The organism is Streptomyces sp. NPDC029526 (assembly GCF_040637405.1).
In the GTDB taxonomy this organism is placed as follows: Bacteria; Actinomycetota; Actinomycetes; order Streptomycetales; family Streptomycetaceae; genus Streptomyces.
In genome coordinates, this window is record NZ_JBEZWE010000003.1 from 1 (window position 1) to 57671 (window position 57671).

Sequence of the window (57671 nt, forward strand, 5' to 3'; positions counted from 1 at the left end):
ACGCCCGGTTACATTCCGAACCCGGAAGCTAAGCCTTACAGCGCCGATGGTACTGCAGGGGGGACCCTGTGGGAGAGTAGGACGCCGCCGAACAATTTTTGTGGAAGGACCCCTGGTCACCAGCGTTCAGCTGGGACCAGGGGTCCTTTTTCATTTTCTGAAGCGCGCCGGGTACCCGGCGCGCGAGATACTTGCGGTACCGAAGACAGGAGTCACCATGTCCACCAACTCTCCCGGCGACCGACCGGAACGCGATCAGCGGCGACGGGACAGTGGTGACCGATCCGACCGTGGCGGCCCGCGTCGGGGCGACGACCGCGACCGCGGATTCCGCAGGGACGAGCGTCCTCCCTTCCGGCGCGACGACCGCGACCGGGGTGGTGACCGGGACCGGGGTGGTGACCGGGACCGGGGTGGTGACCGGGACCGCGGATTCCGTCGTGACGACCGGAACGACCGTGGCGGCCGGCCCGAGCAGCGGGGCGGTTACCGGGGGCGGGACGAGCACCGCGGTGGTGATCGCGGCGGTTACGGCGGCCGCGACGACCGCCGTGACGACCGTCGGGGTGGTGACCGGGAGCGGTACGGTCAGCGCCGCGACGAGGACCGGGGTCACGGTCGCCGCGACGACCGCCCCCGTGACGACCGACGGAGCGACGATCGCCGGGGCGATGACCGGGGCTACCGGGGCGAGCGCGGCGGTTTCCGGCGCGATGATGCCCGTGGCGGCGACCGCGGTGGATACCGGGGCGCCTACCGGGGCCGTGACGACGACCGGGGGCCCAGGAGCGGCGGTTTCCGCGACCGGGACGACCGAGCCGGCCGGGACGACCGCGGTGAGCAGCGCGGCGACCGCGGGGGATTCCGTGGGCGTGACGACCGCGGAGGATTCCGCGGCCGGGACGACCAGCGCGGGGACAGCCGTGGCGGTGACCGCGGTGGATACCGGGGCCGTGACGACAGCCGAGGTGGTTACCGGGGTCGCGACGATCGCGGTGGCCGTGACGACCGTGGTGGCTTCCGCCGCGACGACGACCGTGGCCGTGACGACCGTGGCGGTTTCCGTCGCGATGACAGCCGTGGCCGTGACGACTTCCGGGGCCGCGACGACCGCGGTGGCTTCCGTCGTGACGACAGTCGTGGTCGTGACGACTTCCGGAGCCGTGACGACCGCGGTGGCTTCCGCCGCGATGACAGCCGCACCCGTGACGACAGCCGTGGCCGTGACGATCGTGGCGGTTTCCGTCGCGATGACAGCCGTGGCCGTGACGACTTCCGTAGCCGTGACGACCGTGGTGGCTTCCGGGGGCGGGACGACAGCCGTGGCCGTGACGACCGTGGCGGTTTCCGCCGCGACGACAGCCGGGGCGGCGACCGGGGCGGCTTCCGCGGGCGGGACGACCGTGGTGGGCGTGGCGGGCCGCGCCGGGACGACCGGGGCGGTCGGCCGGGTGGCTTCCGTGGGCGGGACGACCGGCACGGCGGCGGACGCTTCCGTGAGGAGCGGGACCGCGACCGCGAGCCGATCAAGCGGCTGCCCATCCCCGAGGACGTCACCGGCGAGGAGATCGACAAGGACGTGCGGCAGGAGCTCCAGAGCCTGCCCAAGACGCTCGCGGACGACGTCGCCAAGAACCTGGTGATGGTGGCCCGGCTGATCGACGAGGACCCGGAGGGTGCCTACGGCTACTCCAGGGTGGCCCTGCGCCTCGCCTCGCGCGTGGCCGCCGTCCGGGAGGCCGCCGGGTTCGCCGCGTACGCCAGCCAGAAGTACGCGGAGGCGCTCGCCGAGTTCCGTGCCGCCCGGCGGATGACCGGCACCGTCGAGCTGTGGCCGCTCATGGCCGACTGCGAGCGCGGACTCGGCCGGCCCGAGAAGGCGTTGGACATGGCCGGTGCTCCCGAGGCGCACAAGCTGGACAAGGCCGGCCAGGTCGAGATGCGGCTGGTCGCCGCCGGCGCCCGGCGTGACATGGGACAGCTGGACGCGGCGATCGTGACCCTGCAGAGCTCCGAGCTGGCGTCGAACTCCGTCCAGCCGTGGACCGCGCGGCTGCGGTACGCCTACGCCGATGCGCTGCTGGCCGCCGGGCGGGAGGACGAGGCCCGCGAGTGGTTCGCGAAGGCGGTCGAGGCCGACCGGGACGGCAGCACGGACGCCTCCGACCGGTTGGCCGAGCTGGACGGTGTGGCCTTCGTCGACGCGCTGGCCGACGACGAGGAGCCCGACGCCGCCGACACCTCCGTCGGGCCGGAGCATGCCCCCACGGCTGAGGCACCCACTGCTGAGGCGCCCACCGCTGAGGCCCCCGCCACTCAGGCCCTCGAGGCCGAGGGGACCCCGGCCGAAAGCGGCGGCACCGCCGGGGGCGGCGACGCCACGGCGGAGGAGCCGGGCCGCTCGGCCGCCTCGGACGCCGAGAAGGACGACTGAGGCGCACGGAAGTACCGAGACGCGCACGCATAAGGGGTGCGGGACCGCCGAGCGGTCCCGCACCCCTCGCGTTCCTCCGGGGCGGTCAGAGGTCCAGGGCGCGCAGGACCAGGCCCGAGGCGGGTTTCGGGCCGAAGGACGTCGACTTGCGGGGCATGGTGACGCCCTGCTGCGCGAGGTCCCGGACCACTTCCTCGCGGACCGGGTGCATCAGCACCGCCGTCCCGCCGTCCCGTTCCGCCTTCTCGACCGTCGCCGCGGTGTCGTGGATGTAGGCGATGTGCTCGGGGGAGTCCTCGGGGATCCGCCAGACGTGGTCGAGGAGGGTGGCGTGCAGGACCGTCGCGTCCAGGGTGCGCCAGGCCTCCGGGCGGTCCGCCGGGACCGTGCGGGACAGCAGTTCCGGGGACGGACGGTCGACCAGGTGGAAGGCGCCGTCCCCGGCCAGCAGGAAGGCGTTGCCCGCCCCGGTGGCCTCCGCCAGCGCATCCAGGGCGGCGGGCAGCGGCAGGTCGAGTCGGCGGACCCGGAACAGTCCGTCGAGGGCGGCCAGGGCGTCCCCGACCGGCAGGTCGTGCAGCAGCCGGTGGATGGCGCGCACCCGCAGCGGATAGCGGGCGGTGTCGACGAGCAGCACCAGGCCGTGGTCCCACGGGCCCGGGGAGGGGTGCTCGGCGCGGAGCCTGCGGTAGGTCGCCCAGCGGTGGTGGCCGTCGGCGATGAGCGCCTGATGGCCGCTCAGTTCCTTGCGCACCGCGGCCAGGTCCGCGGGGTCGGTGACGGACCACAGGCGGTGCCGGAAACCGTCCTCGGTGGTGGTCGCGAACAGCGGCGGTCCCGCCGCCGTGCGCTCGACGAGGTCGGCGGTGACGGCGGCGGAGACCGGGCCGTCGCCGCGGTAGGTGAGGAGGAGGGGCTCGAGGTTGGCCGAGGTGGCGCGCATCAGGGCCGCGCGGTCGGCGACGATGTGCGGCATGACGTCCTCGTGCGGCAGGACCACCTGCTCCTCGGGTTCGGACACGCGCAGGGTGCCGATGAGGCCCCGTTGCAGCAGCCCGTCGTCGTCGCGCTGCTCGTAGACGTAGAGGCCGGGCTCCGGATCGGGGGTCAGGACGCCCTGCTCGCGCCACCGGTTCAGCGTGTCGGCGGCCTGGGCGTTGCGGGCCTCGGGGGTGTCGGCCTCGGGCAGGATCAGCCGGACGATGTTGTACGGGTCCGCGGACTGGAGGTGGTGCAGGCCGTCGGGGCGGACGACGACGTCGTAGGGCGGGGATGTCACGGCGGCCAGGCTGCCGACCCGGTCGGGGTCGTAGCGGAGGCCTCGGAACGGGGTGAGTTCCAGGCCTCGGTGCGCCTTTGCTTCCGAGTGACCTGCAGTGTTCATCCCGGCATCGTACGGGTGTCGCGGGCATGGGGGATGATCGGGGGAAAGCCGTCGAACGAGGAGCGATGCCGGATGAGCGGGAGCGTCAGGACGAGGCCCGAGGCGAGTGGACAGGCCCTGGCCGAGGCGTACGACACGGCGCTGCTCGACCTCGACGGTGTGGTGTACGCGGGCGGGAACGCGATCGCCTACGCCGTCGAGTCGCTGGCGACCGCCCGTGCCGGGGGCATGCGGCTGGCGTACGTGACCAACAACGCGCTGCGCACCCCGGACACCGTGGCGGCGCACCTGACCGAGTTGGGGATACCGACGGGTGCCGGTGAGGTGATCACGTCCGCGCAGGCGGTGGCCCGGCTCATCGCCGATCAGGTGCCGCCGGGCTCCCGGGTGCTGGTGGTGGGTGGCGAGGGGCTGCGGGTCGCGCTGCGCGAGCGGGGGCTGGAGCCCGTGGAGTCGGCGGACGACGATCCGGTGGCGGTGGTGCAGGGGTACGGAGGGCCTGATCTCCCGTGGGGGCGCTTCGCTGAGGCGAGTTACGCCGTCGCCCGGGGGCTGCCGTGGTTCGCGTCCAACACCGACCTGACGATCCCGAGCGGGCGGGGTATCGCGCCCGGCAACGGCGCGGCCGTGGAGGTCGTGCGGATCGCCACCGGGGCGGAGCCGCAGGTGGCGGGCAAGCCGCTGCCGCCCATGCACCGCGAGACGATCCTGCGGACGGGGGCCGAACGGCCGCTGGTGGTGGGGGACCGTCTGGACACGGACATCGAGGGCGCGTTCAACGGCGGGGTCGACTCGCTGCTGGTGCTGACCGGCGTGACGGACGGCGCGCAGCTGCTGGCGGCGCCGCCGCGGCACCGGCCGACGTATGTCGACGCGGACCTGCGCGGGATGCTGACCGGGCAGCCGGAGGTCGTCGAGGCCGGGGCGGGCTTCCGGTGTGGTGGCTGGACGGCGGTGGCGGGTGCCGACCGGCTGGAACTGGACGGTGAGGGCGGCGCGCTGGACGGGCTGCGGGCGCTGTGCGCGGCGGCCTGGACGGCGGCCGGGGACGGTGCGTGCACCCTGGACGCGGAGAAGGCGTTGGCTCGGCTGGGGTGGTGAGGCGCCGGGCGCGGCAACTGCGGCGGTCGGCATCGGTCGGCATCGGCGGTAGGCGGCGTCGTCGTCGGTGGTGGTGTCCTCCGCGTCGGCCGTGCGCGTCCGACGCCGGCCGTCCTGTCCGGTTCGTCCGGAGCCGGCGTCGCGGGTGGTGTGCTCCGTGGCGGCCGTGCGCGCTCGCCGGGAACGAGGGCCGGTGTGCCGGGCCGCCGCCCGGGCCGAGGCCGTCCGCGGTCCGCTGTGGTCCGCGCGGGAGGTGCGGGGATCCGGCCCGTACGGGAGCTGCGGGGATCGTGAACAAATGGGAGGGTAGGCTAACCTAACTGCGTGTTGGTCGAGAGTCCCCCAGAACAGCGCGCGGCCCCAGCCCCCGGGCCCCGGAACCGCCGGGCGCTCCGGGCCTTCGGGCTGCTGCTCTCCGTGGTCGTGCTCGCGCTGGTCGCCGTGGCGAGCATCGCGATCGGGGCGAAGGAGCTGTCCCTGGAGCAGGTGTGGCACGGCCTGTTCCACGACACGGGCACCTACGGGGACGTGGTCGTCGCCGACCGCCTGTCGCGGACGCTCCTCGGGGTGCTGGCGGGCGCGGCGCTCGGCCTGGCCGGCGCGGTGCTGCAGGCCCTCACCCGCAACCCGCTGGCCGACCCGGGACTGCTCGGCATCAACGCGGGCGCCTCCGCGGCGGTCGTCACCGCCATCACCTTCTTCGGCGTCACCTCGCTGTCCGGCTACGTGTGGTTCGCCTTCTGCGGGGCGGCGGCGGTCGGGGCGCTGGTGTGGTTCCTCGGCGGCAGCCGGAGCGCGACCCCGGTGCGGCTGGTGCTCGCGGGCACGGCCATCACCGCCGCGCTGTTCGGCTACCTCCAGGCCGTGATGATCCTCGACGACGCGGCCCTGGGGAAGATGCGCTTCTGGACCGTGGGCTCGCTGTCCTCGGCCGACGACTCGACCATCGTCCAGGTGCTGCCGTTCCTGCTGGCCGGAACGGTGCTGGCCCTGGGGCTGGCCCGCCCGCTGAACGCCATGGCGATGGGCGACGACACCGCCAAGGCGCTGGGCGCCAACCTCAACCGCACCCGGGCGCTGTCCATGCTGGCCGCGACCGTGCTGTGCGGGGCCGCGACCGCCGCCTGCGGGCCGATCGTGTTCGTCGGCCTGATGGTGCCGCACGCCGTGCGCTCCTTCACCGGGCCCGACCTGCGCTGGATCCTGCCCTACGCGGCGGTCCTGTCGCCGGTGCTGCTGCTCGGCGCCGACGTCCTCGGGCGGATCGTGGCCCGGCCCGCGGAACTCCAGGTGGGGATCGTGACCGCGGTCATCGGCGGCCCGCTCTTCATCTTTCTGGTACGACGGCGGAGGACGGCCCAGCTGTGAAGACCACCCGTGCGCTGCGCACTCCCGGCGGGCTCTCGGTCCGGCTGGACGTCCGCGCCACCGTCGTCGTCGCCCTGCTGATGCTGGCCGCGCTCACCGCGAGCGTGGTGCTGATCGGCACCGGCGACTTCCCGATCCCGGCCGCCGACGTGGTCCGGACCCTGTTCGGGCAGGGGGACGCCGGCCAGGAGTTCATCATCACCGAACTGCGGCTGCCCCGCGTCCTGGTCGGGCTGCTGGTCGGTGCCTCGCTCGGCCTGGGCGGCGCGCTGTTCCAGTCCATCTCCCGCAACCCGCTGGGCAGTCCGGACGTGCTGGGTCTCGGGCAGGGCGCCACGGCGGGCGCGCTGGTGATGATCGTGCTGTTCTCCGGCTCGGCGAACCAGGTCGCCCTCGGTGCCCTGGTCGGCGGGCTCGTGACCGGGTTCGCCATCTACGTGCTCGCCTGGAAGCGGGGCGTGCACGGCTACCGGCTGGTCCTGGTCGGCATCGGCGTGTCCGCGATCGTGACCGCGGTCAACGGTTACCTGCTCACCAAGTCCGACATCGTCGACGCGGCCCGGGCGATCGTCTGGATCACCGGTTCCCTCGACGGCCGCGACTGGGACCAGGTGTGGCCGCTGGCCGCGCTGTGCGCGGTGCTGGTGCCGCTGGTCCTCTCCCGCTCCCGCGGGCTGCGCATGATGGAGATGGGCGACGACATCTCGTACGCCCTCGGGGTGCGGGTGGAGCGCGTACGGCTGCTGCTGATGCTGTCGGCCGTGCTGCTCACCGCCTCGGCGACCGCCGCCGCCGGACCGGTCGGCTTCGTGGCGCTCACCTCCCCCCAGCTCGCCCGGCGGCTGACCCGTTCGCCGGGGCCGAACCTGGTGGCGTCGATGTGGATGGGCGCGGCCCTGCTGGTCACCGCCGACTGGGTGTCCCAGCGGGCGTTCGGCGCCGACCAGTTGCCGGTGGGCGTGGTCACCGGCGTGCTCGGCGGCGTCTACCTGCTGTGGCTGCTGGTCAGCGAGCGCCGGGCGGGCCGGATATGAGGGCGCCGGGCACCGACCGCAGCGGACCGAACAACCGAAGGAGCACCGTGAACCGACTGTCCGCCGAGGACGTGACCCTCGCCTACGACCAGCGCGTGATCGCCGAGCGGCTGTCGGTGGAGATACCGGACAACTCCTTCACCGTGATCGTCGGCCCCAACGCGTGCGGCAAGTCGACGCTGCTGCGGGCGCTGTCGCGGATGCTCCGGCCGCAGCAGGGCCGGGTGCTGCTCGACGGGCAGGCCATCCAGTCGCTGCCGGCGAAGAAGGTGGCCCGCACCCTGGGCCTGCTGCCGCAGTCGTCGATCGCGCCCGACGGGATCACCGTCGGCGACCTGGTGGGCCGCGGCCGTTACCCGCACCAGGGCCTGCTGCGCCAGTGGTCGGCGGAGGACGAGCGGGTGGTCCGGGAGTCGATGGACCGCACCGGCGTGGGCGACCTCGCCGACCGGCACGTCGACGAGCTGTCCGGCGGTCAGCGGCAGCGGGTGTGGATCGCGATGGCGCTGGCCCAGCAGACCCCGCTGCTGCTGCTCGACGAACCGACGACCTACCTGGACATCCACCACCAGATCGACGTGCTGAACCTGTGCGCGGAACTGCACGAGGAGCACGGGCGGACCCTGGTCGCCGTCCTGCACGACCTCAACCACGCGGCGCGCTACGCCACCCACCTCATCGCCCTGCGGGACGGGAAGGTCGTGGCCGAGGGCGCTCCCGGTGACATCGTCACCGCGGAACTGGTCGAGGCGGTGTTCGGGCTGCGCTGCCAGATCATCGACGACCCGGAGACGGGCACCCCCCTGGTCGTGCCGGCGGCGCGCAGGTCACGTACGGCGGCGGACAGGGCCCGGACCGCGGAGACCGCCAAGGCGTCCTGACCGGCGGCGGAACGGGTCCCGGGGCCGGTCACAGCAGTTTGCGGAGCCGGAGCAGGTCGCGCAGGCCCGCCTCCAGCCGTACCCGGCCCGAACCCCAGGCGCGGGCGAAGTGCAGGTCGCCGCGAACGAGGGCGAGCAGGTCGTCGCCGGTCATGGCGAGCCGGATCTGGGCCCTCTCGCGCGGCGGGCCGGGACGGGTGTGGTGGACGTGGAGGCGTCCGCCGCCGAGCCGGCCGGCGAAGGTCACGTCCAGGTCGGTGATGTGGCAGCTGACGGAGCGGTCCAGGGAGGCCGCGGCGCGGACGTCCCCCTCCGCGCCGCTCATGGACTCCGAGAGCTGGTCGAGTGCCGCACGGCACTCCTCGATCGTGGCCATCGCGCAGACGGTACCGCAGGCGTTCGCGGTAGCGTCGGGGCATGAACGACGCAGTGCCGCAGTCCGGCGCCGACCGGACACCGCGGCGGCCGGCCGGAGCGCCGTCCCGGCCGCTGTGGGACACCGGGGAGCAGCGGGCGCCGGAACCGGCGGGCGGGGAGCCCGACGCCGGGGAGCGGGCGCCCGGCGGCCCGGACGCCCGGGCGACGCCGTCCGCCGGCCCGGACACCGCCGCCCATGACACCGCCGCACCTGACACCGCAGGGCTGGACACCGTGGGGCCGGACGCCGCAGGGCCGGACACCGTGGGGCAGGCACCGGCCGGGGAGCACGCCCCGTACGCGTACCGCCCGGCGGAGCCCGCTCCGCTGGGCGTGCCGCTGGTGCCCACCGGTGACCCGGGGGTCGACGCCCTGCTGGGACGGCTGGCCGACGCCGACCACCTCACCACCGACGGGCACCTGGAGGTGTACGAGGATGTACACCGGGGGCTGCGCGACGCGCTGACCGCGCTCGACGCCCGCCCGGGACCCCCCGCGCCCCCGACGGCACACGGACACAGGAGCTGAACCGAACGTGGCAGGAGTCGCACGCCGCCGTCTCGACGCGGAGCTGGTACGCCGCAGGCTCGCGCGCTCGCGCGAGCACGCCGGACAGCTGATCGCCGCCGGGCGGGTCACCGTCGGCAAGACCGTTGCGACCAAGTCGGCCACCCAGGTGGAGACCGGCGCCGCGATCGTCGTCGCCGAGGACGCCGAGGACCCGGGCTACGTCTCGCGCGGCGGCCACAAGCTGGCCGGCGCCCTCGCGGCGTTCGGGCCCGCCGGGCTGGTCGTCGAGGGGCGCCGGGCGCTCGACGCCGGCGCCTCCACCGGCGGTTTCACCGACGTGCTGCTGCGGGCCGGGGCGGCGCACGTGGTCGCCGTGGACGTCGGATACGGCCAACTCGCCTGGTCTCTCCGCAACGATGAACGCGTCACCGTCAAGGACCGTACGAACGTACGGGAGTTGACGCTGGAAGCGATCGATGGGGAGCCTGTGGATCTTGTCGTGGGGGATCTGTCCTTCATTCCGCTGGGGCTGGTGCTGCCCGCCCTGACGCGGTGCACGGCCCCGGACGCGGACCTCGTGATGATGGTGAAACCGCAGTTCGAGGTGGGCCGGGAACGGCTGGGCAGCGGCGGTGTCGTCCGCAGCCCCGAGCTGCGCGCCGAGGCCGTGCGGGGGGTGGCGGCCAAGGCGTGGGAGCTCGGGCTGGGGACGAAGGGCGTCACCGCCAGTCCGCTGCCCGGACCGTCCGGGAATGTCGAATACTTTCTGTGGCTGCGGGCCGGTGCTCCCCAACCGGACGCGGCCGACATCGACCGTGCTGTGGCGGAGGGGCCGCGTTGACACAGAACCGAGCTCGTACTGTTTTCCTGCTCGCCCACACCGGGCGGCCCGCGGCCATCCGCAGCGCGGAACTGGTGGTCAGGGGCCTGCTGCACTCCGGGCTCGGCGTGCGGGTGCTGGAGGACGAGGCGCGCGACCTGCCGCTGCCCGACGACGTGGAGACCGTCAAGGAGGCCACCCCGCAGAGCCTGGACGGCTGTGAGCTGCTGATCGTGCTGGGCGGCGACGGCACCCTGCTGCGCGGCGCCGAGTTCGCCCGGGCCTCCGGGGTGCCGATGCTCGGCGTCAACCTGGGCCGGGTCGGGTTCCTCGCCGAGGCCGAGCGGGACGACCTCGACAAGGTCGTCGACCGGGTGGTGAGCCGGGCCTACGAGGTCGAGGAGCGGATGACCGTCGACGTCGTCGTGCACCGCAACGGCGACATCGTGCACACGGACTGGGCGCTGAACGAGGCGGCCGTGCAGAAGGTCTCCGCCGAGCGGATGCTGGAGGTCGTGCTGGAGATCGACGGCCGTCCCGTCACCGGCTTCGGCTGCGACGGGATCGTCTGCGCGACCCCCACCGGGTCCACCGCCTACGCGTTCTCCGCCGGCGGCCCCGTGGTGTGGCCTGAGGTGGAGGCGCTGCTGATGGTGCCGATCAGCGCCCACGCCCTGTTCGCCAAGCCGCTGGTGACCTCGCCGGACTCGGTGCTGGCGGTCGAGATCCTGCCGCACGTCCCGCCGGGGGTGCTGTGGTGCGACGGACGGCGGACCGTGGAGCTGCCGACGGGCGCCCGCGTGGAGGTGCGGCGCGGGGCGGTGCCGGTCCGCCTGGCCCGGCTGCACCACGCCTCGTTCACCGACCGGCTGGTGGCGAAGTTCGCGCTGCCGGTGTCGGGCTGGCGCGGCGCGCCGCACTGAGGCACCGGCGGTCCGGGTCCGGGAAGACGACCGGAACGGCACGACCGCCGGGCGCCTGCGCTGCCGGGCCGCCCATGTCGCCGGACGTCTGCGCTGCCGGGCCGCCTGTGTCGCCGGGCGCTTGCGTCGCCGGACCGTCCGCGCTGTCGCTCCCGGCACCGGCTGGCCTCGTCCCGCGGACGCGGACGCAGGCACGGGCGGTGCTCCGGCGGGCCGCCCGACGTGCGGCGCACCCGTCGCGGCCCCCGGCCGAGGCCGCATCCCCGCCGAGGCCGCATCCCCGGCGGTCGCCCGCGGCCCGAAGGGGTGGTTCCGCCGGGCCGCCGACATCGGGCCGTTCATGGCCGTTCGTCCTGCTCTGCGCGCCGGGGCACGGCGTCCACTCCTGCGGGTGACGGGGGTGGGCCGCTCGCACGGGCGGGCTTCGACCTCGTAAGGTCTTCAGCGTGTTGGAGGAGATGCGGATACGGTCGCTCGGAGTGATCGACGACGCTGTCGTCGAGCTGTCACCAGGCTTCACCGCCGTCACCGGTGAGACGGGGGCGGGCAAGACCATGGTGGTCACCAGCCTCGGGCTACTGCTCGGCGGGCGGGCGGACGCGGCGCTGGTGCGGATCGGGGCCCGGAACGCGGTCGTCGAGGGCCGGGTCGCCGTGCCCGGGGACGCCGCGGCCGTCGTGCGCGCGCAGGAGGCCGGGGCCGAGCTCGACGACGGGACGCTGCTGATCAGCCGGACCGTTTCCGCCGAGGGCCGCTCGCGGGCCCACCTGGGCGGCCGGAGCGTGCCCGTGGGCGTGCTCGCCGAACTCGCCGACGAACTGGTGGCCGTGCACGGCCAGACCGACCAGCAGGGACTGCTGAAGCTGTCGCGTCAGCGGCAGGCGCTCGACCGGTACGCCGGGTACGCGGTCGCCGTCCCGCTGGGCAAGTACACCGAGGCCTACCGGCGGCTGCGGACCGTCTCCGCGGAACTCGAGCAGATCACCACGCGGGCCCGCGAGCGCGCCCAGGAGGCGGACCTGCTGCGGTTCGGCCTCGACGAGATCGCCGCCGTGGAACCCCGGGCCGGCGAGGACGTGGAGCTGGCGGAGGAGGCCGAGCGGCTGGGCCACGCCGAGGCGCTGGCGTCGGCGGCCGCGGCCGCGCACGCCGCCCTGGCCGGGAATCCGGAAGACCTGGAGGGCGTCGACGCGGGCACCCTCGTCGCGGGCGCCCAGCGGGCCCTGGAGGCCGTACGGGCGCACGACCCGGCACTGGCCGCGCTCACCGACCGGATCGGCGAGATCGGCATCCTGCTGCGGGACGTGGCCGGGGAGCTGGCGGGCTACGCCGACGACCTGGACGCCGACCCGCTGCGGCTGGCGGCCGTCGAGGAGCGGCGGGCCGCGCTGACCGGACTGACCCGCAAGTACGGCGAGGACGTCGCGGCCGTGCTGGCCTGGGCCGAGCAGGCGGCGGCCCGGCTGACCGAGCTGGACGGCGACGACGAGCGCATCGGTGAGCTGACCGCCGAACGCGACGCGCTCCGTGCCGAGCTGGGCGAGCTGGCGACCGCGCTGTCGCAGGCGCGGGCCGAGGCGGCGGAGCGGTTCGCGGCCGCCGTGACGGCCGAGCTGGCCTCCCTGGCGATGCCGCACGCGCGGGTCTCGTTCGACCTGCGGCAGACCGAGGACCCGGACGGCATCGAGGTCGGTGGCCGTACGGTCGCCTACGGGCCGTCCGGCGTCGACGAGGTCGAACTGCTGCTGGCCCCGCACCCCGGGGCGCCGCCCCGGCCCATCGCCAAGGGCGCCTCCGGAGGTGAGCTGTCCCGCGTGATGCTGGCCGTGGAGGTGGTGTTCGCGGGCAACGACCCCGTCCCGACGTACCTCTTCGACGAGGTCGACGCCGGCGTGGGCGGCAAGGCCGCGGTGGAGATCGGCCGACGGCTGGCGCGGCTGGCGAAGACCGCGCAGGTCGTGGTCGTGACGCATCTGCCCCAGGTGGCGGCCTTCGCCGACCGGCAGCTGCTGGTGGAGAAGACCGACGACGGATCGGTCACCCGCTCCGGGGTGAAGGTGCTGGAGGGCGAGGACCGCATCCGGGAGCTGTCGCGGATGCTGGCCGGGCAGGAGAACTCCGAGACCGCCCGGGCGCACGCCGAGGAACTGCTGGAGACCGCCCGTGCGGAGGTCTGACCGGCGCCGCCCGGCGCGCGGCACAGCCGGATGACCGGCGGCAGGACGCGCCGCCGGGTCGTCCCGGCGCCCCTCGCCGCCCTGCTGACCGCCGCCGCCACCGGGGTGCTCACCCGGGCGGGCACGGCCGCGCTCCGGGCCCGGCCGCCCGGAGGGCCGGCCCGCTGGGAGCGGAGCAATCACGCCGGGCGGGCCGTGACGCTGTACGCCGGGCCCGCCGCCGCGCTGGCCGCCGCCGCGGGGGCGGCAGCGGTGCGGCCCGCGGCCGGGGCGGCGGTGCTGGTGGCCGGCGCGTGCGGCGCGTACGACGACTTCGCCGGGGCCGGGGACCCGCGGCGCGGCTTCCGGGCCCACTTGGGCGCGTTGCGGGACGGCGAGGTGACCAGCGGTGCGGTCAAGCTGTTCGGGATCTCGGCGGCCGCTCTCGCCGGGGGCGCGGCGCTGGTGGAACGGCCCCTCGACCGACTGCTCGCCGGGATCGTGATCGCCGGGACCGCGCACGCCGTGAACCTGGTGGACGTCCGGCCGGGCCGGGCCGCCGCGACGGTGCTCGCCCTGGCCGCGCCGGGACCGGCCCGCCGGGGCACCGCGACGGCCGCCCTGGCCGCCGCCGCGGCCGGCGCCGCCACGGCCGTGCTGCCGGACGACCTCGCGGAACGCGGGATGCTCGGGGACACGGGGGCGCACGCCCTGGGCGCGGCGCTCGGCGCGGCGATCGTCGCCGGCACCGGACGGGCCGGCCTGGCGGCCCACGCGGCCGCCCTGGTGGCCGTCGCGGCGTGCGGCGACCGGGTGAGCGCAGTGGCCCGCCGCCCGCCGCCGGCCTCCGTCCGGAACGGCACCTTCCTTCACTCGAACGGGTGATGGATGGCTCGGCGCTGACGGGGACGGCCCCTGCCGTCGGGTCGGGAACGCCCGTACGCCCTGGCATCCTTGACGGAGTACGCGAAGGAAACACGCGGTCCACCCCCTCCGCGTGATCCTTCTGTACGTTCGTCGTGACCGCCCGACCCGAACCAGGAGCCCGGCCACGTGACCCCCGCGAGCAGCCACTCACCGCACGGCCGGTCGCCGCTGCGCACCGTGCAGGTGCTGGGCGGGGGCAACGCCGCCACCGGAGCGCACGTGCGCTCGCTGACCACGGGGCTCGTCGCGAGGGGCGTGCGCGTCACGGTGTGCGCCCCCGTCGAGGCGGAACACACCTACGACTTCACCGGAACCGGAGCCGCCCACCTGCACGTGCCCCGCAGCAGCGACCCGGCCTCGGTCGCCGCCCTGCGGGCCGCCTGCGCGCACGCCGACCTGGTCCACGCCCACGGGCTGCACGCCTCCTTCCGCGCCGCGCTCGCCCTCAGCGGCAAGCCCACCCCGCTGGTCGTCACCTGGCACGACCGGGCGCACGCCGAGGGGCCGCGCGCCCACTTCCTGCGCCTGCTGGAACGCCGGGTCGCCAAGGCCGCCACCGTCGTCCTGGGGACCACGTCGGCGCTGGTGGACCTGGCCCGCCGTACCGGCGCCCGCGACGCCCGCCTCGCGGCGGTCCCGCCGCCCGCGCGGCCCGCCCGCACCGACTCCGGGGACCCGGACCGCCTGCGCCCCAAGGTGCGGGCCGAACTCGGCGCCACGGGCCGCCCGTTGATGGTCGCCGCCGGCGCCCTGGAACGGCACCGGGGCCACCGCGCCCTGCTGGACGCCGCGCACGCCTGGATGCGGCTGGACCCCTCCCCGCTGGTGGTGATCGCGGGCGAGGGACCGCTGCGGCCCGAACTCCAGCGGCGGATCGGGGCCGAGGACCTGCCGGTCCGGCTCCTCGGCCGGCGCGACGACGTCACCGACCTGCTCGCCGCCGCCGACATCGCCCTGCTGACCGGCCGCTGGGCGGCGCGCTCCCGGTTCGCCCAGCAGGCCCTGCAGGCGGGGGTGCCGCTGGTGGCGACCCGGGTCGGCGGCACCCCCGAACTCGTCGGGGACGCCGCCGAACTCGTCCCCTACGGCAACGCCCGCGCCCTCGCCGACGCCGTTCTGCGGCTGCTCGCCGACCCCGCGCGGCGGGAGCAACTCCGAGCCCGGGGCGCCCGGCAGGCGGCCGGCTGGCCCACCGAGGACGAGACCGTCGCCCAGGTGCTCAGCGTCTACGACGAGTTGACCCGTCCCCTGCCGCTGATCTGACCGCGTCCGTGCTCCGTCCGGGTCCGCGACATGTCCGCGTTCCCCATCCCTCTGCGTCCGTGATCCGTTCGGGTCCGTGATCCGCCCGCGTGGTCGGTCCGTCCGCCTTCCCGATCCGTCCGCGTCTCGGTGCGTCCGACTTCTCGATCCGTCCGCGCCCCCGAGTCGTCCGCGTCCCGGGCCCGGCTGCGCCACCGTTCCTGCGGGCGTCCCCGTCACTCCGGGAGTCCCGGCGTCGTCGATGTCCCCGCGCCGCACGCGTCCTCGACCGGTCCGTGTCCCTGGCCGGCCGCGTGGTTGATCCGCCCGCGCGGTCGATCGGCCCGCGCGGTCGATCCGTCCGCGGCCCTGACCGGGCCGCCCGTGCGGTCGCTTCGCTCGCGAGGTCGGTCGGAGCGCGCGGGCGAACCGCAGGGGCGGCCGGTCCGCCAAGGCGTCCGAGACGGCCGCACCCCCGGTCAGGACACGTGCCGACGCGCCCGCAGGGCCAGGCTGAGGGCCAGCACCGTGTGCGGGTCGTCGAGGTCGCTGCCCAGCAACTCACCCAGGCGGGCAAGGCGGTTGTAGAGCGTCTGCCGGTTCAGGTGCAGCTCCCGCGCCGTCTCCGCCTTGCGCCCCGCGTGCGCCAGATACGTCTGCAGCGTCGGCAGCAGCGGGGGCCGGGAGCGGAGGTCGTGCTCCAGCACCGGGCCGATCGCCCGGTTCACGAAGGCCGCCAGGTCCGGGTGGTCGCGCAGCCGCCACAGCAACAGGTCGATGTCCAGGCGCCGGGCGTCGTACCAGGGCCGTTCCGGCAGCCCCTGGGCCGCCGTCGAGGTCTCCGCCGCGTGCCGCAGTCCGGCCGCCGCGGCGGCCCAGCCGCCCGCCGGCCCGACCACCACCACCGGCGGCTGCGCCCCCGCCCGCCGCATGCCCGCCCGTTCCACACCGGCCCGCAGCGCCGCCGCAACCCGGTCGGCGACCACCGGCCGTTCCGTCTCCGCGCGCAGCCCCAGCAGCAGCGGCACCCGCCCCTCCACCGGCCGCACCCCCAGCAGTACCGGCATCCCGAGCGCGGCCAGTTCCTCGGCGACCGCCCGGGCCAGCACCGCCCAGCCGCCGCCGTGCGGGGACAGGGCGTCGCCGATCCGCATCACCACCGGCAGCAGGGGACCGCCGCCCGGCTTGAAGCCCAGGACGCGGGCCTGCGCGGGGGCGTCCTGCGCAGTCACCCGGCCCTCGGCGAGGTCGGAGAGGAAGTCGCCGCGCCCCCGCGCCGCCAGTTCCTCCTCCTGGCGCGCCTGCATCAGCACCACGGCGAGGATGTCGGCGGTGCGCTCCGCGGCCATCCGGTGCACCGGCGCCGTCGGGCCGCGCACCGGCAGCAGCACCAGGCGCGCCCGCACCCCGCCGCTGCCCGGGCCGCCACCGGGCACGTCCACCAGCACCGAGCCGGCCGGCGGGTCGTCCTGGTGGCGGTCCCGCAGCCCCTCCCACACCTGGAGCGGATCGGTGCCCTCCGGCCCGTCCCCGGCGGCGTACAGCAACTGGCCGTCCGACGTCTCCAGGAACACCGGGTTGCCGGTGAACCCGGCCAGGATCTGCAGCACCTGCGGCACCCCGCCTCCGCTCAGCAGCGCCTCGGTGCAGCGCCGGTGGACCTCGTCGGCGCGCCGCAGCAGCGCGTAGTGGCCGTTGACGATCTCGGTGTGGATCTCCTCCGTGACCGTCACGAACGGGACCTGGCGGTGCAGTTGGACCAGCGGCAGCTCCGCGGCCCGGGCGGTGTCCACGAGGGCGGCGGGCAGCCGGGTGAAGCGGGTGCCGAGTTCCACCACCAGGGCGGCGATGCCCCGTTCGGCCAGCGTGCGCACGAACGCCCGCTGGTCGGCCGGGCGGTTGCCCATGCCGTAGCCGGTGGTCAGGAGCAGCTCGCCGCCCTTGAGCAGCGAGGCGATGTGGGGCACCTCGCCCGCGTGCACCCACCGCACGGTGCGCTCGAGCCGCTCGGTGCCCGCCACGACCTCGGGGAGGCCGCCGCGCAGCCCGGGAAGCTCCAGGGCCCGCCGCACGGTGATCCCGGTGCCCCGGGCCCCCCGCTCCTCGTCCGCGCCGCTCCTGCCGCTGTCCATGCCCCGGACGCTACCCCCGCCCCGGGGCGCGGGGCACCTCCGGACGTGCCGCGGGGCGCCCCGGGACCAGGTCCTCGGGGCGCCCCGCGCGTCCGACCGCTCAGCCTCCGTACGCGCCGGACGCCGTCAGGCGCAGGGCCGTGTCGATCAACGGGACGTGGCTGAACGCCTGCGGGAAGTTGCCGACCTGGCGCTGCAGCCGCGGGTCCCACTCCTCCGCGAGCAGGCCGAGGTCGTTGCGCAGGCCCAGCAGCTTCTCGAACAGCCGGCGGGCCTCGTCCACCCGGCCGATCATCGCCAGGTCGTCGGCCATCCAGAACGAGACGGCGAGGAAGGCGCCCTCGTCGCCGGGCAGCCCGTCGACGCCCTCGTCCTTGCCCTCCGTCGGGTAGCGCAGGATGAAGCCGTCGGGGGTGGACAGCTCGCGCTGGATCGCCTCGATGGTGCCGATCACCCGCTTGTCGTCCGGCGGCAGGAAGCCCACCTGGGGGATCAGCAGCAGGGCCGCGTCCAGCTCCCTGGAGCCGTAGGACTGGGTGAAGGTGTTGCGTTCCTTGTCGTAGCCCTTGTCGCACACGTCCCGGTGGATCTCGTCGCGCAGCTGCTTCCAGCGCTCCAGCGGGCCGTCCACGTCACCGGACTCGATCAGCTTGATGGTGCGGTCGACGGCGACCCAGGCCATCACCTTGGAGTGCACGAAGTGGCGGCGCGGGCCGCGCACCTCCCAGATGCCCTCGTCGGGCTCCTGCCAGTGCTTCTCCAGGTAGTGGATCAGCTTCAGCTGGAGCAGCGAGGCGTAGTCGTTGCGGGCCAGACCCGTCATGTGGGCCAGGTGCAGGGCCTCGGTGACCTCGCCGTAGACGTCCAGCTGGAGCTGGTGGGCGGCGCCGTTGCCGACCCGTACGGGGGCGGAGTTCTCGTAGCCGGGCAGCCAGTCCAGCTCCGCCTCGCCGAGCTCGCGCTCGCCGGCGATGCCGTACATGATCTGCAGGTTCTCCGGGTCGCCCGCCACGGCCCGCAGCAGCCACTCGCGCCAGGCGCGGGCCTCCTCCCGGTAGCCGGTGCGCAGCAGCGACGACAGGGTGATCGCGGCGTCCCGCAGCCAGGTGTAGCGGTAGTCCCAGTTGCGGACGCCGCCGATGTCCTCGGGCAGGGAGGTGGTGGGCGCGGCGACGATGCCGCCGGTCGGGGCGTAGGTCAGGGCCTTCAGCGTGATCAGGGAGCGGATCACGGCCTCCCGGTAGGGGCCGTGGTACGTGCAGTGCTCCACCCACTCGCGCCAGAAGTCCTCCGTCGCCACCAGCGACTGCTCCGGGTCCGGGAGCGCCGGGGGCTCCTTGTGCGAGGGCTCCCAGGACAGGGTGAACGCGATCCGTTCGCCCGGCGCCACCGTGAAGTCCGAGTACGTCGTCAGGTCCTTGCCGTAGGTGTCGGCGGACGTGTCGTACCAGACGGAGTCCGGCCCGGCCACGGCGACCGTGCGGCCCTCGTGGCGGTGGACCCACGGCACCACCCGGCCGTAGGAGAACCGCATCCGCAGCGCGGAACGCATCGGCACCCGGCCCGAGACGCCCTCGACGATCCGGATCAGCTGGGGTGCCCCGTCGCGCGGCGGCATGAAATCCGTCACCCGCACCGTGCCGCGCGGGGTGTCCCACTCCGATTCCAGCACCAGCGAGTCGCCCCGGTAGCGGCGCCGGGTGGCGGCGGGCGGCTGCTGTTCGTCGGCGTGTGCGGGGCCGAGCCGCCAGAAACCGTGTTCCTCGGTGCCCAGCAGACCGGCGAAGATGGCATGGGAATCGAAGCGCGGCAGGCACAGCCAGTCCACGGTGCCGTCCCGGCAGACCAGCGCGGCGGTCTGCATGTCTCCGATGAGTGCGTAGTCTTCGATGCGCCCGGCCACGTGCAACTCCAGTCGAACGGCCACGTCACCCCGCAAGGGGGCTGTCGCTTGGTGCGGTCAAGGGGGTTTGTGCAATGCGTCGTTGAGCCACGAAGCAAAGCAGTTGCTGAGCCACGAGGGCAAAGCGTCCATTGTTGCTCAACGAACCGACGAGCTCCAGTTGTGCCGGTACGACGGACGGGGGTGGTGCCGTTCGGCCGGCCCTGCTCGGCAGCGAGTGTCCGAGCAGGATACGACGCACGTAGATGATCTGTGTGCCGCTCCGGACAACGCGGTTCGGCCGATCGGGTGAGCGGCGGACGGGGGGAACGTGCCCGGTCGGCGGCGGGTGCCCGGCCGTGCGCGGAGCGTGGCCGGACGCCGGGGCCGTCCGGCGCTGTTACGCTGGTAGCCCGTGGACCGGTGGGCGAGACATCCCCCGAACCGCACCCTCCAGACCGCGACCACGGGAGCCCCCCTTTGGCCATGCCGCCCGCTGCTTTTCGGAACAGCACAGCTTCGACGACCAAGCACATCTTCGTCACCGGGGGTGTCGCCTCCTCGCTCGGCAAGGGTCTGACCGCCTCCAGCCTCGGCATGCTGCTCAAGGCCCGTGGCCTGCGCGTGGTGATGCAGAAGCTCGACCCGTACCTCAACGTCGACCCCGGCACGATGAACCCCTTCCAGCACGGTGAGGTGTTCGTCACCAACGACGGCGCCGAGACCGACCTGGACATCGGCCACTACGAGCGCTTCCTCGACCGCGACCTGGACGGCTCGGCCAACGTCACCACCGGCCAGGTCTACTCGACGGTCATCGCCAAGGAGCGGCGCGGCGAGTACCTCGGCGACACCGTGCAGGTCATCCCGCACATCACCAACGAGATCAAGCACCGCATCCGCCGCATGGCGACGGACGAGGTCGACGTGGTGATCACCGAGGTCGGCGGGACGGTCGGCGACATCGAGTCGCTGCCGTTCCTGGAGACCGTCCGCCAGGTCCGGCACGAGGTCGGCCGGGACAACGTGTTCGTGGTGCACATCTCGCTCCTGCCGTACATCGGCCCCTCGGGTGAGCTGAAGACGAAGCCCACCCAGCACTCGGTCGCGGCCCTGCGCAACATCGGTATCCAGCCGGACGCGATCGTGCTGCGCTGCGACCGCGAGGTGCCGACCGCGATCAAGCGGAAGATCTCCCTGATGTGCGACGTGGACGAGGCGGCCGTGGTCGCCTGCCCCGACGCCCGCTCCATCTACGACATCCCCAAGACCGTGCACGGCGAGGGCCTGGACGCGTACGTGGTGCGCAAGCTGGACCTGCCGTTCCGCGACGTGGACTGGACGACCTGGGACGACCTGCTGGACCGCGTCCACAACCCCGACCACGAGATCACCCTCGCCCTGGTCGGCAAGTACATCGACCTGCCCGACGCCTACCTGTCGGTCACCGAGGCGCTGCGTGCCGGCGGCTTCGCCAACCGGGCCCGCGTGAAGATCAGGTGGGTCACCTCCGACGACTGCCGGACCCCGGCGGACGCCGAGGCGCAGCTCGGGGACGTCGACGCCATCTGCATCCCCGGCGGCTTCGGCGACCGCGGCGTGCTCGGCAAGGTCGGCGCCATCCGCTACGCCCGCGAGAACCGCATCCCGCTGCTGGGCCTGTGCCTGGGGCTGCAGTGCATCGTGATCGAGGCCGCGCGCAACCTGGCCGGTGTCTCCGACGCCAACTCCACCGAGTTCGACCCGGCCACCGCCCACCCGGTCATCTCCACGATGGCCGAGCAGATGGACATCGTGGCCGGCGAGGGCGACATGGGCGGCACCATGCGGCTCGGCATGTACCCGGCCAAGCTGGCCGAGGGCTCGATCGTCCGCGAGGTGTACGACGGCAAGGAGTACGTCGAGGAGCGCCACCGGCACCGCTACGAGGTCAACAACGCCTACCGCGCGGAGCTGGAGAAGAAGGCGGGCATCGTCTTCTCCGGCACCTCCCCGGACGGCAAGCTGGTGGAGTACGTGGAGTACCCGCGCGACGTCCACCCGTACCTGGTCGCGACGCAGGCGCACCCCGAGCTGCGCTCCCGCCCGACCCGTCCGCACCCGCTCTTCGCCGGCCTGGTGAAGGCGGCCGTCGAGCGGAAGATCTCGAAGTAGCACACCCAGTTGTACGGTTGCCGGGGTGCGAACCTTCAAAAGGGGCGCACCCCGGCCGCATTTCTCCGCCGGGCACGCGCGAACGCAGTACGTCGGGAAGGACAGGCATGACCATCAGGGACACCCCGGAGGAGTGGGAGATCCGGGCGACCGCGACCCCGTTCACGGGCAACAAGACCTCCGTCCGCACCGATGACGTGGTCATGCCCGACGGCACCGTGGTGGGCCGCGACTACCAGGTCCACCCGGGGTCCGTGGCGGTGCTCGCCCTGGACGACGCCGACCGGGTCCTGGTGCTGCGCCAGTACCGCCACCCGGTGCGCCACAAGCTGTGGGAGATCCCGGCCGGCCTGCTGGACGTGCCCGGGGAGAACCCGCTGCACGCCGCCCAGCGCGAGCTGTACGAGGAGGCGCACGTCAAGGCGGAGGACTGGCGGGTGCTCACCGACGTCTACACGACGCCCGGCGGCTGTGACGAGGCCGTGCGCATCTTCCTCGCCCGGGGGCTCTCGGAGGCCGCCGGCGACCGCTTCGAGGTCGAGCACGAGGAGGCCGACATGGAGCTGGCCCGGGTGCCGGTGACGGACCTGGTGCGCGGGGTGCTCGGGGGCGAGCTGCACAACAACTGCCTGGTGGTGGGCGTGCTGTCGCTGGTCGCCGCGCGCACCGGGGACGGGCTGGACGCGCTCCGCCCGGCCGAGGCGCCTTGGCCGGCGCGCCCGTTCGACGCCTGAGGCCGGACGGCCGGACGGTCGGCGCGTGACTCCGGCGGCCGGCGCGCCCGTTCGACGCCGGACGCGCGACGCGGGACGCCTGACGGCAGGCGCCCGACTCCGACGGCCGGCGCGGGCGCCCGGCGCCGGAACCCGGGATCGTGGGGACACCCGGGATCGTGGTGTGACCATCGGCTGATCCGATCGGGGGATGTGCGCGCGGCGCCCCGCACGGAACGTAGCGGAGCGTGAACTAGGCTCGGGAAAACGCCCGATCCGGAGTCCCGGCGGGCCTGCGCGTGCGGTGGGACGGGAGTGTGGCCCGTGACGGATCAGGCGGTGGACACGGACGGTGTGCGGGTCACCGGGGATGCTGCCGTGCCGGACCGGTTCCTCGGCCGAGTCCGCGAACTGAAGGAACTGTGCGCCGACATCGAGCGCGCCGGACTCGACACCCTCTCCGGCCGCAAGGCCCCCCGCGCCCGTGTGCTGCTCATCGCCGGCCGTCCGGGCTCCGGCCGGACCACGCTCGCCGGGGAACTGGTGCGCCGGATCGCCGACCGCTACCCCGACGGGGTGCTGCGCACCCGGCTGAGCGAGCCCGACGGCAGCCGCGTGCCCGTGGAGCGCGCGGCACGCGAACTCCTCGACGCCCTGGACGTGCCCGCCCCCGCCGGGGCCGCCGAGGACGAGCTGAGCGAAACCCTGCGCACCGCCCTCACCGGTCGCCGCGCCGTGCTCCTGCTGGACGACGCCGTGGACGCCGAGCAGGTCGACGCCCTGCTGCCGGACAGCCCCGACTGCCTGGTCGTGGCCGTCTCCGAGGGCCCGCTCACCGGGATCAGTGACGTGCGCCCCTGCACCCTCGGCGGGCTCGACACCAAGTCCGCCGTGGAACTCCTCTCCCGGGCCGCCGGCTCGGTGCGGGTCACCGTCGACCCCCGCGCGGCGGAGGACCTCGCCGAGCAGTGCCAGGGCCAGCCGGCCGCCCTGGTGGTCGCGGGCGGCTGGCTCGCCGCCCGGCCCAAGGCCGCCGTCGCCGACCTCGCCAAGCAACTGCACACCGGGACCGACGAGGGCACCCCCATCGGCCGCGCCGTGCACCTGGTGCACGCCGCGCTGCCCGGGCCCGCCGCGCGGACCCTGCGCCTGCTGAGCCTCGCCCCGGCCGGCCTCGTCGACCCCCACACCGCCTCCGCGCTCGCCGGCTGCTCGGTGAGCAGCGCCCGCACCACCCTGGACGACTTCGTCTCGCTCGGCCTGCTGCACCGGGCGGACTCGCCGTTGCCCCAGTACGAGGTGCCGGGCTGTCTGCACCCGCTGCTGCGCGGGCTCGCGGAGGTCCACGAGCGGCCCGCAGAGCTCCAACTCGCCCGCGCCCGCATGCTGGAGCGCACCGTGCGGCTGCTCCAGTCGTGCCGGGCCATCACCGAGACCGACAGCGCCCTGGCCCGCGAGAAGCTGCTCGGCATGCCGCGCTCCCTGCGCTTCCCCCACCCCCGGGCCGCCGCCGACTGGCTGCGGCTCAGCCGGCCCGCGCTGCTGGCCTCGGCCCGGCTGGCGGTCGCCGACGGGGAGCTGGACACCCTGGCCCGGCGGCTGATGTCCCAGCTGGTGCGCGCCATGGTCGCGCACTTCGGCACCCACGCCGTCGCGAGCGACCTGTACGGCATCCACGGTCTGGTCCTGGACGTGGCGGAACGCCGTCACCTGCCCCGCGAGAAGGCGGCGGCCCTGCTCAACCTCGGCGACCTGGACGCCCGCACCGGCCGCACGGCCGACGCCCTGGCGCGCTACCGGGCGGCCCTGGACGCCGGCCGCGCGGCCCGCGACCCGTACGCGGTCTGCCGGGCGATGGAGTCCGTGGGCGGTGCCCACCTGGAACTGGGCGACTACGACCGGGCCGGCGACTGGTTCGGCCGCGCCCTGACCGAGCGGCTCGCGCGCGACGAGCGCGCCGAGGCCGCCCGCCTGTACGGCCGGATCGGCGCCGCCCACACCTACGCCGGGCGGTACGGCGAGGCCCAGCGGAACTGGCGGGCGGCGGTCGCCGGCCACCGCAAGAACGGCGACCCGGCCGCCCAGGCGCGGTCCCTGAGCGAACTGGCCCGGGTGCAGGAGTACGCGGGGCGCCCGGAGGACTCGCTGCGCACCTGCCGGGAGGCCGTCGAGTGGGCCCGGCGGGCCCAGGACACCCGGCTCCAGGCCGCGCTGCACCTCCGGCTCGCCGACACCCTCGAACGCCTCGGCGACCCGGCGTCCGCCACCGTGCACCGGGGCGTGGCGGAGCGGATGCTGGGAGATGAGGCTCCGCAGGAGGACGCGGCCCCGGAACGTTCGGCCCCGGAAGACCCGGCCCTGGAACACCCGGCCGGAACCTAAGAAAGCGCAGCAGTTGCGTCAAAGTTTGATGCAAAAGAAGGCTGGACAGCGAGAAAACCTTCATTAAACTGGCGTGGCCGCACCTTCTCCGCGGTCCTCCCGGTGTGCCCTCAGTGCCCGGGTATGTGTATCAGTGACGCCCGTTCCCCCTTCCCTTCTGAACCGAGGACCGTGATCGACGTGAAGGTCGGCATCCCCCGCGAGGTCAAGAACAACGAGTTCCGGGTGGCCATCACCCCCGCAGGTGTGCACGAACTGGTGCGCCACGGCCACCAGGTCGTCGTCGAGCGCGGCGCCGGTGCCGGTTCCTCGATCCCGGACGAGGAGTACGCCGCCGTCGGCGGGCTGATACTCGACACGGCCGACGAGGTGTGGGCCACCGCCGACCTGCTGTTGAAGGTCAAGGAGCCGGTCGCCGAGGAGTACCACCGGATGCGCCGCGGCCAGAGCCTCTTCACCTACCTGCACCTGGCGGCGTCCAAGGAGTGCACGGACGCCCTCCTGGAGTCCGGCACGACCGCCATCGCCTACGAGACGGTCGAGCTGGCGAACCGTGCCCTGCCGTTGCTGGCGCCCATGTCCGAGGTGGCGGGCCGGCTGTCCGCCCAGGTGGGCGCCTACCACCTGATGCGGGCCAACGGCGGCCGGGGTGTGCTGCCCGGCGGCGTCCCCGGCGTGCCGGCCGGCCGGGCGGTGGTCATCGGCGGCGGCGTCTCCGGCTGGAACGCGGCCCAGATCGCCATCGGCATGGGCTTCCAGGTCACCCTGCTGGACAAGGACATCAACAAGCTCAAGGAGGCCGACAAGGTCTTCGGCACCCGGGTGCAGACCGTCGTCTCCAACGCCTACGAGCTGGAGAAGGCCTGCCTGGACGCCGACCTCGTGATCGGCGCGGTGCTGATCCCCGGCGCGAAGGCTCCGACCCTGGTCTCCAACGAGCTGGTCGCGCGCATGAAGCCCGGAAGTGTCCTTGTCGACATCGCGATCGACCAGGGCGGCTGCTTCGAGGACTCCCGTCCGACGACCCACGCCGAACCGACCTTCCGGGTCCACGACTCGGTCTTCTACTGCGTCGCCAACATGCCCGGCGCGGTACCCAACACGTCGACCTACGCGCTCACCAACGCGACGCTGCCGTACGTCGTCGAACTCGCCGACCACGGCTGGACGGAGGCCCTGCGCCGGGACCCCGCCCTCGCCCGCGGCCTCAACACCCATGACGGCGAGGTGGTCTACCGCGAGGTCGCCGAGGCGCACGGCATGGACCACGTGGAGCTCGCCTCGCTGCTGGTCTGACCCCGCGGCCCGGTTTCGCGGGACGCCAAGTCGACCAAGTCACCTGCTGTCAAAGGAGACAGATCAATTCGCGACGTCGACACGACGTCAACACCGTGCATCCGGCCGCACCTTGTCCGACGAGGTGCGGCCGGATGTGGGTATGGTCACGTCGCGGCACCCGGACAACTCGCCTCGAACGTAACGCTTCAACCGATTCGCACACCGGTGAAACCTGCCGTGCGACGGCCGTACGCCCTTGACAGAGGGATGTTTCATTGCCGACACATCGGGCCGGGTCCGGCGGATTGTGTTGCTGTGGACGCCCGACACGCCATAGAGTCGCCAACCGTCGGCATGGTGCCACGCTGACCTGTCTAGAAGTTTCCTGGTCACCAAGGAGGTAAGACGACTTGTGAATGAGTCGACATTTACTCCCGGGGGTGGTCAACCAGGAATGCCCGCAGGGGGCCGGGGTCCCGCGGGGTTCGCTGCTGTCGGCTCCGTCGCTGTGCGCACCTTCGCAGCCCACCAGAGTCAGCAGACGACTCTCACTGCACACCAGAGCATGGATGGCCATCACGTGAACGCCATGGCCGGCGACGGAAGTGGCGCGTCCCACAACCAGTTCGCCGACTACGACGAACTGCCCGAGGGGCACTTCTACGACCCGGACGCCGAATACGAGCCCGATCCCGAGTACGCGGCCACCCTCGCGCCCGACGCGGCGCGCCAGCGCCGCGAGCGCATCGGGCCGACCGGCCGCCCGCTGCCCTACTTCCCGATCCCGGGCCCGCTGACCGACCACGGTCCCGCGAAGATCATCGCGATGTGCAACCAGAAGGGCGGCGTCGGCAAGACCACGTCGACCATCAATCTGGGTGCCGCGCTGGCGGAGTACGGACGCCGGGTGCTGCTCGTCGACTTCGACCCGCAGGGCGCGCTGTCGGTCGGTCTCGGCGTCAACCCGATGGAACTCGACCTCACCGTCTACAACCTGCTCATGGAGCGGGGCATGGCGGCCGACGAGGTGCTGCTGAAGACCGCGGTCCCCAACATGGACCTGCTGCCCAGCAACATCGACCTCTCGGCCGCCGAGGTGCAGTTGGTCAGCGAGGTCGCGCGCGAGTCCACGCTGCAGCGGGCGCTGAAGCCGCTGTTGGACGACTACGACTACATCGTCATCGACTGCCAGCCCTCCCTCGGCCTGCTCACGGTCAACGCGCTGACCGCCGCGCACAAGGTGATCGTGCCGCTGGAGTGCGAGTTCTTCGCCCTGCGCGGTGTGGCGCTGCTGACCGAGACCATCGAGAAGGTCCAGGAGCGGCTCAACCCGGACCTGGAACTCGACGGGATCCTCGCCACCATGTACGACTCGCGCACCGTGCACAGCCGTGAGGTGCTCGCACGGGTGGTCGAGGCGTTCGACGACCACGTCTACCACACGGTCATCGGGCGCACGGTCCGCTTCCCGGAGACCACGGTCGCCGGTGAGCCGATCACCACGTACGCGTCCAACTCCGTGGGTGCCGCCGCCTACCGCCAGCTCGCCAGGGAGGTGCTCGCCCGGTGTCACGCCGAGTGAGTCTGCCCGGGGCCGACGAACTCTTCCGCACGACAGGGGGAACGGCGCTCCAGGCGTCCACGCCCAGGCGCCCGGCAGGCGGTGACGCCCGGGTCCCCGCTCCGGCGGGGGAGGGCGACCCGGCCGCGTCCGCCGAGGACGCGCCCCCGTCCGTGCCCGCCCAGGGCGGGGACGGCGAGGGAGCCGAACACACGGCCGCCGGCGCGCAGCCGGCCGAGGCGGGGGAGTCCCGCAGCCGTACGGCCACCGGCCCCGCGGGCGTCACCCGCCGGGCGCCCGCCCAGGACGCCGCCGCCGCTCCGCCACGCAAGCGGGGCAGGACCGCGGCCCGCCGGCCCAGCGGCCGGGAACGCCACGACGAGAAGATCACGGTCTACGTGTCGGCCGAGGAACTCATGGACCTGGAGCACGCCCGCCTGGTGCTGCGGGGCGAGCACGGCCTGGCCGTCGACCGGGGCCGCATCGTCCGCGAGGCGGTCGCCGTGGTCCTCGCCGACCTGGAGACCCGCGGGGACGCCAGCATCCTCGTACGACGCCTGCGGGGACGCTAGGAGGTGTCCGACACCTGAGCGCGGCGTCGCGGCCTCACGTGTCAGACCCCCTGCCTGTAGCCTGCGGAGGCCATGACCTCGAACGACCTTCCCGCCCCCGCCCCCCGCGACCGGCCCCGGCGCCGCCGCGCACTGGGGCGGGGCCCGGAAGGAGCGGAGCCCGGCCCCGCCGACGCGCCGCGTCCGCAACCGGACGGGCCGACGCCGCGCCCGGAGGACGGGGGACCCGCCCCGGCCCCCGTGGACGCCGGCGCTGACCCGGACCCCGGTCCGGCGGCGGAGACCGTCGGAGCCGCGCCCGGGGCGGAACCCGCGACGGACGGGCCGGCGCCCGCCGCACCCGCCGCCGAGGCCACCCGGACGGCACCCGAACGCCCCGCCGACGCGCCCGCCGGGCCGGGGCGGGTCGGCGCCGGGGCGGAGCCCGCGGGGGCCGGGCGCGGACCGGGCGGGCCCACGGCGGAGCCCGGCGAGGACGCTCCTGACGAGGACGACGGCACCGGGGCGGGCGAGGGGGAGGAGGCCGGGGACGGGCGGTTCACCGTCCGGCTGGCCAACTTCGAGGGGCCGTTCGACCTGCTGCTGCAGCTGATCGCCAAGCACAAGCTGGACGTCACCGAGGTCGCGCTGTCCCGGGTGACCGACGAGTTCATGGCGTACATCCGCGCGCTCGGCCCGGACTGGGACCTGGACGAGACGACGGAGTTCCTCGTCGTGGCGGCCACCCTGCTGGACCTCAAGGCCGCCCGGCTGCTGCCCGCCGCCGAGGTGGAGGACGAGGCGGACCTCGCCCTGCTGGAGGCCCGGGACCTGCTGTTCGCCCGGCTGCTGCAGTACCGCGCCTACAAGCGCATCGCCGAGATCTTCAGCGGGCGCCTCGACGCCGAGGCCCGGCGGTACCCCCGTACCGTCGGACTGGAGCCGCACCACGCGGAGCTGCTGCCGGACGTGGTCATCAGCATCGGGCCGGAGGGCTTCGCGAAACTGGCCGTGAAGGCGATGCAGCCCAAGCCGCGGCCCCAGGTGTACGTCGACCACATCCACGCCCCGCTGGTCAGCGTGCAGGAACAGGCCGGGATCGTGGTGGCGCGGCTCAGGGAACTCGGGGAGGCCAGTTTCCGCGCGCTCGTCGAGGACACCGACGACACCCTCACCGTGGTGGCCCGGTTCCTGGCCCTGCTGGAGCTGTACCGGGAGAAGGCCGTGGCCCTCGACCAGGAGAGCGCGCTGGGGGAGCTGACCGTGCGCTGGACCGGAGGGGACGGGGACGCCGCCCCTGCCGTCACCGACGAGTTCGACCGGCCCCCGGAGCAGCCCGTGGAGGGGACGAAGGAGGAGAAGCAGGCGTGAGCGAGGACACCGACAGGCCCTCCGGCGGCCCGGCAGACCCCCCGGGAGTCGCCGACCTCGACCTCAAGCCGGCCCTGGAGGCCGTCCTCATGGTCGTCGACGAGCCCGCGACCGTCGAGCACCTGGCGAAGATACTGCAGCGCCCGAAGCGCCGGATCGCGGACGCGCTCGCCGAGCTGGCCGACGAGTACACCGCCCAGCGGCGCGGTTTCGAGCTGCGCCCGGTCGCGGGCGGCTGGCGCTTCTACAGCCGCCCGGAGTACGCCGCCGCGGTCGAGGGCTTCGTCCTGGACGGGCAGCACGCCCGCCTCACCCAGGCCGCGCTGGAGACCCTCGCGGTGGTCGCCTACCGCCAGCCGGTCAGCCGCAGCCGGGTCTCCGCCGTCCGGGGCGTCAACTGCGACGGTGTGATGCGCACCCTGCTGCAGCGCGGTCTGGTCGAGGAGGCGGGCACGGAACCCGAAACAGGTGCGATCCTGTACACGACGACGAACTACTTCCTGGAGCGGATGGGCCTGCGCGGTCTGGACGAGCTCCCGGAGCTCGCGCCCTTCCTGCCGGAGGCGGAAGCGATCGAGGCCGAGACCCAGGAAGGCGTGCCGTCGTTCGATCCGGACGCCCCGGACGCGGACGACGGTCCCCCGACGAACACGACGACGACGGACATGTGATGCGAAGCAGCGGCAGCGGACACAGCGGCGGACGCGGTAACCACCGCGGTGCCGGCAACAACAGGGACCAGAAGCAGGGGCAGGGCCGCCCCCGCAAGCCCCGCCCGGAGGAACGCCGCTACGACGTGGGACCCGGCGCCACCAAGGAGGGCCCCAAGGCGGGGCGCGGCGGCGCCGCCTCCGGGCAGAAGGGGCGCGGCCGGCCCGCCCCCGCCCGCTCCCGGGAGTACGAGACGCGGATCGAGGAGCGCAACCGGGAGCGGTACGCCGGGAAGAAGCAGGTGAAGCTCCCGAAGACGTTCCCCGGCGCGGAGCAGGAGGGCGAACGCCTCCAGAAGGTGCTGGCGCGGGCGGGCTACGGCTCGCGGCGGGCCTGCGAGGAGCTGATCGACCAGGCCAGGGTCGAGGTCAACGGCGAGATCGTGCTGGAGCAGGGCCGCCGCGTCGACCCGGAGAAGGACGAGGTCAAGGTCGACGGCCTGACCGTCGCCACGCAGTCCTACCAGTTCTTCTCGCTGAACAAGCCCGCCGGGGTGGTGTCCACGATGGAGGACCCCGAGGGCCGGCAGTGCCTCGGGGACTACGTCACCAACCGCGAGACCCGCCTCTTCCACGTCGGACGGCTGGACACCGAGACCGAGGGCGTCATCCTGCTGACCAACCACGGGGAGCTGGCGCACCGGCTGACGCACCCCCGGTACGGCGTGAAGAAGACCTACCTCGCGCACATCGTCGGCCCGATCCCGCGCGACCTCGGCAAGCGACTGAAGGACGGCATCCAGCTGGAGGACGGTTACGCGCGGGCGGACCACTTCCGGGTGGTCGAGCAGACCGGCAAGAACTACCTGGTCGAGGTGACGCTCCACGAGGGCCGCAAGCACATCGTGCGGCGCATGCTCGCCGAGGCCGGGTTCCCGGTCGACAAGCTGGTGCGCACCGAGTTCGGGCCGATCACCCTGGGCGACCAGAAGTCGGGCTGGCTGCGGCGGCTGTCCAACACCGAGGTCGGGATGCTGATGCAGGAGGTCGACCTCTAGGCCCGGCGCCGACCGAGCACCAGGGCGGCCCGCCGGAAGGCCGGCGCGGCCGTCCGGCCACCCGGCCGATTCCCGTCCGTCGGCCGGCCCGCGCTCACGTCCGTCGGTCGACGGCAGGCGCGTCACGGTGGCACGGCCGTACCGGGCCCGCGGGCCGTCCCTTCGGGGGCGGCCCGGACGTCTTCCCGGAGGGGAACCGGCCGCGGTCGCGATGCTCCGCGTCGCGGCGGGGCCTTCCGTACGGCGACGAGGGCTCCGGCGCCCGTGGGGACGTCCGCGCGGGCGCCGGCCTCTCCCGGGGCGCCGTCATGTCGCCGTCATGTCGCCGGTCCTCGGCCGCGGCGGCGCCCCCCACGTGGTTCCGGTCCGGCTCCGGACGGGGCCCCGCACTGCCGGGACCGGCGTTCCTAGCCGTCTTCGCCCTCCTCGGGTGCCTCCGGCCGCCGGCTGACCGGGGCCGTCAGCATTCCGGCGAGGGAGTCGGAGAGGAAGTCGCCCGCCTCGCGCCACCGAGGCGGCTCGCCGTCGCGTTCGCCGCGCTCCTCCATCTCCGCGCACGCCGACATGACGACATGGGACATCAGGGCGGCCCGGCCCCGGACGATGTCACGGGGCAGATGGCCGAGGCGGGCGGCCACCGACCGGACGATCAGGGTGGCGGTGGGTGCCTCTCCCGCCATGTCGTGGAACACCTTGGTGGCGAGGGGATGGTGCATCGCCTGGCTGACGAACCGGGCCCGCCAGGTCGGCTGGGGCAGCCCGGCGAGGGTGTCCGTCATCGGCACCACGAGGCTGCGCACATCGTCCAGGAGCGAGTCGGAGCGCTCGAACATGGCCCTGCGCGGCTCCTCCAGGGCGCGCAGGTGGCGCGTGATCAGCGCGCGCAGCAGCCCCTCGCGACCGCCGAAGTAGTAGCCCACGGCCGAGTGGTTGGTGTTCCCGGCGGCTTCGGCGACCTTGCGGTCCGAGACGTAGTAGATGCCCGACTCGGCGAACAGGCGCTCGGCCGCATCCAGCAGCGCGGTGCGGGTCGCCTCTGATCTGGCCATCGGTGCTCGTCATCTCCTGCGCGACGTGGGTGGCGGGATCGCCAACGTAACCCAAGTGTGCCGATGTAAGTCAGGTGACTTACATTGGTGACCGGTTCGTAAGTCGAGTGACTTACTTTTGGGTTCTCCGGCTCGTTTCCCGCAGCCGGAGCCGGGAGCCGTCCCCGACGGGACCGCACCCCTCCCCGGCCGGCCTCCCGGCGGCCCGCCCCTCATCTTCGACAAGGAGTCCAGACTTCGTGGAGCCCTCGACCACCGCTCCGTCCGCCGGCGGTTCCCCGCCCGGCGGCTCCGGATCCCCCGCGGCCCCCGGCATACCGGGCCGGCCCGGCCCCGGGGAGGAAGACCGCAGGACCAGGATCGCCCGCTACGTCGCGCTCTTCGCCATGCCGTTCCTGATGGTGACGATGATGTACGCGACCTACGTCGGAACCATGCACGCGCCCGCCCCGAAGGACATACCGGTGGCCGTCGTGGGCTCCGGTGAGACGGCGGAGCGGGTCGTCGCCGCCCTGGACGCCCTTCCGGGCGGTCCCGTCGAGCCGCGGACGGCCGCGTCGGCCGACGAGGCGCTCGGCCTCCTCAAGGACCGCGAGGTCTCCGGGGTCTTCGAGGTCCCCGCGAACGGCGAGGGGACCGCCGTCATCCACACGGCGTCGGCCGGCGGCGCTTCCGGGGCGAGCACGGTCCAGCAGCTGCTGGCCCCGGTGGCCGCCGAGAACCAGTGGCAGATCACCACGAAGGAGGCCGCTCCGCTCCCCGACGGCGACATGTCGGGCACCGCGGTCCTCTTCGCGGGCATGGGCATGATGCTGGCGGGCTACGTTCCGCTCAGCGTGGCCATGATGGGGGTCCCGTTCCTGCTGACGCTGCGCAGGTTCGTCCCGATCCTCCTCGGATGGGCCGCGCTCACCAGCACCCTCATCTGGACCATCCTCGGTCCGGTGGTGGGGGCCGTGGACGGCCACTACCCGCAGTTCCTCGGCATCGGCATGCTGACCGTCTGCGCGGTCGGCATGACGCAGCTGCTGTTCACCAAGCTCGCCGGACCGCTCGCCGTCCTGCTCGGCATGCTGCTGTGGGTCGTCCTCGGCATGCCGGCGTCCAACCTGGCGCTGCCCGTCCACAGCATGCCGGGCTTCTTCCAGTGGCTGCACGGCGTCCTGCCGCTGCCCGCCGCGGGTGAGGCCCTGCGGTCCCTGCTGTACTTCGACAACCGCGGCATCGGCGGTCACCTCCTGCCGCTGGTCTTCTGGCTCGTCGGTGCCTTCCTGCTCTCGCTGCTGAAGGAACGCCGTTCCGGGACCCTGATCCCGGCCGCTCCGCCGGTCACCGACTCCGGCACGCCGCTGCCCGCGCTGTCCGGCGGCCCGATGCGCTCCTTCCGCTTCCGCTGCTTCACCATCGCGGCCTTCCCACTGGCCATCCTGATCGGTGTGGTCGGCACCATGAGCGCCTCGATGCACAAGCCGGAGATCCGCGACATGCCCGTGGTCGTGGTCGCCGCCGACGCCGGACAGGCCGAGCAGGTGGCCGAGGGTCTGCGGCCGCAGCTCGGCGAGATGCTCGACCTGCGCACCGGCACCTCCGTGGAGGAGGCCAGGAAGCAGATCGTCGAACAGGAGATCGTCGGCGCCTACGTCCTGCCCGCCTCGCCCGGCGGCCCCGCGGCCCTCTACACCGCCTCGGGTGCCGGCAACAGCCAGCAGATGGCCGTGCAGTCCGTGTTCCAGCAGGTCGCCGCCGGACAGAAGATCCCGCTGGAGACGACCGACATCAAGCCGCTGACCCAGGACGACACCATGGGCAGCAACAGCATGTACGTGGGCATGTCCTGGATCATGGCCGGGTTCCTGATCATGGCGGTGCTGCGCGGCGGCGCCCCGGAGCTGACCCGGACGCGCCACTTCCTGGTCAAGCTCGCCGGCTGGGCACTCGGCATCTCCGTGTGGCTGTGGTTCCTCTTCGACGTCCTGATCGGAGCCGTCAACGGCCACGCCCTGGAGCTGATCGGCTTCGGCGCGCTCACCGTCTTCTGCGTCTCGCTGGTGACCGGTGTCTTCACCCGCACGTTCGGCCTCGCCGCGATCGTCCCGGTGATGCTGGTCCTGATGCTGGCCGGCGTCCCCGCGTCCGGCGGTGGCCTGTCCCTCTACATGGTCCCCGAGGTCTTCCAGTCCCTGCGGGACGTCCTGCCGCTGCCCGCCGCCGTCGACACCGCGCGCTCGCTGGTCTACTTCGACGGCCACGGCATCGGCGGCAACCTCCTGACCATCGGCATCTGGGGCGCGGTGGGCCTGGCCCTCAACCTCGCCGTGGACCTGTGGCTGGCCCACCGGGAGAAGAAGTCACCGGACACGGGAGCGGTGTCCGGGACCCCGGGCGCCCCGGCCGACGGCTCCGGCTCCGGTTCCGGTTCCGGTTCCGGCTCCGGGGAGGAGGACGCCGAGGCGTTCACCTTCGGCGGAGGCAGGGGGGCGGTCCCGGCGACGTGATGCACGCCCGGGGCTGACGCGCGGGCCGGTCCCACCGGCCCGCGCGTCACGCGTGACCTCCGCCCCCGCTCTCGCGGAGGGCGGAGGTCCGCTCTCCCCGGCCCGCCGGGCACCGGTCCGGTCCGAAGGGCGCCTCCTGCCGGTGCGCGGGGCACGCGGAGTGGCGGGGCGCCGGCCCCTCCGGCTCCCCGGGCGCGGGCCGGACCGGTGAGCGCGCTGCGCCGGGCCGCCTGCTCCTCCGGCGACTCCGACTCCCTCGCGAGCCCCGCGGGCGCCTGCCTGAGGGCCGACCCCACACCGGCATCGACCGCCACACCCCGGCCGGCCGCGCCACCAACCTGTCCGGACAGCACACCCAGGGAGACCGTCCGGCCTACCCGCGGCCCCGGGCTCCCGCACCGCTCCGGGCGCCCGGGGAGGCACCGGCGCCGGCGTCCGCCCGGAGGGCCGAGGCGCGGCGGGCTTCGACCAGGAAGTCCTCGACGCGTCGGTGGTCCGGCTCCGCCGGGAGCGGGCTGCGCCGGGCCGCCTCGTCGGCCTCCCGTTCCAGCCGGGTCATCCAGGACTCCACCTCGGTCCAGGGCACCTCGCCCCGCTTCACCGCGAGCAACGCCTCGCGGTGCGTGCCCACGTCGACCGTGAGGGTGCCCGTGCGCAGCAGATCGCGGGCGCTGATCAGCAGACGCAGCACGTGCAACGCGGGCTTGTGGCGCGGGGCGCCGTGCGCGCGGACGCGAGCCTCCAGCCGGCGGCGCTGACCGTGGGCGTACCGGGTGAACGTGCCGTGGACCCGGCGGGAGAGGAACGCCCCGCGCAGGTCCAGCAGGGCGCGGCCGGTGGCGTCGGCGTACTCCACGAGCGGGGAGTGCAGGCACTCCAGGACGTTCGGGTCGGCGCGCAGCGCCAGCTCGCAGAAGCGCTCCAGCTCCCAGCTGAACTGCTCCTCGGCCGGGCCCTCGACGTGCGTCGGCGGCTTCTCGAAGCGCCAGAACAGGGGAGTGGGCGCCAGGAACACGCCCCGGCGGTCGGTGTCGCTGTCCTCCGTGGCCAGACCGAAGGCGCGCGACCCCATGACGCAGGCGTAGATCGTGTGGTCGCGGACCAGGGTCTCGGGAAGCATTCCGGGAGCGTACGCCGACGCGTCACGCCCTGCGGATCGATTTTCCGTCCACGGTGATCCGCTCCTCGGGCAGCGGCCGGGTCGCCGGCCCCTGCTCCACCGAGCCGTCGGCGATCCGGAACCGGCTGCCGTGGCACGGGCAGTCGATCGTGCCGTCGGCCACCGTCGACACCAGACAGTTCTGGTGGGTGCAGATGGCCGAGAAGGCCTTGAACTCGCCCGCGGCGGGCTGGGTCACCACGATCTTCTCGTCCCCGAGGACGGTCCCCCCGCCCACCGGAACGTCGTCGGTCCGCAGCAGCTCCCGGCCGCCGCCGGCGTCCGGGCCGGAGGTGCCGGTGTCGGTGGTGGAGCCGGTGTCCCCGCCGCCTCCGTCCCCGCCGCCGCAGGCGGCCGTCAGCGCCGTCGCGCCGGCCGCACCGGCGGTGAGGAGAACCGTGCGTCGCGTCGCGTGGCGGGTCATGGCGGACCTCCGTGGGCCGGGAAATGGGGCGGGCGCCGGGACCTCACGGACACCGGGACGGGGGCGGACGCCCCTGTGCATCTTTCCACCGAAGCAACCGAAGGCGAAGCAAATCAGGACGAAAGCGGAGGTGCGGTCCTTCCGGGTCCGTCTCAGCGGGCGGGCGGCGGACACCCGGCGCGAGCGTCCTGACTAGGCTGGACGACCGAACAGCCGATACGCACGTCAGCAAGGAGCACCGTCGTGGCGGTACGAGCGGTCCGGGGCGCCGTCCAGCTGGAACGGGACGAAGCCGGACACATGGAGGAACAGGTCGGCGCGCTGCTGACCGCCCTCCTGGAACGCAACGGTCTGACCGCGGACGACCTGATCAGCATCTGGTTCACGGCCACGCCCGACCTGCACAGCGACTTCCCGGCGGCGGCGGCCCGCAGGCTGGGCATCGTCGACGTCCCGCTGATCTGCGCCCAGGAACTCGACATCGAGGGAGCCATGCCGCGCGTCGTCCGCATCCTCGCCCACATCGAGTCCGACCTGCCCCGCTCCGGCATCGCCCATGTCTACCTCGGTGCCGCCGGCGCCCTGCGCAAGGACATCGCCCAGTGAGAACCGCACTCGTCATCGGCACCGGGCTCATCGGCACGTCCGCCGCCCTCGCCCTCACCCGGCGGGGCATCACCGTGCACCTGTCCGACCCCGACCCCGAGCAGGCCCGGACCGCCGCCGCCCTCGGCGCCGGGACGGACCAGCCCCCGGACGGGGTCGTCGACCTGGCGATCGTCGCCGCCCCGCCCGCGCACGTGGCCGACGTGCTCACCGACGCCATCCGCCGGGGTGTCGCCGACGCGTACGCCGACGTCGCCAGCGTCAAGGGCGGCCCGCGCCGGGAGCTGGAGGCACGCGGCCTGGACCTGTCGGCCTACATCGGCACCCACCCCATGTCCGGGCGGGAGAAGTCCGGCCCGCTCGCGGCCAGCGCCGACCTCTTCGAGGGCCGCCCGTGGGTCCTCACGCCCACCCGGGACACCGACACCGAGGTGCTGAACCTCGCCCTGGAACTGGTCTCCCACTGCCGGGCCCTGCCGGTCGTGATGGACGCCGACGCGCACGACCGCGCCGTGGCCCTCGTCTCCCACATGCCCCACCTGGTGTCCAGCCTGGTCGCCGCCCGCCTGGAGAACGCCGAGGAGGCCGCCGTCCGGCTGTGCGGGCAGGGCATCCGGGACGTCACCCGCATCGCCGCCTCCGACCCCCGCATGTGGATCGACATCCTCTCCGCCAACCCCGGCCCGGTCGCCGACCTGCTCTCGGACCTCGCCGGCGACCTGGACGAGACCGTGCGGGCCCTGCGCGCCCTGGAGTCCGCCGACGAGGCCAAGCGGCAGGACGGCGTCACCGGCATCCGGGACGTGCTGCGCCGCGGCAACGCCGGCCAGGTGCGGGTCCCCGGCAAGCACGGCACGGCGCCGCGCGTCTACGAGGTCGTCGCGGTCCTCATCGACGACCAGCCCGGCCAGCTGGCCAGCATCTTCGCCGACGCCGGCCGGGCCGGCGTGAACATCGAGGACGTCCGCATCGAGCACGCCACCGGACAGCAGGCGGGCCTGGTGCAGCTCCTCGTGGAGCCCAAGGCCGCCCCCGTCCTGACCGCGGCGCTGCGCGAGCGGGGCTGGGCGATCCGGCAGTGACCGAACCCGCTGACGACGGGCCGGTCGGAGGGCATCCGGTGAGCCAGTAACCTTGTGCGGGGCCCTCTCGCGCCCCGCACTCCCTCTCCAGCGCACCAGGAAGGTGTTCCTCCGTGGAAAACGGCGCCGCCCGCCCCGTGATTGTCGCGATAGACGGTCCCTCCGGCACGGGCAAGTCGAGCACGTCGAAGGCCGTGGCGGCGCAGCTCGGCCTGAGCTACCTGGACACCGGCGCCCAGTACCGGGCGATCACCTGGTGGATGGTGACCAACGGCATCGACACCGACGACCCCGCCGCGATCGCCGCCGCCGCGGGCAAGCCCGAGATCGTCTCCGGCACCGACCCCAAGGCCCCGGCCATCACGGTCGACGGGACCGACGTGGCCGGCCCGATCCGCGAGCAGGACGTCACCGCCAAGGTCAGCGCCGTCAGCGCGGTGCCCGAGGTGCGCACCCGGATCACCGAACTGCAGCGCGCGATCGCCGCCGCCGCGGTGACGGGCATCGTCGTCGAGGGCCGGGACATCGGCACCACCGTGCTGCCCGACGCCGACCTCAAGATCTTCCTGACCGCCTCCCCGGAGGCGCGGGCCGCCCGCCGCAGCGGAGAACTCAAGGGCGCCGACGTCAAGGCCACCCGGGAGGCCCTGATCAAGCGGGACGCGGCCGACTCCAGCCGCAAGACCTCCCCCCTGGCCAAGGCGGACGACGCGGTCGAGGTGGACACCACCGAGCTGACCCTGCAGCAGGTCGTCGAGTGCGTCGTCACCCTCGTCGAGGAGAAGCGGGCGGGGAAGTGACCGACGTCCCATCGGCGCGGGGCGCCGAGGTCGGGCGGCGCATCGGCGTCGGCCTGATGTACGGGCTGTTCCGGCCGCGGGTCCTGGGCGCCTGGCGGGTGCCCGCGAGCGGCCCGCTGATCTTCGCCGTCAACCACTCGCACAACCTCGACGGACCGATGGTCATGGGCGTCGCGCCCCGGGCCACGCACTTCCTGATCAAGAAGGAGGCGTTCATCGGTCCGCTCGACCCCTTCCTGACCGGGATCGGCCAGCTCAAGGTGGACCGGGACGCCACCGACCGCACCGCCATCTCGCGCGCCCTGAGCGTGCTGGAGAACGGCGGCGCCCTCGGCATATTCCCCGAGGGCACCCGCGGCGAGGGCGACTTCGCCGCGATCCGGGCCGGGCTCGCCTACTTCGCCGTCCGCGGCGGGGCACCCATCGTGCCCGTGGCCGTCCTCGGCAGCTCCGACCGGGCCGGACGGCTCGTCAAGGCGCTGCCCCCGCTGCGCTCCCGCGTCGACGTCGTCTTCGGCGACCCGTTCGAGGCGGGCGACAGCAGCGGACGGCGCACCCGCAAGGCCCTGGACGCGGCCACCGAACGCATCCAGAAGCAGCTCACCGCGCACCTGGAGAACGCGCGGCGCCTCACCGGGCGCTGAGCGACACTGAGTAGTGGACCGCCCCTGACCGGGCGGGCCACCGACCACCACGATGAACGACGAGGTACGGACTTCATGAACGACCACATCCAGCCCGACGGCTCGGACGCCCACGACGGTGCGCCCGAGCACGACCACGGGGCTCTCGGCGACGCCGAGTACGCGGAGTTCATGGAGCTCGCCGCGGAGGAGGGCTTCGACCTCGAGGACGTCGAGGGCGCCATCGAGGCCGCCGGACACGGCCCGCTCCCCGTGCTCGCCGTCGTCGGCCGCCCCAACGTCGGCAAGTCGACCCTGGTGAACCGCATCATCGGCCGCCGCGAGGCGGTCGTCGAGGACAAGCCCGGCGTCACCCGGGACCGCGTCACCTACGAGGCCGAATGGGCCGGCCGCCGCTTCAAGGTCGTCGACACCGGCGGCTGGGAGCAGGACGTCCTCGGCATCGACGCCTCCGTCGCCGCCCAGGCCGAGTACGCCATCGAGGCCGCCGACGCGGTGGTGTTCGTGGTGGACGCCAAGGTCGGCGCCACCGACACCGACGAGGCCGTCGTCCGGCTGCTGCGCAAGGCCGGCAAGCCGGTCGTGCTGTGCGCCAACAAGGTCGACGGCCCGAGCGGCGAGGCCGACGCCTCCTACCTGTGGTCCCTCGGCCTCGGCGAGCCCCACCCGGTGTCCGCCCTCCACGGCCGCGGCACCGGCGACATGCTGGACCAGGTCCTCGAGGCGCTGCCGGAGGCGCCCGCGCAGACCTTCGGCACCGCCGTGGGCGGTCCCCGCCGGGTCGCCCTGATCGGCCGCCCGAACGTGGGCAAGTCCTCGCTGCTGAACAAGGTCGCCGGCGAGGAGCGGGTCGTCGTCAACGAGATCGCCGGCACCACCCGCGACCCCGTCGACGAGCTGATCGAACTGGGCGGCAAGACCTGGAAGTTCGTCGACACCGCGGGCATCCGCAAGCGGGTCCACCTCCAGCAGGGCGCCGACTACTACGCCTCGCTGCGCACCGCCGCCGCCGTCGAGAAGGCGGAGGTCGCCGTCGTCCTCATCGACGCGGCCGACTCCATCTCGGTGCAGGACCAGCGGATCGTCACCATGGCCGTCGAGGCGGGCCGCGCGCTCGTCCTGGCGTTCAACAAGTGGGACACCCTCGACGAGGAGCGCCGCTACTACCTGGAGCGGGAGATCGAGACCGAACTCGGCCAGGTCGCCTGGGCGCCCCGGGTGAACGTCTCCGCGCGCACCGGCCGCCACATGGAGAAGCTGGTCCCGGCGATCGAGACGGCCCTGGCGGGCTGGGAGACCCGGGTGCCGACGGGCAGGCTCAACGCCTTCCTCGGCGAGCTGGTCGCCGCCCACCCGCACCCGGTGCGGGGCGGCAAGCAGCCGCGCATCCTGTTCGGCACGCAGGCGGGCACCCGGCCGCCGCGGTTCGTGCTGTTCGCCTCCGGCTTCATCGAGGCGGGCTACCGGCGCTTCATCGAGCGTCGGCTGCGCGAGGAGTTCGGCTTCGAGGGCACCCCGATCCACATCTCGGTGCGGGTGCGCGAGAAGCGCGGCCGGAAGAAGTGAGGCGTCCGGCGACGGACCCGCGGACGTGACGAAGGGGCGGCCCCGGAGGGCCGCCCCTTTCGCCGTGCTGCGGCCGCGTACCGGCCGCGCTGCGGTCACGCGCCTCTGCGGGGGGCCGGGGGGAGCCCCGCGGGGACGTGCCGCATGCCGCCCGCGGACTGGCCGATCGGTCCGACGCGCTGCCACTGCGGCTGCTGCCCCCCGCCCTGCCGGGCGCTGTGCGCACCCGCGCTGTACGAGCCGCTGCCCGGGTGCGCCGGGCCTTGGCCGCCGTACGGGCCGTGCGGGAGGCTCCCGAAGGCGGTGAAGCCCAGCTTCTCCTCGCCGCTGCGGTCACCGGGCAGGGAGCGGAAGGACTTGACGTACTCGGCGTAGAGGGCGTCGTAGATCGGCGTGGCCGAAGGGCCGCTCCGGAAGTCCTGCGCCGGGCGTACGGGGGCGGGGAGAGCGGGGCGGCGGGGAGCGTCGTATGCGTGCACACCTCTCCAAACGACCCGGTGCCGCAAGGGATGCGGGCACCCGCGGCTTTCGCCGCCCGTCCGTGCGGGACCGGTCCGCTCAGGTGCCGGCGAGCGGCAGGGCCGCCGCGACCAGCCGGCCGTTGGCCGCCGCCTTGTCCAGCGCGTCCCGCAGCAGGTCCTCGCGCGGCTGCCGGCCGATCGAGCCCACCGGGGCGGCGAACATCAGGACCTGCTGGTGCTTGTTGGCGGCCGTGCGCCAGCCGTCGGTGACCTGGAGCGGCTGGTGCGCCTGCCACCACGCCACGGGCTGGCCCCCGTTGGGGTTCGGCTGGAGCACGGCGTGCAGCTGGCCCACCGCGAGCAGCACCGACCAGCCGTGCAGCACGTGCGGAGCGGCCGACAGGTCGGCCACCTGCTGGAAGCCCTGCTCGACGAGCAGCGGCAGGAAGTCGTCCCCGGGACCGAGGGAGCCGGGCCGGGCGACGGGAGCCGTCGGCTCGACGACCAGGGCCGGGTGCAGTTCGCCGGAGATCAGGACCAGCCCGCTGGTCACCCCGAGCACGGCCTGCTCCGGCGTGACCTGCTGCGGGCTCTGCTGCTGGGGTGCGGCGGCGTCGCCGGAGATGGACCGCACGGCGCCGCGCAGCTGCTCCTCGGTGACCTGCACGACCTGGGAGGGCAGACAGGTGGCGTGGGCGAAGGCGAGGACGGCGGTCTCGTCCCCGATGAACAGGACAGTGCTGGTGCGCTCCTGCTCCGGGTCGCCGGGAGTGCGGCAGGACGTGCAGTCGTAGCCGCCCTGGGCGGACTCTCCGGTGAGCAGACGGTCGGCTTCTTCGTCGCCGATCTCGGCGCGTACCTCGTCGCTGACGTCGAGCATGCGCGGCACGGGTGGCTCCCTCGGGATGCGGTGCGTGACCGGGCCGGGTGGCTCCCGGTCCGTGGTCCGGGCGGGTCCCCGGCTCATGCTGAAGACAACGGGCGATCCATGGCGGGAGTCACGCCTGGGGAGCAACCGAATCCACCCAACCGGCGGGGTTTGCCGGGACCCTTCCGGAACGGCTCCTTCATCGCCAACGTCCCAGCGCAGATGCGCTGTTGTGCGGGCCGTGCGGCTCGGCGGACCGGGCCCAGGACGCTCGACAAATCAGGAAATCGGCGAATGAAACGGGGTGGCCGGAAATCGCCGGTACGTGCGGTCCTCGCCCCCGCGTGCTGCCCCGGACGGCGGAGCGCTCCCCGCGGCGCCCTGCCCGCCGCGGGCCCCGGCCTTCAGGACGGAACCTGTCCGCAAGGTCCGGCAGACTCCCACCCATGGTGGAGACCTCGGCACGTCTGCTGCGCCTGCTGTCCCTGCTCCAGACCCATCGGGAGTGGTCCGGCACCGAACTGGCCGGCCGGCTCGGGGTCAGCGCCCGCACCCTGCGCCGCGACGTCGACCGGCTGCGAGGGCTCGGCTATCCCGTCGACGCCAGCCCCGGCACCGGCGGCGGCTACCGGCTGGGCGCCGGGGCCGAACTGCCGCCGCTGCTGCTGGACGACGACGAGGCGGTGGCCGTGGCCGTGGGGCTGCGCACCGCAGCCGGCCAGGGCATCGAGGGCATCGGTGAGACGTCCGTGCGGGCCCTGGCCAAACTGGAGCGGGTCCTGCCGCATCGGCTGCGCCGGCGGGTGGGCACCCTCAACGCCTACATCGTGCCCATGCTGCGCGGCCCGGGCGGCGCCACCGTCGACCCGGCCGTCCTGACCGAGCTGGCCCACCTCTGCCGGGACGCCGAGCGCCTGCGTTTCGTCTACCGGGACCACGACGGGGCCGAGAGCCGCCGCACCGTCGAGCCGCACCGGCTGGTGTGCTCGGAGAGTCGCTGGTACCTGGTCGCCTGGGACCTCGACCGCGCCGACTGGCGCACCTTCCGCGTGGACCGGATGGAGCCCAGGCCGCCGCACGGGCCGAGCTTCGTCCCGCGCGACCCGCCCGCCGACGACCTGGCCGCCTACGTCTCCCGGGGCGTGTCCACGCGCGCGTACGCCACCCACGCGGTGCTCCGGCTGATGGTCCCCGCGGAGGAGGCGGTCCAGCGGGTTTCCCCGGACATCGGGACGCTGGAGGCGGAGGGGCCGGACAGCTGCGTCCTGCGCACCGGAGCGGCCGACCTGGAGGTCATGGTGCTGCACCTGCTGATGCTGGGCTTCGAGTTCCAGGTACTGGAACCGGACGGGCTGACCGAGGCCATCGGGGCGGCCGAGGGTCTGCTCTCCCGTGCCCTCTCCCGGACCGGGGCGGGGGCGGCGCGGCCGGAGGAGCCCTGAGGACGGGGTGCGGGCGGCCCGCCGGAGCCGCCCTGGAGGCGGGTGCGGGGGCGGCGCGGCCGGATGCTCTCCGGAGGCAGCGTGAAGGAAACGTGCGGTTCCTGTGTGCGGGAAATGCGGAGCGTATTCCGCGAGGCCGACGGCGGAGGCGGCGGAAAGGGCGGCTCGCGCATTCCGCCCGCCTTTTCTCACCGGCCGGTCGAATCCTGCCGGGGAGGCCGTCCGGGAATTCGGTTCGCATACTGAGGAAGGGGGACGGAACCGCCCGTCCGTGTGACGGCCACGGGCGCAAACGCCCGTCGTGATCCTGTGACAGAAGCGTGACCGTCGCGGAGCATCGCCCGGCTGTTCGGGGCACGGACTACCGTGCCGGCGGGGCAGCGCCTAGCGTGACCGTATGGCTTCCCTCCCCACACCTCCCGCGGAACCCGACGACAGCCCGGACGCCTACGTCGGCCTCGACGCCGGCCGGGCCGAGCACCGTGCGCGCGAGCGCGGCTGGTCCACCGTGCGGTCCCTGCCCCCCGGTGCGATCATCACCATGGAGTACCGCGTGGGCCGGCTGAACTTCGAGGTCAGCGCCGGCCGGGTGGCCCGGGCCTGGAAGGGCTGAGGAGCGCCCGGCGACGACGACACGGCCCCGGCCCCGCGGAAGCGGTGACCGGGGCCGGCGTGCGGGGGCGGCGGTCGGGCGGGCCCTCCGTCAGGGGCGGGTGACCGACGTGGTGCCGCGCGGGTGCCGCTCCGTGTGCGGGGGCCGTCTGCTCCCCGCCGGGGTGACCGGACTGCGCTCGGCGCGCGTGGTGTGCGGGCCGGGGGCCAGGTAGACCGGCGGTCTGGCGGCCGGACGGCCCGCCGGGACCGGATCGGGGACCGCCGGGCCCTCGCGGCCGGACAGCGGCCTGACCACCACCGGCGGCGTCCTGCTGCCGGCCGGGCGCCGCGCTCCGCGTCCCCAGCGCGCGAACAGGCGGTCCCGCCGGTCGAGGATCCGGGCCTCGGCGCGCGCGATCAGCGGCTCGAACCAGGGCAGCGCCAGCAGGATCAGCAGGCCCGCCGCCCAGCCGAGCAGCACGTCGCTGAGCCAGTGCGTACCGAGGTAGACGGTCGCCATCCCCACACCGAGCGAGGTCACCGCGGACAGTGCGGACAGCCAGCGCCGGGCTCTGGGGGTGGAGGCCAGGTAGGCCAGGATTCCCCAGGTCACCACGGCGTTCGCGGTGTGCCCGCTGGGAAATATGTCGCCGCCGAGCCACATCTCGTTCGAGCCGACCTCGGTCGCGTAGTGCGGCCCGAGCCGCCCCATGCCGTACTTGGCGGCGCCCACGGTGGCGTTGAGCAGCAGCAGGGAGACCCCGAGCGCGAGCAGCGGACGCAGGGTGTGCTGGCGCCAGGAGCGCCAGCCGAGCCAGGCCGCGACCATCACGGCGGTCGGGCCGCGCTGGCCGAGGACGACGTAGTAGTCGACGAAGGGGTGCAGCTCGGGCCACTGTTCGTAGGGGCGGAAGAACATCACCTGCCAGTCCAGCCGGACCAGCCAGGAGGTGATGACGACGGCCCACACGATCGCCAGGTAGAAGGCCAGGGTGGACCCGAAGAGCACCACCCGGTGCCGGCTCATCCGCGGCACGTCGATGTGGGCCGGTCGTTCCGGCTCACGATCCAGCCTCGCGAACACCCGGTCCAGACGGGTGGGCTTCCGTTCGGTACGCACCCGATCGACGTTACAGCGAGTGAGCGCCGTACCCCGTCGAATCAGCGGGGTTGTGATGACGATGTGATGTGGCATTCCTCTCAGGAACGGCTATCCCCGGGACATGTCCATAATGTGCGAACGCTTCGGGCTTTCTTTTGTCCGATCCTTTCCGAAATCCGTTCCGGCGCGCTTATCAATTGGTTCACGCGGACCTCGCGCGGAATTGCACCGGAGGCCACGGCGGCCTCCTCGGGGCACGAGGACGTCACGGCGGGCCCGAGCCGTTGAGCCAGAAGGCGCCGTACACCGCCGAGACCGCCGCCAGAGCCCCCAGCACCGCCGCCGACCTGGACGGACCCAGCCGGGCCAGGGGCCGGGCGAGCGGCAGCAGCAGAGGGAAGGCGGGCAGCAGCAGACGCGGTTTGGAACCGAAGTAGCTCGACGCGCACAGGGCGAGCGCGGTCACCACCCCCGCGTACACCAGCAGCGCGAGCGGCTGCCGCTGCCGTACGCACACCACGTACAGCCACACCAGGAGCACCACCCCCGCGGCCAGCGCCAGCCCCGCCGGGACCGTGGGGAGGGCGGTGAACTTCCCGCCCACGAAACGGGCGAAGGCGTACCCCCCGTCGAAACCGTTCCGCCAGCCCGCCTGGACGTCGAGATATCCCAGCGGGCCCTTTCCGGTCCGGTGGCCCACCCACAGAACGTAACCGGCGGCCCCGAGCGGGGCCACGGCCAGAGCGGTCAGCAGCGCCGCCCGCTCCCGTGGCCCGGTGCGGTCCGCCGGGGCCGCCCGCCGGTCCCGCCACAGAGCGGCGCAGCCCGCCGCCCACACCGCCGCGACCACCGCCAGGCCCACCGGCCGGGTCAGTCCGGCGCACGCCGCCAGCAGACCCGCCGCCACCCAGCGGCCGGTCAGCACCGCGTACAGCGACCAGGCGGCGAGCGCCGTGAACAGGGACTCGCTGTACGCCATCGACTGCACGATCCCGACCGGCAGCGCCGCCCACAGCAGCACCGCGCACACCCCCGCCCGCGCGCCGTACAGCCGGTCCGCCACCGCGAAGATCCCCGCGGCCGCCGCCGGCGACGCCAGCAGGCTCACCAGGAAGCCGCCGTCCGCGTACGACAGCGGGGAGACGGCCGCCACCAGCCGCTCCAGCCACGGCAGCAGCGGGAAGAAGGCCAGGTTGGAGTGCACGTCCCCGTTGGGCAGCCGCACCTCGTAGCCGTACCCCAGCTCGGCGACCCGGGTGTACCAGAGCGCGTCCCAGCGGGCGGTCAGCAGGGTGTACCAGCTCGTTCCGCGCGCCGCGCTCCACAGGGCCAGCACCAGCAGCCCCAGGGCGCGTACGGCCGCGTACCCCAGCAGTGCCGGGGCCGCCCGGCGCAGCAGGTCCGGGCGGGCCGGCCGGACGCGCGTGTCGAGATCGTTCACAGGCCCGATTATCGACCGGGCGGGGGGCCGGGCCGCCCCGCGGAGCGTGAGCGCGGCGGGGGAGAGTGGTGTACGCCACACCGATTCGCCGGTGGTGTGAGAGACCCGCCACTCGACCCCGCCGCGTCCTCGCGTACGCTGACGTGTCACTCGCCACTCGTTGCGCGGGCCGGGGACCTTCCGCTCCTCCCCGGCCGAGTCACGGGGGAGTCCCCCACCCCGTGTGCCCGCCGAGACGCGAGGGAGCATCTGGGAGGTACGTACATGTCCGGGACGACCACGGCCGCCTCCGTGCTGCGCCGTCGGGCGACCGGGGCCGGTGCCAACCGCTGGCTGGTACTGGTCGTCCTCTGCGTCAGCCTGCTGCTCGTCGCGGTCGACGCCACCGTCCTGCACGTGGCGGTCCCCGCCGTCACCGAGGACCTCCGGCCCGGCGCGATGGAGCTGCTCTGGATCGTCGACGCCTATCCGCTGGTCTGCGCCTCGCTGCTGATCCTGTTCGGCACGCTGGGCGACCGCGTCGGGCGCAGACGCGTCCTCCTGCTCGGCTACGCCCTGTTCGGCGTCGCCTCCGGCATGGCGGCCCTCGCGGACAGCGGCCCGGTGCTCATCGCGGCGCGGGCGCTGCTCGGCGTCGGCGGCGCCATGATCATGCCGGCCACGCTGTCCATCCTGCGGCAGGTCTTCCCGGACCGCCGTGAACGGGCGCTCGCCATCGGCATCTGGAGCGCGGTCGCCGCGGTCGGCGCGGCCGTCGGCCCGCTGCTCGGCGGCTTCCTGCTGGAGCACTTCTGGTGGGGCTCGGTCTTCCTCGTCAACATCCCGCTGATGCTGGTCAGTCTGCCCGTCGGACGGCTCCTGCTGCCCGAGTCGAAGGGCGACGGCACCGGACCCTGGGACCTGCTCGGCGCGCTGATGGCCGCCGCCGGACTCTTCGCCGTGGTCCTCGGAGTGAAGAGGCTGGGCGCCGCCGAGACGGCCGGGAGCGTGTGGACCGTGCTGTCGCTGCTCGCCGGGGGTGCTCTGCTGGCCGCCTTCGTGCGACGGCAGCGGCGCCGCACCCACCCCCTGGTGGACCTGCGGATGTTCGCCCGCCCCGCGTTCAGCACGTCCGTGGGCTGCATCGTGCTGGCGATGCTCGCCCTGGTGGGCCTGCAGCTGATCGCCGCGCAGTACCTCCAGCTCGTGCTGGGGCTGTCGCCGCTGGAGACCGGGCTGCGGCTGCTGCCGCTGACCTTCGCCGCGATGGGCGCCGGGCTGGCGGGCGCCCGGCTGCTGCGCCGGTTCGGTCCGCGTCGCATGGTCTCGGCGGGCTTCTGCCTGACGGCCGCCGCGGTGGTGCTGCTGACCGCGATGGGCGCCCAGGACAACTGGCCGCTGCTGCTGGCCGGTTTCGTCCTGCTCGGCTGGGGCCTGGAGACGACGCTGTTCGGCGCGTACGAGTCGATGCTGAGCGACGCGCCGGCGGACCGGGCCGGCGGGGCGGCGGCGATCGGCGAGACCTCCTACCAGCTCGGCGCGGGCATCGGCATCGCCCTGCTCGGCAGCGTCATGAACGCCGCCTACGCGCCCGGTCTGACCGGGGTGCCCGGGGTGCCCGCCTCGGCGACCGCGGCGGCCCGGCACTCCCTGGGGGAGGCCTACGAGGTGGCCGCGCAGCTCGGCGGTCCCGCCGGAGTCGCCCTGCGGCAGGCGGCCCGCGAGTCCTTCGTGCACGGGCTGCACGTGACGCTGCTGGTCAGCGCCGGCCTGCTGCTGCTGGGCGCCGTGATGGCGCTCCGGCTGCCCCGGGCGATGCAGTGCGAGGCCGCCGGTGCGGAACCGCCCGGTGCCGGCGTGCCCGGCGGGGAGACACCGGTGCCGGCCCTGCCCGCACCCCGGGAGGCCACGGCCGCGCCGTTCGACGGCCTGAAGGTCTGAGCGGTGGGCACCGGGCCGGGCTGGACGCGCGCGGGAGCGCGTCGTAACGTCGCCCCGAGCCGTGATCGCACGGCAGGCCGACCGTCCCCGGAGGGTGTTCCCGTGTCCGCGTCCGCGAAGTTGCCGCCCTTCGACCCCGCCGACCCCCTCGGGCTCGACGACCTGCTGGAGCCGGAGGACCTCGCCGTCCGGGACACCGTGCGGAACTGGGCCGCGGACCGGGTGCTGCCGCACATCGCCGACTGGTACGAGAAGGGCGAACTGCCCGGCATCCGGGAACTGGCCCGGGAGCTGGGCGGGATCGGCGCGCTGGGCATGTCCCTGGACGGCTACGGGTGCGCGGGCGCGAGCGCCGTCCAGTACGGACTGGCCTGTCTGGAGCTGGAGGCGGCCGACTCCGGCATCCGCTCGCTGGTCTCCGTGCAGGGCTCCCTGGCCATGTACGCCATCCACCGGTTCGGCAGCGAGGAGCAGAAGCAGCGCTGGCTGCCGTCGATGGCCGCCGGCGAGGTCATCGGCTGCTTCGGCCTCACCGAGCCCGACCACGGCTCCGACCCCGCCGCCATGCGCACCTACGCCAAGCGCGACGGCGGCGACTGGCGGCTCACCGGGCGCAAGATGTGGATCACCAACGGCTCCGTGGCCGGGGTCGCCGTGGTCTGGGCCCAGACCGAGGAGGGCATCCGGGGCTTCGCCGTGCCGACCGACAGCCCCGGGTTCTCGGCGCCGGAGATCCGGCACAAGTGGTCGCTGCGCGCCTCCGTCACCAGCGAACTGGTCCTCGACGACGTACGGCTGCCCGCCGACGCCGTCCTGCCCGGGGCGACCGGACTGCGCGGCCCCCTCAGCTGCCTCTCGCACGCCCGGTACGGGATCGTCTGGGGCGCCATGGGGGCGGCGCGCAGCTGCTTCGAGACCGCCGTGGAGTACGCGAAGTCGCGGGAGCAGTTCGGGCGGCCCATCGGCGGGTTCCAGCTGACGCAGGCCAAACTCGCCGACATGGCGGTCGAACTGCACAAGGGGATTCTGCTCGCCCACCATCTGGGGCGGCGCATGGACGCCGGCCGGCTCCGTCCGGAGCAGGTCAGCTTCGGCAAGCTGAACAACGTCCGCGAGGCCATCGACATCTGCCGGACGGCCCGCACGATCCTCGGTGCCAACGGGATCTCGCTCGAGTACCCGGTCATGCGGCACGCGACGAACCTCGAATCGGTGCTCACCTACGAGGGCACCGTCGAGATGCACCAGCTCGTGCTGGGCAAGGCGCTCACCGGGCTCGACGCCTTCCGGTGATCCCGCGTCCGGCGGTGGGGCCCGGCGGCGACGCCGGTGAGCGGCCCTGCCTCAGCTCTGGTTGTAGAAGCCGTCCGAACGGTGGGCGGCGGGTTCCCCGCTCAACACCTCGGTGTCGGCCGGGCTCAGCAGGAACACCCGGTGGGACACCCGCTCGATGGACCCGCGCAGACCGAAGATCAGCCCGGCGGCGAAGTCCACCACGCGCTTGGCGTCGGAGGCCTCCATGGCGGTGAGGTTGATGATGACGGGAACGCCGTCGCGGAACAGCTCGCCGATGGCGCGGGCGTCCCGGAAGCTGTCCGGGGTGACCGTGCCGATGCGGCGGCCCTTCTCCTCGGCCACGTCGGCGGCCACCTTCACCCGCGGATCGGTGACCCAGGCGTCCCCGGAGTCGTTTCCGTCGGAGTAGTCGTCGTCGTAGTAACGCTCGTCTTCGTTGTCGTCGACGAGGCCGAGCCAGGCACTCGCCTTGCGTACCGATCCCATGGACGCCTCCTCTCACAGCGGTCTTTCTTGCTTTCCGCATCCCTATGGTCATCCATGATGCGGATGGCGCGCCAAGTGGATAGACGCCGCGCGGGGGGTTTGTGACGGTACTGGTGCACAGCGAATCCGTCGAGAGTCCGTGTTTCCCAAGGGTCTTGGTGTAAACGGCTGCTGACTGTGAGTGAAATAATATTCTTCTCGGCGTACGGGTGAGCGGCGGCGCGTAAGGGTGAAAGACGCCGCCGGTCGGCGGCCCGATACGATGCCGCCGCTCATCTTGTACGACTCACGGGGGATGTCGTGTTCGGAATCGTCAGGCCCTGCCGGCATCGGCTGGGCGAGAAGCTCACCGCCCAGTGGATGGCGCACCTGTGCGGGCTCTGTCTGGCCCTGCGCAAGGACCACGGGCAGTTCGCCCGGATCGTCACCAACTACGACGGCCTGCTCGTCTCGGTCCTGACGGAGGCTCAGTCGGAGCGCGCCGGCACGGGACGGCGCACGGCGGGGCCCTGCCCGCTGCGCGGCATGCGCACCGCCTCCGTCGCACACGGCGAGGGTGCCCGGCTGGCGGCGGCCGTCTCGCTCGTGCTCGCCTCGGCCAAGGTGCGCGACCACGTCGACGACGGTGACGGGCTGCTGGCCCGCCGGCCGGTGGCGCTCGCCGCCCGCCGGGTCGCGGCGGGATGGGACCGCGCCGGGGCGCGCTCCGGCGCGGACGTCGGCTTCGACACGGCCGTCCTCGTCGACGCCGTCGACCGGCAGACCGGCATCGAGGCGCTCGCCGGACCCGGCACGCCGGTCCTCGCCGTCACCGAACCGACCGAGACCGCCACCGCGGCGGCCTTCGCGCACACCGCGGTACTCGCCGGCCGGCCGCACAACGCCGCGCCGCTCGCCGAGGCCGGGCGCCTCTTCGGACGGCTCGCGCACCTCCTCGACGCCGTCGAGGACCAGGAGGCCGACCACGCCTCGGGCGCCTGGAACCCGCTCACCGCGACCGGCACCCCGCTGCCGGAGGCGCGCCGGCTCGCCGACGACGCGGTGCACGGCATCCGTCTCGCGCTGGACGAGGTGGACTGGGGGTCCGGCCCGGGCGGCAAGGGCGGCGGCGGCCGTCTCGTGCACCGGCTCCTGGTGCACGAACTGCCGCGCTCCGTCGACCGCGCCTTCGGGACCGGCACCGCCGTCCACGGCTCCCATCCCTACGCCCCGCCGGGCGGCCCGGCCGGCCCCGGCGCCCCGCCGCCGCCCCGGCCGCCGCGCCGGCGCGGTCTGCTCGCGGGGTGCGCGGTGTGGACGGGGCTCGCCTGCACCTGCCAGCTGTGCTGCGGCAGTTACCACGACCCGTGGAGCGGCGAGTACAAGGAGGGCGTCTGCTCACGGCACGACTGCAGCGGGTGCGGCGACTGCTGCAACTGCTGCGAGTGCTGCAACTGTTGCAGCTGCTGCGGTGAGGACGGCGGCTGCGACTGCGGCTGCGACTGCTGACCCGGCGGGGCCGCCCCGCGCGCGGGAGCGGGCGCGGCCGGACGGTCGCCCGGGGCCAGGGGTGGCGTATCCCGCGCGGGGCGCGGTGTGGTGCACTCCCGGGCGCTCGCGCGGTCCTGAACGGCGGTCGCGTGCGGTCGTGAGCGGTCGCGTGCGCCGGTGCCGGTGGTCGCGGGTGGGCGCGCGGGGGTGACGGCGCGCTTCGGGTGGCCGGGTGCGCCGGGTTGCCGCGTCCTGTGATGGGCGCGCGGGCGGGAGGTTCCGCCCCTTCGGCGGTCGTGCGGGCCGGGGCCTGGTGTGCCTCCGGCGGTCGGGCAGGCCGGGGTTTCCGTGCTTCCGGGGGTCGCGCGGGCCGGAGCTTCGCGTGCTCCGGTGGTCGTGCGGCTCGGTGAACCCGCGTCTCCGGAGGCCGTGCGGCTCGGTGAACCCGCGTCTCCGGTGGTCGCGCGGCCCGGTGAACCCGCGTCTCCGGTGGTCGCGCGTCCAGGGCGGAGGCGGATCCGGAGGGTCGACTTCCGGACACCGGTCCGGCGGGCCCGGAAGGCGTGACACAGAGGTGGCCAGGGATGGCGCTGTGCACGTGAGGGGACCAAGGCGCACAGATGGTTCAAAGGTTGACGGCCGAAAGGCACCCTTGTGCCGACCGGCCGTTCGGCCGAATACTCACGGACAGCGCTTGTCAGGGGCACGGCACATCCGGAATCCGGACGGCCGTCCGCTGACTGCGCCTCACGGGCCCACAACCCCACGAGGGCCCCCTACTTCCTTTGTGGAGGACGAGAAGTGAGGATCAAGCGCACCACCCCCCGCAGCGGTGTCACGAGACGTACCCGGCTGATCGCCGTCGCGTCCGGCCTCGTAGCCGCTGCCGCGTTCGCGGTCCCCAGCGCGACCGCGGCCGACACCCCCACCACCTTCAGCTCCGCCGAACTCAAGAGCGTGAGCAGCTCGGTGCTGAAGGCCGACGTCCCGGGCACCGCCTGGGCCGTCGACAGCAAGACCAACCGGGTCGTGGTGACCGTCGACAGTACGGTCTCCCAGGCCGAGATCAACAAGATCAGGCAGCAGGCCGGGGACGACGCCGACGCGATCACCGTCAAGCGGACCCCGGGCAAGTTCACCAAGCTCATCCAGGGCGGCGACGCCATCTACTCCAACAGCGGCCGCTGTTCCCTGGGCTTCAACGTCCGCTCCAGCAGCGGGACCGAGTACTTCCTCACCGCCGGTCACTGCACCCAGGGCGCGGGCACCTGGTACGGCAACTCCGCGCGCAGCCAGGTGCTGGGCTCGACCGCCGGCTCCAGCTTCCCGGGCAACGACTACGGCATCGTGCGCTACACCGGGTCCGTCAGCCGCCCCGGCACCGCGAACGGCGTGGACATCACCCGTGCGGCCACCCCGAGCGTGGGCACCACCGTCATCCGTGACGGCTCCACCACGGGCACCCACAGCGGCCGGGTCACCGCCCTCAACGCGACCGTCAACTACGGCGGCGGCGACGTCGTCTACGGCCTCATCCAGACCACGGTCTGTGCCGAGCCCGGCGACTCCGGCGGTCCGCTCTACGGCAGCAACGGCACCGCGTACGGTCTGACCTCCGGTGGCAGCGGCAACTGCCGCACCGGCGGCACGACCTTCTTCCAGCCCGTCACGGAGGCCCTGAGCGCCTACGGCGTCAGCGTCTACTGACGGCCGGCCCGGGGACCGGCGGCCCGCGTCGCGGAGCGGGCCCCACCGGCCCCACGGGTCACACCGTGGACGGCGATCACGGCGAGCCCCCGCACGCAACCGGCGTGCGGGGGCTCGCCCCTGCGCGGGCCACGGAGTTACCGTCGAGGGACACACCAGGACGCGCCGGGCGGCGCCGGACGCGGGCTCACCTGATGCGCCACTTCGGACCCTGGGGGCCGTGATGGTCGAGGAACTGGTGACGGCGGGAGTCGCGCTGGCGTCCGCCGGAGCCGTCTATCTGATGGCGGCGGCGCGGGTCGTCAAGCAGTACGAGCGGGGCGTGGTGTTCCGCCTCGGCAGGCTCCAGCCCGGGGAACGGGCCCCCGGGTTCACGATGATCGTTCCGTTCGTGGACCGGCTGCACAAGGTGAACCTGCAGATCGTCACGCTGCCGGTACCGGCCCAGGAGGGCATCACCCGGGACAACGTGACGGTGCGGGTGGACGCGGTGGTGTACTTCAAGGTGGTCGACGCCGCCGACGCCCTGGTGGAGGTGGAGGACTACCGTTTCGCGGTCTCGCAGATGGCGCAGACCTCGCTGCGTTCGATCATCGGCAAGAGCGACCTGGACGACCTGCTGTCCAACCGGGAGAAGCTCAACCAGGGCCTGGAGCTGATGATCGACAGTCCCGCGGTGGGCTGGGGCGTGCACGTCGACCGGGTCGAGATCAAGGACGTCTCCCTGCCCGAGACGATGAAGCGCTCCATGGCCCGCCAGGCCGAGGCCGACCGTGAGCGCCGGGCCCGCATCATCAACGCCGACGCCGAACTCCAGGCGTCGAAGAAGCTCGCCGAGGCCGCCCAGCAGATGGAGGACACCCCCTCCGCGCTCCAACTGCGGCTGCTCCAGACGGTCGTGGCCGTCGCCGCCGAGAAGAACTCCACCCTCGTCCTGCCCTTCCCCGTCGAACTCCTGCGGTTCCTGGAGCGCGCCCAGCAGCCGCTGCCGACGGTGGCACCCGGACCCCCGCGGGCCCCGGCGGCTCCGCGGCCGGCCACGGAGGCGGCGTCCCCCGGGGCAGCCCCCGTCGAGGTGCCTCCGGCCGAGGCGGTGCCCGCGGAGCCGGTTGCGGCGGGGCCGGAGCCCGCGGAGCCGGCCCCCGACCCGGTGTCCGAAACGGCGCGGGACACCGGGTCCGGAGCGGCCCGGGAGCCGCTGTCCGAAACGGTGCGGGAGCAACTGCGCTCCGGTCCGCCCCTCGGGGAACCGGACGGCGAAGGGTCGAATTCGAGCCACGCGTAGACAGCGGGGGCGGCTCCCCGAGTTACTCGCTCGTAATGTTTGCAGTCCGAACCACCCCGCGTGTCCATGACCTGTCAGGACATAGGGGGCGCACGGCCGTTGCCGTATGCGCGTCCTGAAGTCGACCTTGTGTGCTCCCCCGGAGGCTGGGAATAGTAGGCGGCGTTCAACCGGCACGAGCGCGGCTTTTTTCGTCTGCCGCCCTCGTGGCCGCACGCCTTCCGGCCCGCGAGGTCCCCACAACCTCCCGGGCCGTCCCCCCACAGGAGGACGTCAGTTGAAGCACCGACGCATACCCCGGCGGCGCGCAGCGCTGGCTGGTGCGGGCATCGCAGCCCTGGTCGCCGCGGGAGTCACCTTCCAGACTGCGAACGCCAGTGAGACACCGCAGACCTCGGCGCCCCGGACCCTCTCGGTCACGGCGGCCGGAAAGCTCGCCTCGACGCTTGCCGAGGACCTCGGCGCCGACGCGGCGGGAACGTACTACGACGCGAAGAGCAAGAGCCTCGTGGTGAACGTGCTCGACGAGGCCGCCGCGCGGACCGTCGAGTCGGCGGGAGCCGAGGCGAGAGTCGTGGCGCACTCCCTCGCCGAACTGAAGGGCGCGCGCACCACCCTGAAGCAGGACGCGAGCATCCCGGGCACCTCCTGGGTGACCGACCCGACCACCAACAAGGTCGTCGTCACGGCGGACCGCACGGTCTCCGGGGCGGACTGGTCCCGGCTGACCGAGGTCGTCGAAGGGCTCGGCGCCAAGGCCGAACTCAAGCGCACGGAGGGCGAGTACCAGCCCTTCATCGCGGGCGGCGACGCGATCACCGGCAGCGGCGCGCGCTGCTCGCTCGGCTTCAACGTGACCAAGGGCGGCGAGCCGCACTTCCTCACCGCGGGCCACTGCACCGAGGGCGTCTCGACGTGGTCGGACTCCTCCGGCACCGTGATCGGCGAGAACGTGGCGTCCAGCTTCCCGGGCGACGACTACGGCCTGGTCAAGTACACCGCCGACGTGGACCACCCGAGCGAGGTGAACCTCTACGACGGCTCCACGCAGGCCATCTCCGGTGCCGCCGAGGCCACGGTCGGCATGCAGGTCACCCGCAGCGGCTCCACGACCCAGGTGCACTCGGGCACGGTCACCGGCCTGGACGCCACCGTGAACTACGGCAACGGCGACATCGTCAACGGTCTGATCCAGACCGACGTCTGCGCCGAGCCCGGCGACAGCGGCGGCTCGCTCTTCTCGGGCAGCAGCGCGGTCGGTCTGACCTCCGGCGGCAGCGGCGACTGCTCCTCGGGCGGTACGACCTTCTTCCAGCCGGTCACGGAGGCCCTGTCGGCCACCGGGACGCAGATCGGCTGACCCCCGGGCCCGTACGTGTCCGCGACGTCCCGTCCCGCCTGTGCGGGGCGGGACATCCGCGTGTGCGGGGGGCGGGGCGAGCGTCGGTGTGCGGGGCGCGGGGTCAGGCCGAGCGCTGACGGGCGCGCAGTAGCGCCGCCCCCATCGTCACCGCGACGCCCACGACGGCCCACGCCGACAGCACCAGCAGGGAGCCGGTCAGGGCGTTGCCGTCGAAGTAGGTGATCGAGCGGGCCGCCCAGGTGCCCGCCCCCGGCGGCAGTGCCGGTCCGATCGCCTCCCAGAACGGCGGGAGCAGCGGCGGCGGCAGCGCGCCGCCCGAACTCGGGTTGCCCAGGATCACCACGATCAGGATGGCCACGCCGATGCCGACGACCCCGAGCAGGCTCTGCAGGGCGAGGGTGGCCGCGCCCACCGCGAAGGTGATCAGTGCGCCGAGTCCCCACAGGGCGAGGAAGCCGCCCGGCACCGCGCCCAGGGCCGGCCCGGCGATGAGCGCCCCGCCGAGGCCGCCGACGATCGCCACCAGCACCAGGGTGCCGAGCCGGATCCCCGCCCGCCTCGGGGTGGACGGGCGGGCGCCCGAACTGATGGCCAGGATCGACGCGCACAGGTAGCCGCCCACGCACCAGCCGACGACGACGTAGAAGGACGACAGGCCGTTGGCGTCCCGGGCGGAGGCCGGGGCGACGTCGACGACCCGCACCGTGCGCCGCTGTTCCTCCTCCAGGGCGACGGTCAGCCTCTCCAGGGCGTTGGCCAGCGAGGTGCCGCCGCCGGTGGCGATCAGCAGGGTGTCGGTGGTGCCGGAGGGTGCCACGACGAGAGCGCCGTCGATCTTCCGGTCCAGGATCTGCTGCCGCGCGGTCGCCTCGTCGGCCACCGCGCGCGGGTCCAGCGGGGAGCCGGGCAGCTGCTCCAGCCGGGTCACCGCCTGCTCGGCGACGGCCGGCGGCGCGGCCACCCCGAAGGGCGCGTCCCGCAGCTTCGGCTGGTGCAGCGCGCCGACGTAGGAGGTGATGAACAGCAGCTGGAGGGCGAGCACGCCGAGCACGAGGAGCGTGGCGCGCGGGGTGACGGCGTTCCTCACCTCACCGAGGAACGAGGGGGAGGAGGGGGAGGAGGAGCGGGCGCCGGTGGTCTGCGTCATGCCCCCACGGTCCGGGGGTTCACGCGTTCCCGCAGGTGGGAAGGGGCCGAAAGGGGGTCGTACACGCATTCGAGAATTGGTCTATGGTGGGAGGAGTAGCTGGGAACATATGTTCGAGAGCCGTTCGGCTCACGAGTGCGGGAGGTGCGTGTGCCGGGTTTCACGCATCTGCACACCGTCTCCGGGTTCTCCCTGCGGTACGGCGCCTCCCACCCGGAACGGCTGGCCGAGCGGGCCGGCGAACGGGGCATGGACGCGCTCGCCCTCACCGACCGCGACACCCTCGCCGGGAGCGTCCGCTTCGCCAAGGCCTGCGCGAAGGCGGGGGTCCGCCC

Annotated in this window: 49 protein-coding genes and 1 rRNA gene (1 of these 50 running past the window's edge); 37 read left to right on the forward strand and 13 right to left on the reverse strand. The window is 73.8% G+C overall.

Translation table 11 applies throughout. The features are described 5' to 3' along the window. From rrf to AB0F01_RS10910, 3 genes are all read left to right on the forward strand, one after another. Positions 1-93: ribosomal RNA gene (rrf, locus tag AB0F01_RS10900) — 5S ribosomal RNA — on the forward strand; the annotation flags it as partial. A gap of 182 nt (positions 94-275) precedes the next feature. Then, on the forward strand, positions 276-1643 hold the full coding sequence (locus AB0F01_RS10905) for a hypothetical protein (protein ID WP_362093597.1): 1368 nt from the start codon (positions 276-278) through the stop codon (positions 1641-1643). Continuing rightward, entirely contained in the window at positions 1535-2434 is a 900-nt protein-coding gene (locus AB0F01_RS10910) for a tetratricopeptide repeat protein (protein WP_362093531.1), read from the forward strand. The genes AB0F01_RS10905 and AB0F01_RS10910 overlap by 109 nt, the downstream gene beginning before the upstream one ends. Before the next feature lie 85 nt (positions 2435-2519). Here AB0F01_RS10910 and AB0F01_RS10915 read toward each other — a convergent pair whose 3' ends face one another. Next, a complete protein-coding gene (locus AB0F01_RS10915; RefSeq protein ID WP_362092620.1) occupies positions 2520-3818 on the reverse strand; it encodes a DUF1015 domain-containing protein in 1299 nt (432 codons plus the stop codon). Between the two features lie 72 nt (positions 3819-3890). Between AB0F01_RS10915 and AB0F01_RS10920 the strand changes: the two genes are divergently transcribed. From AB0F01_RS10920 to AB0F01_RS10935, 4 genes are all read left to right on the forward strand, one after another. Beyond that, positions 3891-4919 (forward strand): HAD-IIA family hydrolase, encoded by a 1029-nt coding sequence (locus tag AB0F01_RS10920; protein WP_362092623.1) that lies wholly within the window; start codon positions 3891-3893, stop codon positions 4917-4919. A gap of 324 nt (positions 4920-5243) precedes the next feature. Next, positions 5244-6287, forward strand: coding sequence for an iron chelate uptake ABC transporter family permease subunit (locus AB0F01_RS10925; protein WP_362092626.1), 1044 nt, complete (start codon positions 5244-5246; stop codon positions 6285-6287). Then, positions 6284-7321: an iron chelate uptake ABC transporter family permease subunit gene (locus tag AB0F01_RS10930; protein ID WP_362092629.1), complete on the forward strand. Its 1038-nt coding sequence runs from the start codon at positions 6284-6286 to the stop codon at positions 7319-7321. The genes AB0F01_RS10925 and AB0F01_RS10930 overlap by 4 nt, the downstream gene beginning before the upstream one ends. Further along, positions 7318-8202 (forward strand): ABC transporter ATP-binding protein, encoded by an 885-nt coding sequence (locus AB0F01_RS10935; RefSeq protein ID WP_362092631.1) that lies wholly within the window; start codon positions 7318-7320, stop codon positions 8200-8202. The genes AB0F01_RS10930 and AB0F01_RS10935 overlap by 4 nt, the downstream gene beginning before the upstream one ends. A gap of 28 nt (positions 8203-8230) precedes the next feature. On the opposite strand, the gene AB0F01_RS10940 is transcribed toward AB0F01_RS10935, so the two are convergent. Continuing rightward, the gene (locus tag AB0F01_RS10940; protein WP_362092634.1) at positions 8231-8578 is read right to left on the reverse strand and encodes a sterol-binding protein; all 348 of its coding nucleotides are present in this window, start codon (positions 8576-8578) and stop codon (positions 8231-8233) included. Positions 8579-8883: 305 nt separating this feature from the next. Between AB0F01_RS10940 and AB0F01_RS10945 the strand changes: the two genes are divergently transcribed. The 6 genes from AB0F01_RS10945 to AB0F01_RS10970 all read left to right on the forward strand — a co-directional run bounded on the left by AB0F01_RS10945 (position 8884) and on the right by AB0F01_RS10970 (position 15218). Next, positions 8884-9147, forward strand: coding sequence for a hypothetical protein (locus AB0F01_RS10945; RefSeq protein WP_362093533.1), 264 nt, complete (start codon positions 8884-8886; stop codon positions 9145-9147). A 7-nt stretch (positions 9148-9154) separates the two neighbouring features. Next, positions 9155-9970: a TlyA family RNA methyltransferase gene (locus tag AB0F01_RS10950; RefSeq protein ID WP_362092637.1), complete on the forward strand. Its 816-nt coding sequence runs from the start codon at positions 9155-9157 to the stop codon at positions 9968-9970. Beyond that, complete coding sequence (locus tag AB0F01_RS10955; RefSeq protein WP_362092640.1) at positions 9967-10872, forward strand: NAD kinase; 906 nt, start codon at positions 9967-9969, stop codon at positions 10870-10872. The genes AB0F01_RS10950 and AB0F01_RS10955 overlap by 4 nt, the downstream gene beginning before the upstream one ends. Positions 10873-11330: 458 nt before the next feature. Next, on the forward strand, positions 11331-13049 hold the full coding sequence (recN, locus tag AB0F01_RS10960) for a DNA repair protein RecN (protein ID WP_362093536.1): 1719 nt from the start codon (positions 11331-11333) through the stop codon (positions 13047-13049). Between the two features lie 30 nt (positions 13050-13079). Then, the gene (locus AB0F01_RS10965) at positions 13080-13913 is read left to right on the forward strand and encodes a hypothetical protein (protein ID WP_362092643.1); all 834 of its coding nucleotides are present in this window, start codon (positions 13080-13082) and stop codon (positions 13911-13913) included. A gap of 168 nt (positions 13914-14081) precedes the next feature. Beyond that, positions 14082-15218 carry a glycosyltransferase family 4 protein gene (locus tag AB0F01_RS10970; protein WP_362092646.1) on the forward strand — a complete coding sequence of 379 codons (1137 nt, stop codon included), beginning with the start codon at positions 14082-14084 and terminating at the stop codon, positions 15216-15218. 458 nt (positions 15219-15676) lie between these two features. On the opposite strand, the gene AB0F01_RS10975 is transcribed toward AB0F01_RS10970, so the two are convergent. Then, entirely contained in the window at positions 15677-17329 is a 1653-nt protein-coding gene (locus AB0F01_RS10975; RefSeq protein ID WP_362092648.1) for a PucR family transcriptional regulator, read from the reverse strand. A gap of 100 nt (positions 17330-17429) precedes the next feature. Next, positions 17430-19232: a glycoside hydrolase family 15 protein gene (locus tag AB0F01_RS10980; RefSeq protein ID WP_362093539.1), complete on the reverse strand. Its 1803-nt coding sequence runs from the start codon at positions 19230-19232 to the stop codon at positions 17430-17432. A gap of 465 nt (positions 19233-19697) precedes the next feature. Here AB0F01_RS10980 and AB0F01_RS10985 point away from each other — a divergent pair, with 465 nt between their 5' ends. The 9 genes from AB0F01_RS10985 (at position 19698) to AB0F01_RS11025 (ending at position 30929) form a co-directional block, all read left to right on the forward strand. After that, positions 19698-21365 (forward strand): CTP synthase, encoded by a 1668-nt coding sequence (locus AB0F01_RS10985; protein WP_362093542.1) that lies wholly within the window; start codon positions 19698-19700, stop codon positions 21363-21365. Positions 21366-21472: 107 nt separating this feature from the next. Next, a complete protein-coding gene (locus tag AB0F01_RS10990; RefSeq protein ID WP_362092651.1) occupies positions 21473-22099 on the forward strand; it encodes an NUDIX hydrolase in 627 nt (208 codons plus the stop codon). Between the two features lie 303 nt (positions 22100-22402). Beyond that, positions 22403-24460, forward strand: coding sequence for a tetratricopeptide repeat protein (locus AB0F01_RS10995; protein ID WP_362092654.1), 2058 nt, complete (start codon positions 22403-22405; stop codon positions 24458-24460). Between the two features lie 171 nt (positions 24461-24631). Continuing rightward, complete coding sequence (gene ald, locus AB0F01_RS11000; protein WP_362092657.1) at positions 24632-25756, forward strand: alanine dehydrogenase; 1125 nt, start codon at positions 24632-24634, stop codon at positions 25754-25756. A 436-nt stretch (positions 25757-26192) separates the two neighbouring features. Continuing rightward, complete coding sequence (locus AB0F01_RS11005) at positions 26193-27320, forward strand: ParA family protein (RefSeq protein WP_362092659.1); 1128 nt, start codon at positions 26193-26195, stop codon at positions 27318-27320. Beyond that, on the forward strand, positions 27305-27871 hold the full coding sequence (locus AB0F01_RS11010) for a hypothetical protein (protein WP_362092662.1): 567 nt from the start codon (positions 27305-27307) through the stop codon (positions 27869-27871). The genes AB0F01_RS11005 and AB0F01_RS11010 overlap by 16 nt, the downstream gene beginning before the upstream one ends. Before the next feature lie 72 nt (positions 27872-27943). Next, on the forward strand, positions 27944-29221 hold the full coding sequence (locus AB0F01_RS11015) for a segregation/condensation protein A (protein WP_362092665.1): 1278 nt from the start codon (positions 27944-27946) through the stop codon (positions 29219-29221). Beyond that, positions 29218-29892 carry an SMC-Scp complex subunit ScpB gene (gene scpB / locus AB0F01_RS11020; protein WP_362092668.1) on the forward strand — a complete coding sequence of 225 codons (675 nt, stop codon included), beginning with the start codon at positions 29218-29220 and terminating at the stop codon, positions 29890-29892. The genes AB0F01_RS11015 and scpB overlap by 4 nt, the downstream gene beginning before the upstream one ends. Further along, entirely contained in the window at positions 29892-30929 is a 1038-nt protein-coding gene (locus AB0F01_RS11025; protein WP_362092671.1) for a pseudouridine synthase, read from the forward strand. The genes scpB and AB0F01_RS11025 overlap by 1 nt, the downstream gene beginning before the upstream one ends. 407 nt (positions 30930-31336) lie before the next feature. Here the strand turns inward: AB0F01_RS11025 and AB0F01_RS11030 are convergent, their stop codons facing one another. Continuing rightward, positions 31337-31978: a helix-turn-helix domain-containing protein gene (locus tag AB0F01_RS11030; protein ID WP_362092673.1), complete on the reverse strand. Its 642-nt coding sequence runs from the start codon at positions 31976-31978 to the stop codon at positions 31337-31339. Positions 31979-32217: 239 nt separating this feature from the next. Here AB0F01_RS11030 and AB0F01_RS11035 point away from each other — a divergent pair, with 239 nt between their 5' ends. Next, positions 32218-34473, forward strand: a complete 2256-nt coding sequence (locus AB0F01_RS11035; RefSeq protein WP_362092676.1) for an ABC transporter permease — start codon at positions 32218-32220, stop codon at positions 34471-34473. Positions 34474-34846: 373 nt separating this feature from the next. Here AB0F01_RS11035 and AB0F01_RS11040 read toward each other — a convergent pair whose 3' ends face one another. Further along, positions 34847-35593 carry a nucleotidyltransferase domain-containing protein gene (locus AB0F01_RS11040; RefSeq protein ID WP_362092679.1) on the reverse strand — a complete coding sequence of 249 codons (747 nt, stop codon included), beginning with the start codon at positions 35591-35593 and terminating at the stop codon, positions 34847-34849. Positions 35594-35615: 22 nt separating this feature from the next. Further along, a complete protein-coding gene (locus AB0F01_RS11045; protein WP_362092681.1) occupies positions 35616-36056 on the reverse strand; it encodes a Rieske (2Fe-2S) protein in 441 nt (146 codons plus the stop codon). A 243-nt stretch (positions 36057-36299) separates the two neighbouring features. Here AB0F01_RS11045 and aroH point away from each other — a divergent pair, with 243 nt between their 5' ends. The 5 genes from aroH (at position 36300) to der (ending at position 40754) form a co-directional block, all read left to right on the forward strand. After that, positions 36300-36662, forward strand: coding sequence for a chorismate mutase (gene aroH, locus AB0F01_RS11050; protein WP_362092684.1), 363 nt, complete (start codon positions 36300-36302; stop codon positions 36660-36662). Further along, positions 36659-37744 (forward strand): prephenate dehydrogenase, encoded by a 1086-nt coding sequence (locus AB0F01_RS11055; protein WP_362092687.1) that lies wholly within the window; start codon positions 36659-36661, stop codon positions 37742-37744. Before aroH ends, AB0F01_RS11055 begins: the two co-directional genes overlap by 4 nt. A gap of 113 nt (positions 37745-37857) precedes the next feature. Beyond that, complete coding sequence (cmk, locus tag AB0F01_RS11060) at positions 37858-38544, forward strand: (d)CMP kinase (protein ID WP_362092689.1); 687 nt, start codon at positions 37858-37860, stop codon at positions 38542-38544. Continuing rightward, positions 38541-39188 (forward strand): lysophospholipid acyltransferase family protein, encoded by a 648-nt coding sequence (locus AB0F01_RS11065; RefSeq protein ID WP_362092692.1) that lies wholly within the window; start codon positions 38541-38543, stop codon positions 39186-39188. Before cmk ends, AB0F01_RS11065 begins: the two co-directional genes overlap by 4 nt. A gap of 75 nt (positions 39189-39263) precedes the next feature. Beyond that, positions 39264-40754: a ribosome biogenesis GTPase Der gene (der, locus tag AB0F01_RS11070; protein WP_362092695.1), complete on the forward strand. Its 1491-nt coding sequence runs from the start codon at positions 39264-39266 to the stop codon at positions 40752-40754. Between the two features lie 95 nt (positions 40755-40849). Here the strand turns inward: der and AB0F01_RS11075 are convergent, their stop codons facing one another. Continuing rightward, positions 40850-41233 carry a hypothetical protein gene (locus AB0F01_RS11075; protein ID WP_362092698.1) on the reverse strand — a complete coding sequence of 128 codons (384 nt, stop codon included), beginning with the start codon at positions 41231-41233 and terminating at the stop codon, positions 40850-40852. 79 nt (positions 41234-41312) lie between these two features. After that, on the reverse strand, positions 41313-42104 hold the full coding sequence (locus AB0F01_RS11080) for a hypothetical protein (protein ID WP_362092700.1): 792 nt from the start codon (positions 42102-42104) through the stop codon (positions 41313-41315). Positions 42105-42529: 425 nt separating this feature from the next. Between AB0F01_RS11080 and AB0F01_RS11085 the strand changes: the two genes are divergently transcribed. Next, positions 42530-43525 (forward strand): YafY family protein, encoded by a 996-nt coding sequence (locus AB0F01_RS11085; protein ID WP_362092702.1) that lies wholly within the window; start codon positions 42530-42532, stop codon positions 43523-43525. A 397-nt stretch (positions 43526-43922) separates the two neighbouring features. Beyond that, positions 43923-44138: an I78 family peptidase inhibitor gene (locus tag AB0F01_RS11090; RefSeq protein ID WP_362092705.1), complete on the forward strand. Its 216-nt coding sequence runs from the start codon at positions 43923-43925 to the stop codon at positions 44136-44138. 90 nt (positions 44139-44228) lie between these two features. On the opposite strand, the gene AB0F01_RS11095 is transcribed toward AB0F01_RS11090, so the two are convergent. Together AB0F01_RS11095 and AB0F01_RS11100 are read right to left on the reverse strand one after the other, a co-directional pair. After that, the gene (locus AB0F01_RS11095) at positions 44229-45239 is read right to left on the reverse strand and encodes a phosphatase PAP2 family protein (protein WP_362092707.1); all 1011 of its coding nucleotides are present in this window, start codon (positions 45237-45239) and stop codon (positions 44229-44231) included. A 247-nt stretch (positions 45240-45486) separates the two neighbouring features. Then, positions 45487-46662 (reverse strand): hypothetical protein, encoded by a 1176-nt coding sequence (locus tag AB0F01_RS11100; RefSeq protein ID WP_362092709.1) that lies wholly within the window; start codon positions 46660-46662, stop codon positions 45487-45489. Between the two features lie 264 nt (positions 46663-46926). On the opposite strand from AB0F01_RS11100, the gene AB0F01_RS11105 reads away from it, so the two are divergent. Both AB0F01_RS11105 and AB0F01_RS11110 read left to right on the forward strand, forming a co-directional pair. Further along, complete coding sequence (locus tag AB0F01_RS11105; protein ID WP_362092712.1) at positions 46927-48582, forward strand: MFS transporter; 1656 nt, start codon at positions 46927-46929, stop codon at positions 48580-48582. Between the two features lie 102 nt (positions 48583-48684). Further along, a complete protein-coding gene (locus AB0F01_RS11110; RefSeq protein WP_362092715.1) occupies positions 48685-49875 on the forward strand; it encodes an acyl-CoA dehydrogenase family protein in 1191 nt (396 codons plus the stop codon). Positions 49876-49926: 51 nt separating this feature from the next. Here the strand turns inward: AB0F01_RS11110 and AB0F01_RS11115 are convergent, their stop codons facing one another. Next, positions 49927-50364, reverse strand: a complete 438-nt coding sequence (locus AB0F01_RS11115) for a cell division protein SepF (RefSeq protein ID WP_362092718.1) — start codon at positions 50362-50364, stop codon at positions 49927-49929. A gap of 300 nt (positions 50365-50664) precedes the next feature. Here AB0F01_RS11115 and AB0F01_RS11120 point away from each other — a divergent pair, with 300 nt between their 5' ends. The 4 genes from AB0F01_RS11120 to AB0F01_RS11135 all read left to right on the forward strand — a co-directional run bounded on the left by AB0F01_RS11120 (position 50665) and on the right by AB0F01_RS11135 (position 56186). Then, positions 50665-51852: a DUF5685 family protein gene (locus tag AB0F01_RS11120; protein ID WP_362092721.1), complete on the forward strand. Its 1188-nt coding sequence runs from the start codon at positions 50665-50667 to the stop codon at positions 51850-51852. 783 nt (positions 51853-52635) lie between these two features. Further along, positions 52636-53541: a S1 family peptidase gene (locus tag AB0F01_RS11125; RefSeq protein ID WP_362092724.1), complete on the forward strand. Its 906-nt coding sequence runs from the start codon at positions 52636-52638 to the stop codon at positions 53539-53541. A gap of 223 nt (positions 53542-53764) precedes the next feature. Continuing rightward, on the forward strand, positions 53765-54826 hold the full coding sequence (locus AB0F01_RS11130; protein WP_362093545.1) for a slipin family protein: 1062 nt from the start codon (positions 53765-53767) through the stop codon (positions 54824-54826). Between the two features lie 277 nt (positions 54827-55103). Further along, positions 55104-56186 carry a S1 family peptidase gene (locus AB0F01_RS11135; RefSeq protein WP_362092727.1) on the forward strand — a complete coding sequence of 361 codons (1083 nt, stop codon included), beginning with the start codon at positions 55104-55106 and terminating at the stop codon, positions 56184-56186. A 103-nt stretch (positions 56187-56289) separates the two neighbouring features. Here the strand turns inward: AB0F01_RS11135 and AB0F01_RS11140 are convergent, their stop codons facing one another. Further along, positions 56290-57336, reverse strand: coding sequence for a DUF3533 domain-containing protein (locus tag AB0F01_RS11140; protein WP_362092730.1), 1047 nt, complete (start codon positions 57334-57336; stop codon positions 56290-56292). Positions 57337-57486: 150 nt separating this feature from the next. Between AB0F01_RS11140 and dnaE the strand changes: the two genes are divergently transcribed. Further along, positions 57487-57671, forward strand: partial view of a DNA polymerase III subunit alpha gene (gene dnaE / locus AB0F01_RS11145; RefSeq protein ID WP_362092733.1) — the 5' end (the start) only. 3493 nt of this gene lie beyond the right edge of the window; 185 of the gene's 3678 nt are visible here — the first part of the coding sequence; it begins with the start codon at positions 57487-57489; its stop codon lies beyond the right edge, outside the window.

Coding starts and splice junctions, on each gene's coding strand:
- AB0F01_RS10915 (WP_362092620.1), bottom strand. CDS start 3,818: ATGAACACTGCAGGTCACTCGGAAGCAAAGGCGCACCGAGGCCTGGAA.
- AB0F01_RS10920 (WP_362092623.1), top strand. CDS start 3,891: ATGAGCGGGAGCGTCAGGACGAGGCCCGAGGCGAGTGGACAGGCCCTG.
- AB0F01_RS10935 (WP_362092631.1), top strand. CDS start 7,318: ATGAGGGCGCCGGGCACCGACCGCAGCGGACCGAACAACCGAAGGAGC.
- AB0F01_RS10940 (WP_362092634.1), bottom strand. CDS start 8,578: ATGGCCACGATCGAGGAGTGCCGTGCGGCACTCGACCAGCTCTCGGAG.
- recN (WP_362093536.1), top strand. CDS start 11,331: ATGCGGATACGGTCGCTCGGAGTGATCGACGACGCTGTCGTCGAGCTG.
- AB0F01_RS10965 (WP_362092643.1), top strand. CDS start 13,080: ATGACCGGCGGCAGGACGCGCCGCCGGGTCGTCCCGGCGCCCCTCGCC.
- AB0F01_RS10975 (WP_362092648.1), bottom strand. CDS start 17,329: ATGGACAGCGGCAGGAGCGGCGCGGACGAGGAGCGGGGGGCCCGGGGC.
- AB0F01_RS10985 (WP_362093542.1), top strand. CDS start 19,698: ATGCCGCCCGCTGCTTTTCGGAACAGCACAGCTTCGACGACCAAGCAC.
- AB0F01_RS10990 (WP_362092651.1), top strand. CDS start 21,473: ATGACCATCAGGGACACCCCGGAGGAGTGGGAGATCCGGGCGACCGCG.
- AB0F01_RS11005 (WP_362092659.1), top strand. CDS start 26,193: ATGCCCGCAGGGGGCCGGGGTCCCGCGGGGTTCGCTGCTGTCGGCTCC.
- AB0F01_RS11015 (WP_362092665.1), top strand. CDS start 27,944: ATGACCTCGAACGACCTTCCCGCCCCCGCCCCCCGCGACCGGCCCCGG.
- AB0F01_RS11025 (WP_362092671.1), top strand. CDS start 29,892: ATGCGAAGCAGCGGCAGCGGACACAGCGGCGGACGCGGTAACCACCGC.
- AB0F01_RS11030 (WP_362092673.1), bottom strand. CDS start 31,978: ATGGCCAGATCAGAGGCGACCCGCACCGCGCTGCTGGATGCGGCCGAG.
- AB0F01_RS11040 (WP_362092679.1), bottom strand. CDS start 35,593: ATGCTTCCCGAGACCCTGGTCCGCGACCACACGATCTACGCCTGCGTC.
- AB0F01_RS11045 (WP_362092681.1), bottom strand. CDS start 36,056: ATGACCCGCCACGCGACGCGACGCACGGTTCTCCTCACCGCCGGTGCG.
- der (WP_362092695.1), top strand. CDS start 39,264: ATGAACGACCACATCCAGCCCGACGGCTCGGACGCCCACGACGGTGCG.
- AB0F01_RS11085 (WP_362092702.1), top strand. CDS start 42,530: ATGGTGGAGACCTCGGCACGTCTGCTGCGCCTGCTGTCCCTGCTCCAG.
- AB0F01_RS11090 (WP_362092705.1), top strand. CDS start 43,923: ATGGCTTCCCTCCCCACACCTCCCGCGGAACCCGACGACAGCCCGGAC.
- AB0F01_RS11105 (WP_362092712.1), top strand. CDS start 46,927: ATGTCCGGGACGACCACGGCCGCCTCCGTGCTGCGCCGTCGGGCGACC.
- AB0F01_RS11115 (WP_362092718.1), bottom strand. CDS start 50,364: ATGGGATCGGTACGCAAGGCGAGTGCCTGGCTCGGCCTCGTCGACGAC.
- AB0F01_RS11130 (WP_362093545.1), top strand. CDS start 53,765: ATGGTCGAGGAACTGGTGACGGCGGGAGTCGCGCTGGCGTCCGCCGGA.
- AB0F01_RS11140 (WP_362092730.1), bottom strand. CDS start 57,336: ATGACGCAGACCACCGGCGCCCGCTCCTCCTCCCCCTCCTCCCCCTCG.